General features: G+C 66.6%; 47 protein-coding genes and 1 pseudogene (2 of these 48 only partly in view). 19 read left to right on the top strand and 29 right to left on the bottom strand.

Annotation, left to right across the window (positions count from 1 at the left end):
* Positions 1–145: the final stretch of an NADH-quinone oxidoreductase subunit NuoN gene (nuoN, locus tag NA11_RS08140; RefSeq protein WP_069161146.1), read on the top strand. 1,475 nt of this gene lie to the left of the window's left edge; only the last 145 of its 1,620 coding nucleotides appear in the window; the start codon falls outside the window, past its left edge; its stop codon occupies positions 143–145.
* 168 nt (positions 146–313) lie between these two features.
* Here the strand turns inward: nuoN and NA11_RS08145 are convergent, their stop codons facing one another.
* Positions 314–748 carry a hypothetical protein gene (locus tag NA11_RS08145; RefSeq protein ID WP_141717472.1) on the bottom strand — a complete coding sequence of 145 codons (435 nt, stop codon included), beginning with the start codon at positions 746–748 and terminating at the stop codon, positions 314–316.
* Between the two features lie 211 nt (positions 749–959).
* On the opposite strand from NA11_RS08145, the gene aat reads away from it, so the two are divergent.
* Positions 960–1,697 (top strand): leucyl/phenylalanyl-tRNA--protein transferase, encoded by a 738-nt coding sequence (gene aat, locus NA11_RS08150; protein WP_069161224.1) that lies wholly within the window; start codon positions 960–962, stop codon positions 1,695–1,697.
* 323 nt (positions 1,698–2,020) lie between these two features.
* Complete coding sequence (locus NA11_RS08155) at positions 2,021–2,470, top strand: hypothetical protein (RefSeq protein ID WP_069161148.1); 450 nt, start codon at positions 2,021–2,023, stop codon at positions 2,468–2,470.
* A gap of 97 nt (positions 2,471–2,567) precedes the next feature.
* On the opposite strand, the gene NA11_RS08160 is transcribed toward NA11_RS08155, so the two are convergent.
* The 3 genes from NA11_RS08160 to NA11_RS08170 all read right to left on the bottom strand — a co-directional run bounded on the left by NA11_RS08160 (position 2,568) and on the right by NA11_RS08170 (position 5,444).
* The gene (locus tag NA11_RS08160) at positions 2,568–3,335 is read right to left on the bottom strand and encodes an SDR family NAD(P)-dependent oxidoreductase (protein WP_069161149.1); all 768 of its coding nucleotides are present in this window, start codon (positions 3,333–3,335) and stop codon (positions 2,568–2,570) included.
* Between the two features lie 382 nt (positions 3,336–3,717).
* Positions 3,718–4,455, bottom strand: a complete 738-nt coding sequence (locus tag NA11_RS08165) for an SDR family NAD(P)-dependent oxidoreductase (protein WP_069161150.1) — start codon at positions 4,453–4,455, stop codon at positions 3,718–3,720.
* An 83-nt stretch (positions 4,456–4,538) separates the two neighbouring features.
* Positions 4,539–5,444 (bottom strand): alpha/beta fold hydrolase, encoded by a 906-nt coding sequence (locus tag NA11_RS08170; RefSeq protein ID WP_218023260.1) that lies wholly within the window; start codon positions 5,442–5,444, stop codon positions 4,539–4,541.
* Between the two features lie 806 nt (positions 5,445–6,250).
* On the opposite strand from NA11_RS08170, the gene NA11_RS08175 reads away from it, so the two are divergent.
* Positions 6,251–7,975, top strand: coding sequence for a hypothetical protein (locus NA11_RS08175; RefSeq protein ID WP_069161151.1), 1,725 nt, complete (start codon positions 6,251–6,253; stop codon positions 7,973–7,975).
* Between the two features lie 42 nt (positions 7,976–8,017).
* Here NA11_RS08175 and NA11_RS08180 read toward each other — a convergent pair whose 3' ends face one another.
* Positions 8,018–8,839: an alpha/beta fold hydrolase gene (locus NA11_RS08180; protein ID WP_069161152.1), complete on the bottom strand. Its 822-nt coding sequence runs from the start codon at positions 8,837–8,839 to the stop codon at positions 8,018–8,020.
* 142 nt (positions 8,840–8,981) lie between these two features.
* Between NA11_RS08180 and NA11_RS08185 the strand changes: the two genes are divergently transcribed.
* Together NA11_RS08185 and NA11_RS08190 are read left to right on the top strand one after the other, a co-directional pair.
* Positions 8,982–9,572 (top strand): TetR/AcrR family transcriptional regulator, encoded by a 591-nt coding sequence (locus tag NA11_RS08185; protein WP_369691118.1) that lies wholly within the window; start codon positions 8,982–8,984, stop codon positions 9,570–9,572.
* Complete coding sequence (locus tag NA11_RS08190; protein WP_069161154.1) at positions 9,569–10,408, top strand: alpha/beta fold hydrolase; 840 nt, start codon at positions 9,569–9,571, stop codon at positions 10,406–10,408. The genes NA11_RS08185 and NA11_RS08190 overlap by 4 nt, the downstream gene beginning before the upstream one ends.
* Positions 10,409–10,509: 101 nt before the next feature.
* On the opposite strand, the gene NA11_RS08195 is transcribed toward NA11_RS08190, so the two are convergent.
* The 13 genes from NA11_RS08195 to NA11_RS08260 form a co-directional block, all read right to left on the bottom strand.
* The gene (locus NA11_RS08195; RefSeq protein ID WP_069161155.1) at positions 10,510–11,721 is read right to left on the bottom strand and encodes a DUF418 domain-containing protein; all 1,212 of its coding nucleotides are present in this window, start codon (positions 11,719–11,721) and stop codon (positions 10,510–10,512) included.
* A 119-nt stretch (positions 11,722–11,840) separates the two neighbouring features.
* Positions 11,841–12,596 (bottom strand): hypothetical protein, encoded by a 756-nt coding sequence (locus NA11_RS08200; RefSeq protein WP_141717473.1) that lies wholly within the window; start codon positions 12,594–12,596, stop codon positions 11,841–11,843.
* Between the two features lie 1,318 nt (positions 12,597–13,914).
* Positions 13,915–14,136 (bottom strand): hypothetical protein, encoded by a 222-nt coding sequence (locus NA11_RS08210; protein WP_069161158.1) that lies wholly within the window; start codon positions 14,134–14,136, stop codon positions 13,915–13,917.
* Positions 14,133–22,328 (bottom strand): putative T7SS-secreted protein, encoded by an 8,196-nt coding sequence (locus NA11_RS08215; RefSeq protein WP_069161159.1) that lies wholly within the window; start codon positions 22,326–22,328, stop codon positions 14,133–14,135. Before NA11_RS08215 ends, NA11_RS08210 begins: the two co-directional genes overlap by 4 nt.
* Positions 22,329–22,333: 5 nt before the next feature.
* Entirely contained in the window at positions 22,334–23,005 is a 672-nt protein-coding gene (locus NA11_RS08220) for a hypothetical protein (protein ID WP_069161160.1), read from the bottom strand.
* A gap of 2 nt (positions 23,006–23,007) precedes the next feature.
* Positions 23,008–23,424 (bottom strand): hypothetical protein, encoded by a 417-nt coding sequence (locus NA11_RS08225; RefSeq protein ID WP_245745773.1) that lies wholly within the window; start codon positions 23,422–23,424, stop codon positions 23,008–23,010.
* Positions 23,425–23,784: 360 nt separating this feature from the next.
* Entirely contained in the window at positions 23,785–25,284 is a 1,500-nt protein-coding gene (locus tag NA11_RS08230) for a S8 family peptidase (protein ID WP_084654341.1), read from the bottom strand.
* A 183-nt stretch (positions 25,285–25,467) separates the two neighbouring features.
* On the bottom strand, positions 25,468–26,073 hold the full coding sequence (locus tag NA11_RS08235) for a DUF308 domain-containing protein (protein ID WP_069161162.1): 606 nt from the start codon (positions 26,071–26,073) through the stop codon (positions 25,468–25,470).
* Between the two features lie 225 nt (positions 26,074–26,298).
* Positions 26,299–26,937 carry a DUF4232 domain-containing protein gene (locus tag NA11_RS08240; protein ID WP_245745780.1) on the bottom strand — a complete coding sequence of 213 codons (639 nt, stop codon included), beginning with the start codon at positions 26,935–26,937 and terminating at the stop codon, positions 26,299–26,301.
* 118 nt (positions 26,938–27,055) lie between these two features.
* Entirely contained in the window at positions 27,056–27,694 is a 639-nt protein-coding gene (locus tag NA11_RS08245) for a maltokinase N-terminal cap-like domain-containing protein (protein WP_069161163.1), read from the bottom strand.
* A gap of 101 nt (positions 27,695–27,795) precedes the next feature.
* Positions 27,796–28,779: a substrate-binding domain-containing protein gene (locus NA11_RS08250; RefSeq protein ID WP_069161164.1), complete on the bottom strand. Its 984-nt coding sequence runs from the start codon at positions 28,777–28,779 to the stop codon at positions 27,796–27,798.
* A 66-nt stretch (positions 28,780–28,845) separates the two neighbouring features.
* Positions 28,846–29,997 (bottom strand): ABC transporter permease, encoded by a 1,152-nt coding sequence (locus NA11_RS08255; RefSeq protein WP_069161165.1) that lies wholly within the window; start codon positions 29,995–29,997, stop codon positions 28,846–28,848.
* Between the two features lie 44 nt (positions 29,998–30,041).
* Positions 30,042–31,613: a sugar ABC transporter ATP-binding protein gene (locus tag NA11_RS08260; protein WP_069161166.1), complete on the bottom strand. Its 1,572-nt coding sequence runs from the start codon at positions 31,611–31,613 to the stop codon at positions 30,042–30,044.
* Positions 31,614–31,876: 263 nt separating this feature from the next.
* On the opposite strand from NA11_RS08260, the gene NA11_RS08265 reads away from it, so the two are divergent.
* Together NA11_RS08265 and NA11_RS08270 are read left to right on the top strand one after the other, a co-directional pair.
* Entirely contained in the window at positions 31,877–32,878 is a 1,002-nt protein-coding gene (locus NA11_RS08265; RefSeq protein ID WP_218023261.1) for a LacI family DNA-binding transcriptional regulator, read from the top strand.
* A gap of 152 nt (positions 32,879–33,030) precedes the next feature.
* Positions 33,031–34,713 (top strand): SMI1/KNR4 family protein, encoded by a 1,683-nt coding sequence (locus NA11_RS08270; protein WP_069161168.1) that lies wholly within the window; start codon positions 33,031–33,033, stop codon positions 34,711–34,713.
* A 39-nt stretch (positions 34,714–34,752) separates the two neighbouring features.
* Here NA11_RS08270 and NA11_RS08275 read toward each other — a convergent pair whose 3' ends face one another.
* Both NA11_RS08275 and NA11_RS08280 read right to left on the bottom strand, forming a co-directional pair.
* Positions 34,753–35,178 (bottom strand): PPOX class F420-dependent oxidoreductase, encoded by a 426-nt coding sequence (locus NA11_RS08275; RefSeq protein ID WP_069161228.1) that lies wholly within the window; start codon positions 35,176–35,178, stop codon positions 34,753–34,755.
* A gap of 40 nt (positions 35,179–35,218) precedes the next feature.
* Complete coding sequence (locus tag NA11_RS08280) at positions 35,219–36,088, bottom strand: alpha/beta fold hydrolase (protein WP_069161169.1); 870 nt, start codon at positions 36,086–36,088, stop codon at positions 35,219–35,221.
* 83 nt (positions 36,089–36,171) lie between these two features.
* Here NA11_RS08280 and NA11_RS08285 point away from each other — a divergent pair, with 83 nt between their 5' ends.
* On the top strand, positions 36,172–37,065 hold the full coding sequence (locus NA11_RS08285) for a LysR family transcriptional regulator (RefSeq protein ID WP_069161170.1): 894 nt from the start codon (positions 36,172–36,174) through the stop codon (positions 37,063–37,065).
* A 131-nt stretch (positions 37,066–37,196) separates the two neighbouring features.
* On the opposite strand, the gene NA11_RS08290 is transcribed toward NA11_RS08285, so the two are convergent.
* Complete coding sequence (locus NA11_RS08290; protein WP_069161171.1) at positions 37,197–38,147, bottom strand: coiled-coil domain-containing protein; 951 nt, start codon at positions 38,145–38,147, stop codon at positions 37,197–37,199.
* A 558-nt stretch (positions 38,148–38,705) separates the two neighbouring features.
* Between NA11_RS08290 and NA11_RS08295 the strand changes: the two genes are divergently transcribed.
* Entirely contained in the window at positions 38,706–39,557 is an 852-nt protein-coding gene (locus NA11_RS08295; protein ID WP_141717474.1) for a DUF11 domain-containing protein, read from the top strand.
* 129 nt (positions 39,558–39,686) lie between these two features.
* On the opposite strand, the gene NA11_RS08300 is transcribed toward NA11_RS08295, so the two are convergent.
* Positions 39,687–40,607, bottom strand: coding sequence for an alpha/beta hydrolase family protein (locus NA11_RS08300; protein ID WP_069161173.1), 921 nt, complete (start codon positions 40,605–40,607; stop codon positions 39,687–39,689).
* A 94-nt stretch (positions 40,608–40,701) separates the two neighbouring features.
* On the opposite strand from NA11_RS08300, the gene NA11_RS08305 reads away from it, so the two are divergent.
* Positions 40,702–41,286, top strand: coding sequence for a TetR/AcrR family transcriptional regulator (locus NA11_RS08305; RefSeq protein ID WP_069161174.1), 585 nt, complete (start codon positions 40,702–40,704; stop codon positions 41,284–41,286).
* A 143-nt stretch (positions 41,287–41,429) separates the two neighbouring features.
* On the opposite strand, the gene NA11_RS08310 is transcribed toward NA11_RS08305, so the two are convergent.
* The gene (locus tag NA11_RS08310; protein ID WP_069161175.1) at positions 41,430–42,311 is read right to left on the bottom strand and encodes an NAD(P)H-binding protein; all 882 of its coding nucleotides are present in this window, start codon (positions 42,309–42,311) and stop codon (positions 41,430–41,432) included.
* 134 nt (positions 42,312–42,445) lie between these two features.
* Between NA11_RS08310 and NA11_RS08315 the strand changes: the two genes are divergently transcribed.
* Complete coding sequence (locus NA11_RS08315) at positions 42,446–43,444, top strand: Lrp/AsnC family transcriptional regulator (RefSeq protein WP_069161176.1); 999 nt, start codon at positions 42,446–42,448, stop codon at positions 43,442–43,444.
* Between the two features lie 203 nt (positions 43,445–43,647).
* Here NA11_RS08315 and NA11_RS08320 read toward each other — a convergent pair whose 3' ends face one another.
* Both NA11_RS08320 and NA11_RS08325 read right to left on the bottom strand, forming a co-directional pair.
* Positions 43,648–44,520: a hypothetical protein gene (locus tag NA11_RS08320; RefSeq protein ID WP_069161177.1), complete on the bottom strand. Its 873-nt coding sequence runs from the start codon at positions 44,518–44,520 to the stop codon at positions 43,648–43,650.
* A 150-nt stretch (positions 44,521–44,670) separates the two neighbouring features.
* The gene (locus NA11_RS08325; protein ID WP_069161178.1) at positions 44,671–45,453 is read right to left on the bottom strand and encodes a VOC family protein; all 783 of its coding nucleotides are present in this window, start codon (positions 45,451–45,453) and stop codon (positions 44,671–44,673) included.
* 299 nt (positions 45,454–45,752) lie between these two features.
* Here NA11_RS08325 and NA11_RS08330 point away from each other — a divergent pair.
* Positions 45,753–47,219, top strand: a pseudogene (locus tag NA11_RS08330) (carboxylesterase/lipase family protein).
* 20 nt (positions 47,220–47,239) lie between these two features.
* On the opposite strand, the gene NA11_RS08335 reads toward NA11_RS08330, so the two are convergent.
* Positions 47,240–47,722, bottom strand: a complete 483-nt coding sequence (locus NA11_RS08335; protein WP_141717475.1) for a DUF6463 family protein — start codon at positions 47,720–47,722, stop codon at positions 47,240–47,242.
* Between the two features lie 86 nt (positions 47,723–47,808).
* Here NA11_RS08335 and NA11_RS08340 point away from each other — a divergent pair, with 86 nt between their 5' ends.
* Together NA11_RS08340 and NA11_RS08345 are read left to right on the top strand one after the other, a co-directional pair.
* A complete protein-coding gene (locus tag NA11_RS08340) occupies positions 47,809–48,366 on the top strand; it encodes a TetR/AcrR family transcriptional regulator (RefSeq protein WP_069161180.1) in 558 nt (185 codons plus the stop codon).
* A gap of 265 nt (positions 48,367–48,631) precedes the next feature.
* Positions 48,632–49,075 carry a carboxymuconolactone decarboxylase family protein gene (locus NA11_RS08345; protein WP_167837596.1) on the top strand — a complete coding sequence of 148 codons (444 nt, stop codon included), beginning with the start codon at positions 48,632–48,634 and terminating at the stop codon, positions 49,073–49,075.
* Positions 49,076–49,082: 7 nt separating this feature from the next.
* Here the strand turns inward: NA11_RS08345 and NA11_RS08350 are convergent, their stop codons facing one another.
* Positions 49,083–50,525: an amidase gene (locus NA11_RS08350; RefSeq protein ID WP_069161181.1), complete on the bottom strand. Its 1,443-nt coding sequence runs from the start codon at positions 50,523–50,525 to the stop codon at positions 49,083–49,085.
* A gap of 250 nt (positions 50,526–50,775) precedes the next feature.
* Between NA11_RS08350 and NA11_RS08355 the strand changes: the two genes are divergently transcribed.
* Complete coding sequence (locus tag NA11_RS08355; RefSeq protein WP_069161230.1) at positions 50,776–51,984, top strand: site-specific integrase; 1,209 nt, start codon at positions 50,776–50,778, stop codon at positions 51,982–51,984.
* 261 nt (positions 51,985–52,245) lie between these two features.
* On the opposite strand, the gene helR is transcribed toward NA11_RS08355, so the two are convergent.
* Positions 52,246–54,462, bottom strand: a complete 2,217-nt coding sequence (gene helR, locus NA11_RS08360) for an RNA polymerase recycling motor ATPase HelR (protein WP_281196837.1) — start codon at positions 54,460–54,462, stop codon at positions 52,246–52,248.
* Between the two features lie 304 nt (positions 54,463–54,766).
* On the opposite strand from helR, the gene NA11_RS08365 reads away from it, so the two are divergent.
* Complete coding sequence (locus NA11_RS08365) at positions 54,767–56,026, top strand: MFS transporter (RefSeq protein ID WP_218023263.1); 1,260 nt, start codon at positions 54,767–54,769, stop codon at positions 56,024–56,026.
* A gap of 20 nt (positions 56,027–56,046) precedes the next feature.
* Entirely contained in the window at positions 56,047–56,484 is a 438-nt protein-coding gene (locus NA11_RS08370) for a GNAT family N-acetyltransferase (RefSeq protein WP_069161182.1), read from the top strand.
* A 56-nt stretch (positions 56,485–56,540) separates the two neighbouring features.
* Here the strand turns inward: NA11_RS08370 and NA11_RS08375 are convergent, their stop codons facing one another.
* Positions 56,541–57,434: an ADP-ribosylglycohydrolase family protein gene (locus NA11_RS08375; RefSeq protein WP_069161183.1), complete on the bottom strand. Its 894-nt coding sequence runs from the start codon at positions 57,432–57,434 to the stop codon at positions 56,541–56,543.
* 90 nt (positions 57,435–57,524) lie between these two features.
* On the opposite strand from NA11_RS08375, the gene NA11_RS08380 reads away from it, so the two are divergent.
* Positions 57,525–57,671: the start of a nucleotidyltransferase domain-containing protein gene (locus NA11_RS08380; protein WP_069161184.1), read on the top strand. Its footprint extends 612 nt past the window's final position; 147 of the gene's 759 nt are visible here — the first part of the coding sequence; it begins with the start codon at positions 57,525–57,527; its stop codon lies beyond the right edge, outside the window.

The following is a 57,671-nucleotide window of genomic DNA, read 5'->3' on the forward strand; positions in this document are numbered from 1 at the left end:
TCCGCCGACCGACGCACCAGTGGTGGTCAACCCGTTCCTCACCACGACAGTCGTCGCCTTCGGTGCCGGCGTGACAATCGTGCTCGGTGTGTTCCCGCAGATGCTGCTCGACCTGGCGGACCGGGCGTCCACCCTCGTCCGCTGAGTTCCTCCACTCGATGCCCGTCGCGCTCCTCCCGGAGCACGGCGGGCATCGGTCGTTCAGCGCCTTGGCCAACCGACCACGCGTATCGGTTTCCGATTTCCGGAGCGATCATGGTTGCTCCTTCGGCTGGCGTGGTATCGCTGAGTTCTTGGGCAGTCGGTGAAAGGCCTACAGTCGTTCTCGCGATGGCTTATCCGTAATGAAGATCAGCATGATGCCGATCATTGCGGTTTGTGCGATCCACTGTCCCAGTGGGTCACCGAAAACCGTGCCCGTGCGGATCATCGACGTGATGAAGCCAACCGGGACCACGGCGGCCACCAACAGCGCGACCACCTTTCTCCGCGTTGTCCGTCGGTTCCGCGGACCAGTTGCCACGCCCATTTCTTGCCCGATTGAAATCAACCAAAGCAGACTGGCGGCGCAAAGTGTCAGGGCGAACAGACGAGACGCCGTCGAGTCACCCCAGTCTTCGCTGACGGCCAACCTGATCAGGGTGGCAATGTACAGGCCGCCGACGATAAGCACGGCGGCCCTTCTGAACCACGACCATCGCTTCTTCCAGCTATCTGCGGCAACTAATCCCGCCCCCTGTGCGCTCACAGTCGGAGAGCGTACAAGTCCGATGGTTACGTCGCACGATCAGCAGCGCTCACCCCGCCGCGGGCCTATCCGGTCGTATGCCGTGCTCGCGTTGCCGATTCGGGTGGAGCGCTTCAGCGAGCTGCATCGCCGCGGCCGTGCCGAGCAGTCTGACGGTTCGTCCCGTCGTCACAGCCTGAGGCGGTTCGCTCACGTCGGTAGTGTCTGTCCGGTGACCGACGCTAGCGACCTGATGCGGATGTTTCTGGTCTATCCAGACCAGCCTTTCCCGCCTGTCGAGCTCGCGGATCCGTCCGGACTGGTCGCGCTCGGCGGGGATCTGTCGCCGGAGCGACTGTTGGCTGCCTATTCCGCGGGCATCTTTCCCTGGTACAACCCCGACGAAATGATCCACTGGTACTGCCCGGACCCGCGGAGCATTCTGGTGCCGACCGACCTTCGGGTGAGCAAGTCCTATCGCCGATCTGTCACCAATGCCGACTACGGGGTGACCATGGATCGCGCCTTCGCCGAGGTGATGTCGAATTGCGCTGAACCGCGCGACAAGGAGACCGGAACCTGGATCGGCGCCGACATGCAGGAGGCCTACCTGCGGCTGCACCAGCTCGGTCATGCGCACTCGGTCGAGGTATGGCGCGACGGCGACCTGGTCGGCGGCCTCTACGGCGTCGCACGCGGCCGCTCCTTCGCCGGCGAGTCCATGTTCTCCCGCGCCCGTGACACCTCCAAGATCGCGCTGTACTGGCTCTGCGCCCAACTGGCCGCCTGGGATTTCGCCCTCATCGACTGCCAGATCACCACCCGCCACCTCTCCTCCCTCGGCGCCATCGACCTCCCCCGCGCGACCTACCTGCGCCTACACACCCAGGCCGCCGCCCGCCCCGCCCTCCCCGGCCCCTGGCACATCGAAATCCCAGTCCCCAACTCCCCCAACCACTTACCGGCATGAACGATCGCCCGAAGCGATAGGTCAGAAACGTCGGTCACCCGAGAATTGGGCGACATCGTTTTCGAACGGGCTCATGCTGGTGCGCTGATGCGGCTTGCCCGAGCAGTCAGGCCCCTCGCTCGACTCGCTCGCTCAGTCGTCCGATATGGCGGCGGCGATCGGCTCGAGCCCCCGCGACCAGCTCGTCGAGCTCGCCTCGACCATGTCGAATATCAACGGGCCGAAGGTGATCCGACGTCGACCGGACGCGCAATCGTGCCGATTCCAGTGTTCGGCCATGTGACGGTGATGACGCGGAGCTGGTCCGTGGGTATCGTCCGGTTATGTTCGACGATCCAGAAGGTCTGACCGTTACGTATCAGCCCGAAGGGTTGTTCGGGATCGGCGAGGTGCTCGTGTCAGCGGTTGTATCGCCGTTCGCTGGGGCCGCTGTGGGTTACTTCAACGACACCGATCTTCGTGAGTGGGCTCACGCGCTGCAGGTTTATCCATGGAAAAGTGATGCACGACTTCGGATTTCCGCATCGTCGGGTGGGCAAGAGACCGTCGACCTGGTTGCCTATGTGGTGACGCGCCGCGGTCAGCTCGCGGTCGCGACACATCTTGCGACGGTCGACATCGATGACCACTCCCCGACCGCCGGCACCGTGACCGAAGCTCGCATCCTGGTCCCGACGAGCTATCAAGCCATCGGCACCTTCGGGCATGAGTTGGCCTCCGCGATCGCCGACGGAGGCGGCAAAGCTCGACTGAACGTGGACAGGCTCGAATAGCGGATGCTTGGATCTGCGGAAGCACTGAAATGGCGCTGCGAGGGCATTGCGAAGGTTGCTCTGGACTACTTGTGGCGACCGGTCCTGGTCGGCGGGTTCAGACGTAAAGGGTGCGGCCGCCGTCGATTTGGAGGCGTTGGCCGGTGATGAAGCCGGACTGGTCGGCGGCGAAGAAGCTGACGGCGTTGGCGACGTCGTCGGGGGTGCCCATTCGGCCGACCGGGACTGTTGCGATGTAGGCGTCTTTCACCGCTGCGGGGACGGTGTAGTGGCGTTCCACCGCAATGAAGCCGGGGGCTACGGCGTTCACCGTGATGCCGTGCGGGGCGAGTTCGTGTGCCCAGCTGCGGGCCAGGCCGATCTGGGCGTTCTTGGCGGTGGCGTAGGCGGAACGCTCCACCGGCGGGCGGTCGGCGACCTCGGAGTCGATGTGCACGATCCGGCCGTAGCCGCGTTCCTGCATGCCGGGAATTATCGCGCGACCGAGCAGGACCGGGCTTTTCACGAAGAAGTCCAGTTGGCTCAGATGGTCCGACCACGCCGTGTCGGCCAGCGCGGCCTCGGGTTGCGGCCCGGTCGCGTTGAGCACGAGCACGTCGATCGGACCAAGCTTCTCGGTCACCGCGGCGACAATCTCCCCCACCGCCTGCTCGTCGGTGATGTCACCGGAAATCATTTCGGCGACACCGCCGTCCGTGCGGATGGACTCTACGACACCCGCCGCCTGCTCCCCATCTCGCAGGCCATTGACCGCAACCGCCATGCCGTCGGCGGCGAGCCGCCGCGCGATCGCACTCCCGAGACCACGGGAACTCCCTGTTACCAACGCAACCCTGCGCCGTGACTCCACCATGCGCAAGATCATCCCACGTATCGTTCGGTTCGTCGGAGCCACCGGATGGGGAACAGAAGACTCCGACCACCTCCAACTGCCCGTACCGCGCATCCGCACCGTTGCTCGAGTTGGTCGACTGATCACGAGGCACTGTTGCAGGCATCGCCCGAGAAGCCACCTACACCAGTACCCCTTCGGCGCGAAACCGCCCGGACTGGGTGCGACTTTCAGTCGGCGGTGCACGTGGAATCGGTGGCGGGCAGGACGCCGTCGCGGAGATGGGTTAGGAAACAGCATCCGGATGCCCATCAGGAAATCCCTGGACTCACCTCCAGGAAACCCGGGACGAGTGGCACACCACGGAGAGCGCTACTCGCGTTTCGCCGCAGCCATGTGCCACTCGTGGGGTTAGTCAGTGGAGATATGACGCTCCGTTGACGTTCAGGACGGAGCCGGAGGTCCAGGTTGCTTCGGGTGAGGCGAGATAGCGGACGGCTGAGGCGATTTCGGCGGGGTCGGCGACGCGGCCGAATGGGCTTTGGGCGCGGACGTCGTCGGTGACGCGGTGGGCTACGCGTTCGGTCGCGACGAAACCGGGTGCTACCGAGGCCACTGCGATGCCGTGGGGTGCCAGCTCGACGGCTAGGGACTGGCCCAGTGCGTGCACTGCCGCCTTGCTTGCGCCGTAGCCTGCGTATTCGGGTTCGCCGCGGAAGGCGCCGCGCGAGCCGATGTTCACGATGCGGCCCGCGATGCCCTTGTTGATCATGTGCTGGGCAACGCAGTAGGACATGTTGGCGGTACCGAAGACGTTGACGTCCATGGTTTCTCGCCAGGCCTGCTGCCATTCCGCGTAATCGCTGTCCAGCACTGGATGGGCGATGTTGACCGCCGCGTTGTTCACCAGCACATCGATGGTTCCGAGTCCTTCGATCGACTCCTCGACGATCCGCGCAACGTCCTCCGGATCCCGGATATCGCCGCCGACGAGCACATGCCCGTCTCCGGCCAACCCGCGCACCGTCTCCGCACCGTCCTCGCGCGCCGACGAATAATGCACCGCCACTCGATCACCGATCTCGGCGAATGCCACCGCGATTGCTCGCCCGATCCCCCGCGACGCGCCCGTCACCAACACGCCCCTGCTCATCCGTTCACCACCATGCTCCCCAGCCTGCCATGGGCCGGAGAAAGCCTTGGCCGGGCGGTCTGATTCGAGCCTCGAGACCAGCGCTACTTCGGTGCGGTCTCGGCGGCGAAGGACAGGATCAGGTCGGTGGTGCGTTGCGGGTCTTCGAGCATGGGGGTGTGGCCGACGCCGGGGAGCATCTCGATGCGGACGCCGGGGATGATCCGGTAGTCCTCGGCGCTCGCGGAGCGGACGCGGCCGTCCTCGCTGCCGAAGATCACGAGGACAGGGCGGCCGATGCTCGCCAGCCGGTCCGGGAGCGATCTTTCGCCGGTGTAGCGGCGAGATTCCTTGGGAGACTCGGTGAATGAGCGGTAGGTCATGCCGCGCACGCCGGCCACGATGGCGTCGGGGACGGCGATGTCGCGGGTGAACGCGGTGGACAGGCCCGCGCGGATGCGGCTGTCGGTGCGGAACTGCCAGAGCAGTTCGCCGAGGACGGGCACCGCAACCAAGCGGGTGATCAGGCTCTGTTGGATCGCGGAGGCTGGGTTCGGCGGGGAGTCGATGAGGGTCAGCGCGGTGACCAGGTCGGGGCGTTGTTCGGCGAGGGAGGTGGCGACGAGCCCGCCCATCGAGTGGCCGATGACGGCCGCTTTCGTGACGCCGAGTTTGTCGAGCACTGCCGCCGCGCGACGTGCCTGGGACGGCATGTCGTAGCCCGCAGTGGGTTTCGCGGAGGAGCCGTGGCCGAGCAGGTCCAGGCGGATCACGCGGTAGTGCTCGGCTAGGGCGGGCACGATCGAATCCCACCAGTCGACCGAACTGGCGTAGCCGTGAATCAGGAGCAGTGCGGGGGCACCGGCGGGACCGTCTTCGACGACGTGCACGTCACCATCAGGGAGTTGCACGATGCGCTCCCCTGCTGCGGCCGCCGTCTGCTGGGACACCACCACCGTGTGCACCGCGAGCGCCGCGGCGACGGCCACGACCACACCGAGCCCGATCACCCACAGTTTCCTCCGTCTCGAGACCCCCACCTGGTCAGTTCCGCCGGTCGACATCGCGCCCCCTCGTTCGGTCTATGCCGCACAGTAGTTGGCGCAGCAGGCCACAGGCAGGACATCATCACGGGTCTGCCGCCAAATCGACCACCACGTCCGCTCGCCAACGGGACATCAGCGAGCCGTCACCCGCGTGTCGCCACCGCTATGTCCCGTTCGGCGACTGGTGCATTCGGGACTGGGACATGGCTGAGCGGTCGGACGGGTGCCGTCTCAGCCATGTCCCGGTCGCGGGGTCTGTATCTACTGGGCCGAGTCGGTGGCGGCGGCGACCGCGGCGACCAGGCCGAGGGCGACCGCACCGAGGAGTACGACGGCCGAGATGATCTTGAGAACCTTCATCACAACGCTCCAATCAGTCCGTATCGAATGAGGAACTGCGCCGCGACGTTGCGGCACCGGTACTTCAGCGATCCTGGCGAAGCAGGCATGCCGTGGTCGAGGCGCATGCGCGAGAGCATTCGGGCCGCGGGGCCGGTGAATGTCCGGACGTGACACTACAACGTCGACACCGAAAACCTTGGGACCCAGTCCGTCTCAGCCGGTGCTCGGCGACCTGTCCACTGACTGAGACGACCTTGGGCAGATGCATGAACTCGAGGCCGATCTCCTGAGAGATCGCCCAGTGACGCGGATCGTTTCAGGTGGCAACGTCACAGAGCGTGACTAATGCGGCACGGCGTCCCGGACGGTCGGATAAACAGCGTAAACGGGAACGAAATCACCGACGAAATGGTTGGGCGGCAACGGTTGTGCTGACAGTCGCAGCCGCCGGTCTGGTGCCGCCCGGAGTGGCAACGGCGGACGTGCCGCCGACCTCGGTAGCGACCGATCGGCAGGAGGAGCAGCTCGCGACTCGTGACGGAATCGCGGTGTCCTACGTGAGTTTCCGGCTGCCACTGCCCGCGAACGCGGCACCGCATCCGGAATCCTGTGATCGCGCAGGCTTCCTGCGGTATCGGCCGGTCGGCGGGCCGGAGAACTCCAGCGACGCGGACGCGGTGGTCGTGCAGCAGCAGGGATTGGGCGGCGGCGCCGTCAATTCCGAAGGCGTCGCGGGCAATACCGTGCGCTCGGCGAAATCACTCGGCCGCAACATCGAATTCTGGTCGCTGGCCCGGCGTGGCGCGTGCTTGGATGAGACAGTCGGGTTCGACTACGCGCTGCGCACCGGCAACTACTTGGACGCCGTCGACTACTACTTCAACGGCATGCCCATCGACGGCCGCACCTTCCCCGGGATCAAGGCCTCGCAGGACCTGCCGCTGCTCGACTCGTTCGGCGTCGAGCGGGTGATCCGCGACCAGTACGAGATCATGCTGCACGAAATGCCGGATCAGGCGCTGCGGCAACGCAAATACATCTGCACCGGGATCTCGATGGGCGGGATGGTCACCGGGTTCTTCTCCGACTGGGACTTCGACGGCAACCCGGCCACGCAGGCCGACGCGGGATTCAACCAGTGCGCCGCCTACGCCGCCCAGGATTCGATGGTGTCCTCGGACCCGGCCGCAATCCAGAACACGCCGTTCTTCCGCGATGTCACCGAGGCCCTGACCGGGCCGACCAACCACGTGCTCAAGGCCGGCTTCGACAGCGGGGTGCTGCCGATGCGCACCTTCGGCCCGATCCCGGTGATCGGCACCAAGGCGTTCCTGCTCTACCGATTGGCCGGTCTCGCTGCGCATCTCGCACCCGACGAGGAAAGCCAGCTGCTGGCGCACATTCACGATCCGGAGGTCGAGTCGACGCTGACCACCATGTTCGGTCAGAGCTGGGCGGCGGTGGCCAGTGGTGGGGCGAACGGTGAGGGCACGATCCGGGATTACCGGTTCACCAATGCCGCGCTGCTCGGCACGTTCATCGACAACAATTCCGGTAACTTCGCGCTGCTCCAGCAGGGTGTCGGCGCGCTGTCGGGCGGTCCGGTGGCGGAGAAGACCTTCCCGAATCATGGTGGTCTGACGCAGGTTCCGGTGCTCGGCAACTACCTGCGGATGAGCGCGGGCCCGCAGACGCGGGTCGCGCCGACCGATCGCACCGCGCTCTACACCTGGCGCAACTACAACGACGTGGTCGGTGTGCCGTGGACCGCGCCGAGCCGCGAGGTGGCCGACATCCACGAGGTGGCACGGCAACTCGGCACCGGCGCGCCGACGGCGTACTGGGAGACCTACTTTCCGCTGCGGATGGTCATCGACCTCGGTGCCGGCATGGGCGGTGCACGCAGCGGTGACATGGTGAATCTGCGCTACCACAACATGAGTCGGACCAAGCCGAACTTCGTCGCCTACGCGGGCGACAGCGTCGTCCAATACGGTGTCGGCACATGGATTCCGACGCCGCCCACTGCGCAGATCGAGCAGCTGCCCGGCTACACCCACGTCGACACGATCGGCGCTGCGGCCGTGCAGAACAACGGAAAGCCTGATTACAGTGGTCAATACCTGGCCGAGTTCATTCGCAGCCTGACCTGACCGGCCTGGGCGGCGGTGGGCAGGCCGCCGCCCAGGTTTCGGTTATCCGAGTACTTCGCGCAGCCGCACGGCGAAAGCCGCCGGGTCGTCCACGAATCCGACGTGCCCGCCGGGGAACATCGTGGGATAGCCGTCGAGCTGAGCGGTCAGCGCACGCACACTGCGATCGCAGAACTGGTCGGCGGAGTCGTCGCCGAGGCCGATCAGCAGGCGCGCGGGCGTTGCGCGCAGTACCGCGAGATCCGGTGCGAACGTGTTGGTTCCGCGGATCTCGTGCGCGAACCAGAAGGCGTCACTGGCGAGGTCCGCCGGATCGCGGTCGCCGCCGAACATCTGCTCGAGCACCGGCTCCGGCAGCGGGATATTGGCGATGGCGAAGAACTTCCGCCAGGTGCCGAGCACATCCCCGGATGCGTAGGTGGCGACGAGATCGGCTGTGCCCGCGTTCAATTCGTCGATGTTGTCGAACACCGTGTGCAGCGGGGGTTCGTGCGCGATCGCGGTGGTGACGAGGTCGGGCCTGGCCTGCACCAGGGCGAGTGTGGTCACCGCGCCGCCGCTGGAGCCGAAGACCGCCGCGGGTCCGGCATCGAGGTGGGTGATGAGCCGCGCCAGGTCGTCGGCGCGCAGCTGCGGCGTGGAGTCCTGGCCGGGGTCGTCGAGCACGCTGCCGTGGTGGCCGCGCGGGTCCGTGGTGAGCACGGTGTAGTCGGTCGCGAGCAACTCGGCCAGCGGCGCGAAGGCCGCGGCGGCCATCGGCGCGCCGACCAGTACGACCAGCGGTCCGCTGCCGCGCACTTCGTAGTACAGCCGGGCGCCGGGTACGTCGAGCGTGTGTGCCGCGACGGACGAGATCTGAGTCATGGTTCTCCTCGGAGTAAAGCGTGTCCGCACTGTCGACGGCGGCTGCGCTCGGAACTCATCGCTACCTGGCGGATTCGTGCGCGACTTGCCAAAGCTAATATCTCTAGTTTATAAACTAGTAGTCCTAGTTTTGGAGGGAACCATGATGGCACGGGCTGGACTCACCGTCGAGCGCATCACGCGCACCGCGGCCGATCTCGCGGACGAGATCGGCTTCGACAACGTCACCATGTCCGGACTGGCGAAGACCTTCGGCGTCAAGGACGCCAGTCTCTACTCGCACGTCAAGAACCTCCAGGAGCTGCGCGCTCGGGTCGCGATGCTGGCCGCGGTCGAGAAGACCGACCTGATCGCCGACGCCGTCGCGGGCCGGGCCGGGCGCGACGCCTTGGCCGCGTTCGCGCACGCGTGGCGGGACTACGCGCTGAAATATCCGGGCCGATATGCCGCGACCCAGTCGCCCATGCCACCCGGACTGGCCGACGCCAACCCCGGCGCGCTGCGCGCCATCGAACTCACCTACGCCATGCTGCGCGCCTACGGCCTGACCGAACCGGACCTCACCGACGCGGTTCGCTTGCTGCGCAGCACCTTTCACGGCTACACCGCGCTCGAGGCGAGCGGCGGCTTCGGCGACTCCCGCGACACAGCGGTCTCCTGGGAAAGCGTCATCGACGCCCTGCACGTCGCACTCGAGCGGTGGCCGTCTCGCGAGCACAAGGAAACGACATGAGATCCGACTATCTGAAGGTGCCCGGCGCGACCCTCTACTACGAGGTCCGCGGCAGCGGGCCGGTCTTACTGCTCCTGCCCGGCAGCGGCGGCGATGCGGGCGTCTTCGATCCACTCGCCGCGATTCTCGCCGAGCATTTCACGGTCGTCACGGCAGATCCGCGCGGCTACTCCCGCAGTGCGCTCGACGGCGATCCGGTCGATCAGCAAGTCGAGGTGCTGCGTGACGATGCTTATCGACTGCTCGAAACACTCACGCCCGCAGGGGAAGACGCCTACGTCTTCGGCGGAAGCGGTGGCGCGGTGGTTGCCCTCGACCTGCTTGCCAGGCACCCCGAACGACTGCGGCTGGTCGTCGCCCACGAACCGCCGAGCTTCGCGGTGCTCCCGGATGCCGCCGCGCACAAGGCATTCGTCGACGAGGTGTATGCGCTGTTCCGCACCGAAGGCGTCGCTGCGGCGGGCGCCCGGTTCGTCGACGGTATCGGCGGCACCATGCGGCCCATGCCCGACCCGGCCGAATTGCCGCCGCGCGCAGCCGAGATGGTGCGTCGCCTGTTCGCCAACGCGGCGCCGATGATGGCGCACGAACTGCGCCCGATCACCTCGTATGTCCCCGACCTGACTGCACTGGCCCGCGTCGCCGACCGCCTGGTGCTCGGTGCCGGGCGGGAAAGTCGCGGTCACCTCCCCTACCGGCCCGCGGCCGCAATGGCCGAACAGCTCGGCATTGCCCTCACCGAATTCCCCGGCGGGCACAGCGGATTCACCGACCAGCCCGCCGAATGCGCAGCGCTGCTGCTCGACCTGTTGGCTGCCGCGCGAACGCTTACTTGACCAGTGTCGTAACCGGTTCCATCTCCAACCGCCGCAACAACTCCAGCCCGGACCCGCGTACGCACCGGGCCGATCGCGTACGGCACCAGTGATCGCGCCTCCTACTTCACCTGCGCCGCAGCCGGTTCCGTGCGCCGCCACTGCGGGATCGACAAGTAGGTCGCCGCACGCAGCACCCATTCGACCGGGCCGTACTTGTGGGTGCGCAACCACCAGCTACTCAGCGCGAGTTGCGCGGCGTAGGTGAGCAGCGCGATGCCGATGACACCTGCGGGCGGGACCTTGTCGACCAGAGCGAAGCCGTAGCCGGTGTAGACCACCATGAGCACGATCGACTGGCCGATATAGTTCGTGGCCGCCATTCGGCCTGCCGGAGCGAGTTTTTCGACGAACCGTGCGGTGCGTGGCGATCGGGTCAGGCAGATGATGCCCGCGATGTAAGCGGCGGTCATCAACGGGTTGACCAGTTCTTGCACGCCGGCCCAGAAGACCGGGCGGTCGAGCCAGTTCATCGAGTGCGCGAAGGTGACCGCAGAAACCGGAAGGCCGATCACCAGACCACCGGTCAGGACGCGAGGCGCCCAGCGCCCCAGCGTGTCTCGGTCGGTGAACAGTTCACGCTTGCCTGCCGCCATGCCGATCAGGAACATGCCCAGGCTGGTCACGCCCTGGGTGAACCAGATCAACGCCATGAACCCTGGCGCCAACGCCAGCTGATTGGCGAACGTATCGCCGAAACCGCCGGTGTATCCGCTGTGCATGTCGTTGAAGTCGAAGAACTTGCCGAATGCCGCGAGGTCGTTGCCGTCGCCGGGAATGAAGAGCCAAACGGACCACACCGCGTACAGCACAATGCCGGTGATCACCGCGGTCCGCGGCCGCAGCTTCTTCAGCGTGATCAGGATCAGGCAGAGGAACGCGTACAGCGTGAGGATGTCGCCGACCCACAGCAGGAACACGTGCGCGAGCCCGATCGCCAGCAGCGCGGCGCAGCGGCGCAGCAGCCTCGCGTTCGCCGAGGCGCCTGCTCGCTGCGCCGCCGCGATCTGCAAGGTGAACGAGTATCCGAACAGGAACGCGAACAGCAGATAGAACCGGCCGGCGAACAGGGCGTCGACGATTCCTTGCACCGCGTTGTCGACCGGGCCGTCGAACCGCAGCTGCGGATCGTCGTTCGCGCCGGTGAACGACCACAGCGTGGTCGCGACGATGACATTGGTGATGAGGATGCCGAACAGCGCGAACCCGCGCAGGGTGTCGACCTCCGCGATCCGTCGGCCCGATGCGAGGGTGGGGGCTGCGGCTCCGGTCATATCGCTGACCGTAATGTCCGCATAGTGAGCACCGCGTCCCTCGACGGAACGATGACCGGGGTGATCCGGCGAACTCGCGACAGCGACCTGCGGCGTATTGACAATCGACCCGAGGTCGATCAGGTCAGGTCGGCGACCTCCAGATAGATCTGCCGCTCGATGCCGATGTCGGCGAGGAAGCCGGCGGCGGCCGGGGTCGACGGGAACGCCGCGACCGCGAGTTCCCCTGCGCGCAAACGTATCCCGGTGAACTCGCGCGGGCCGAGGATGATCGGCTGTGCGTGCTGGAATTCGGTGGGCGCTGCGCCGTCAGGCAGCGGCTCGCCGAGCATGTCGGTCACCGTGCCCGGGATGAGGCGGGCCGCGACGATCTGCTCGAAACTGGGTTTGCTGCTGATGTGGTGCGCGAGGTACATCCGGTCGGACCGTCCGAAACACAGGTGGGTCAGCATCGCGTTGCGGTGGTCACGGTCGGCGGCGAGCTCGGCGAAGTAGACGACCCGGCGCACCGTGGCGACCACATCGTTGGCGACCGGGATGCCGCCGCGTTCCCGCCTGCCACGGATCAACGTGCCACGGAAGGACGTGCGCGGATGCGCGCCTGCCGGGTCCAGCTCCGCGATCGGGAATTCCTCGGGCTCGAAGGTGTGCACCTCGGTAAAACCGACCCGTCGGTCCGCTCCGAGCGCCCTGCCGCCACGCTCGTCGAAGTCGACGGCGAGCAGCACCTGAAAGTTGTGTGGGGCGTCGAACGACGGCCGATACGACAGATAGCAGTCGAGACCGGTACCGAAAACGACCATGCCGCGCGTACCTGCACTCGCTGCCATCGCAGACCGATGGTGCCCAGGCGCACGAATATGTATTGCGCTCATGAAAGCTCCTTTCACGCCACCCTCAGGCTGGCAAGAAATTCCGCAACTGCCATGAGTGCCCCACTACTCGAATCCCGTGCCACCCCTACTCGCGTGCGCCGGGCGAAACGTTGACCGCCCCGTACCCACCTGCGTTCGATGCTCGTGGCCGGATCAGGCCACCCATCAGGATGGCCGGATCAAGGGAGGTGCGGCGCCATCGGTTCGTAGAACAGTGGCTGTGGCGGCAAGTACGCGGTGAAGTCACCCCGAGAAGGAACCCACGATGTACGACCAAACCACCTATCCCCGACCACCTTCCGGGCATGGACCGCGAAGCTCCCGCTGGGCCGTGGCGCTACTGACGCTGCTGACCTGCCTCAGCTTCGGAGCCATCGCGTACGCCACCACACCGGCTCCCACCGTGCTCGGCCTCGGCTTTGCCGCCGAACAGTCGTCAACGGCAGGGCCGGCGGATGGGCCGAACTGCCTCGGCCCCGACGTAGGCCCACCGCCGGCCCGCCCCCAAACGGATCCGCCGCCCACCGTTTCCAAGAGCGACCCACCGCCATGCAATCTCCACGCCGGGCCCGTTTGCCGCGACGACAGCAGAGAAGGATCCATCGAACCTCGCCGCTTGATGAGCGTGACTTGCCTCGACCCGACCACCTGCCCGCCACCCCAGGTCACAGTTCACCGGCCCACGCATTGCACCGATCCGACTAGTTGCCCACCACCGCCCCGCGCCGCGACTCACCGGCCCAGCGCGCACTGCACCGATCCGACCACTTGCCCGCCACCACCCGTGGTCGCCCAGTTCACCAGGGGTGATGAACCGAAGTGCGTGCTCGGCGCGCCGAATGGGGGTATCTGCCCGCCGCCGCCCGGGAAATTCGAGGTGTCGGTATAGGCCAGTCCGTCCTGCGTGGACCGCGCGACGGGCATCGACGCGGAGGCAAGGACGGCTCGGATCCGGACTCGTTCCGTTGGTCCGCACTGGTTCTGGGCGTCCAGAAGGGGTGCGGAATTCGGAGCTGAGGCGGGGCAGGCCTCGTTTGCCCGCCTCAGGGATAGCAGCGATCCCGAAACGTGGGATCGAAGGGATGGTTGCGCGCCGAGTGGGAACTGGTGGCGGGGGCTTCTCGGGCGATGCCGCCACCAGTTCCCAGTGATCAACCGACCAACTCCAGAACGGGCGCGGCATCCTCCGGCTGGTCGGCGACGGCCCGGAGGTGCGCGCACCTCGGAAGTTCGTGCGCGGCAGCGTCGTCCCGTCGACGTGATCCGCTGCTGCAGCTATGTAATCAGTTGTGCGGGCACCAGATGCGGCCCCGGCACGCTATCCCTGCTCCTCCGCCGCGAGCAGTTCATCCTTTCTGCGGGCCCATTCGGCAAGCAGGACATCGGTTTCCGCATCGAAATCGGCCCTGTCCTGTTCCGGCCAGAACTCGTCGTCGATGTCCAGATCTCGTGACTTGATGAACTCGTCGAAGTGCGTCCCGAACGCGATGCTGCGTTGCTTGACGAACTCCTGATATGCCTCGCTGCCAGCGATCCTCACTGCAACCACCGCACCCCGTGCCAGCGGGCGCCACGCAGTATCCGTTCGCCGATGCCGACCTCCACCGGAGCGTCGGTGACGAGCCTTGTCAGTTCCAACGGCGACGGCCAGCCGATCGATGGGCCGTTGAAGCGGTCGATCAGATTGGTGAGCTGTTCCCGATCGGCGGGAGCGAGATCCGGGTCATGGCTGACCTCGCGAATTCGGTCGACCATATTCTGGCGATTTTCGAGCAACCAGTCAGGGCGGGTGTTGTCCCAGTCGAAACCGGCTTTCGCCCAAGCCCATCCGCCGTCCTGCAAGCCCGCCTCCAACGTGATGGCCGATACGCCAGAGCGCCGGTAATAGTTCAGCATCTCCTCGAACAATTCCGTCGAGAAACCTCGCCCGCGCACGTCTTCGATCAATTCCTGCCAATCATGTCGCGCGATCAGGTCCCCGTCGGGATCGATAATGAAGGTGCGTTCCACGTGGCCGGCATGGTTGCCATGGCCATCCTCGACCGAACCGTAGATGTTGATGAATCGCTCGCCGTCATAGGGATTGACAGAACTATCCGCAAGGTTGACCCGCAGTTGTAACCGTTGACCATGCTCATCCGGTCGGCCGTACTCGCCGTCGAGCCAGCGCTGCAGATGCTCCAGGATCACGTGATTATCCTCGTCGAACAGCTCGCGCATCGGCGGCATCGTAGCGACATCATCTGGTGCACGGACCGGCTCGGCGGTGTCGTCGGCATCGATGTCGTTGTCCCCGTTGGGATTGCCGTTGTTGCTGTCCGGTTCGTCCGGTGGGCTCGGCGGTTTCGCCGGTGGCTCGTCCGGTGGGTTGGGCGGGGCGTCGGGAGTCGGATCAGCGTCAGGGTCTGGCTCGTCTGGTGGGTTCGGCGGTTTTGCTGGTGGTTCGTCGGGTGGGTTCGGCGGTCCGGCGGGAGTGGGGTCGGCGTCGGGGGGCGGCTCCTCCGGGGTGGTCTTGGCGCCGCCGCCGTCTGAGGCGTCTGGGCCCGGGTCGTTGTCGGGGCCGCCGTTGTCGTTGGTGCTGCCACCATTGTCGTCGTCGTTGCCGCTGTCGTCGCGGTCGCCTCGTTTGTCGGTGCCCTTGCCCTGGTCGGGCTCGGCATCGATGTCGGTGCCTTCGGTCTCTTTCGGGCCGCTGGGCTCATGCGGATTCACCGACGGATCGTCGAGCGGTTTGATGAGCAGCAGGCCTTGGTCGATGGCCTCTTCCTCCGTGAACAGCCCCATCGCCGGATGCTTCACGCCAGGAACCGCATTGGGGTCGTCGGGCTCTCCGTCGGGAAGGCGGAAGATGTCTTCGTCCCTCGTCGCCGCGAGGTCGAGGTCGGTGTCCTCGGGATAGTCGTCGAAGGAGTCGTAGGTGCGCCCGGTGTGGTGCGACATTCCGGTCTGCCTGCTGCCCCACACGACGACGGGCGTATCTTCGTCCGCCACAAACTTTTTCAGTGCGTCGAGCATCTCCGGCGAGATGCCGGGGCCTGGGGTGCCGACGACCTCGACACCCATGTCCTCGTCGATGGTGCGCGGCACCTCCGGCTGGTCGGAATCGGCGGAATCGTCGTCGTCGTGGTTGTCGCCGCGGTCTTCCGGATCTTCGGACGGATCGCGGGGAGGTTTGTTCGGGGGTTCGTCCGGTGGGTTCGGCGGGCCGCCTGCCTCCGGCGTCGCGTCCGGCGCTGGCTCGTCCACTTTCGCCTTTGCCGATGGTGAAATATCCGAGCTGCCAGGTGTTTTGGGGCCGTTGTGGGTGGCGAGGGTTTCGGGTGTCGGGAACTTGGGGTCGACGAGGATGGTGGGTTCCTCGACTCGGGGTGGTTTGCCGAGCAGGTCGGAGTCACCGAGACGAGGTGGGCCTTCGGGGCGGGTCCGGGCGGTCGGCGGGGACTCCGGTGTGTGTTCGGGGGTCGGCGATGTCGGGGTCGACGTGTCGTCGGTGGGGCGTTGCGTCGTACATTCCCTGGGGATAAGGCCGAGGGGGTCCGCCCAGGTGATCGGGTTGTGTGGGTAGGTGCGTGGGTTGGGAGAAGCGTTGAGGCCCAGTGGGTCTGGGGTGAGATAGTGGCCGGTCGTCGGGTCGTAGGTGCGGTGAAGGTTGTAGTGCAGACCGGTTTCGGGGTCGTGGAGCTGGCCCGGGTATCGCAGGGGGCTGGTGGTGTGGCCGGTCCAGGTGGTGGTGCCCCACAGGGTGGTCGATGCGGTGGCGACGGTAGCGGTGGTGATCGGGTCGACGAGTTCGGTGGGGGTGCCGACCAGGTCGGTGACGATGGCGTAGGTGGTGTGGTCACCGTTGCCGGTGGCGCTGGACTGGATGAGCGGGATGGGCGAATTAGGTTGGTATTGCCAGCGGGTAGTGGTTTCGGCCGTGGTTTGTTCGATGACGTGGGTGCCGTCCCAGGTGTAGTCGGTGCGTGCGAGTACGGTTTCGTCGGTGGCCAGGAGCTGTTTGGTGGTGCGGCGGCCGAGCGCGTCGTAGGTGTAGTGCCACCATTCGCGGGTGGGGGTCCAGACATCGATGAGTTGGTCGAAACCGTTGTAGCGGTAGTACCAGGCGGCGGGTGTGCCGGAGTCGTCGATGGTGGTCTTGCGGATCAGCCGGGCGGCTTCGTCGTAGCTGTAGTGGGTATTGCCGTCGCGGATGAGCAAGTTGGCGCGGTATTCGCGATGCTGCGGGGCGCGACGTACCGGTGTCTCGAACGTTGTTGCGCTGGAAGGTCGTAGAGCGGCGGACTTCGCGTCCTTGGGCGGTAGTGCGGTGTGTTCGGCGACCGCGCTGGTGACGTTGCCGATCGCGTCATAGGTGAACGTCTCGGCAAGTGTCCCGTTCTCGGTGATTCCCTCGGCGCGGCCGAGTGGATCGAGGGTAAATGCGCGGTAGGTGGTATCGCCGCCGGGTCGGACGATGTGCTGACCTGTGGGGTATCCGTCTGGGCGCCAGGAGTATTCGTCGTGCCGGACCGGCCGGGGTGCGGGACGGCGTGCGGGCCCATCGAGGGCGAGTAGCTCGGCGGGGAAGGCGGTGACTTCCTGACGGGCGAGATAGCCGCCCGCGGTGCGCGTGTGGGTGATGGCGAGCTCACCGATTCGCCAGGCGGTCAGTTGCCCGGCAAGATCGCGCTGGAAGGCGATGTCGTGTCCATCGGCGGACAGCCCTGCGGCGCGGCCGAAAATATCCCAGCGCCACGTGGTTTCGGCGCCGGTCGGGGTGCGCCGGTGCGTGCGGTTGCCGTTGGCGTCGTAGTCGCAGAACAGCGGCGGCTGATCATCGAGTTGCTGAGAAATCAGCCGTCCGGCGACGTCGTAGCCGAATTCGAGAGTATGCGTGGGCCTTTCCTGATGACCGGAGATCGCGGTGGTGATTCGACCCGCCACGTCGTAGGTGTAGCGCAGCCAGTCTCCGGTGTCGGCGGCCACCTCGATGAGCCGCCCGAGGTCGTCATAACTGTGCCGTCGCTTGCTGCCCGCTGCTGTGGTAACCGTGCGCAGCAAGCCCGCCGCATCGTGCACGTACCGGGTAGTGGTGCCCGAGTAGTCGGTTTCGGCGATGAGCCTGCCCGCCAGATCGTAGCGATAGGACCAGGTTTGGCCGAGGGGGTTGGCCACCGCGATCAACCGACGCAGGGTGTCCCACTCGAAAAGGGTGACCGCGCCGGTCGGGTCGGTGCGGGAGATCGGGAGGTCGAAGGCGCCGTAGTCGAAAGTGGTTGTGCCACCGGCACGATCACGGTGCGTGCGCAGGTTGCCTTCGCCGTCGTAGGACCAGGATTCGGCGTGGCCGTGCGGGTCGATCCGCTCGAGCAGCTGCCCCTCCGGCGACCATCGGTAGCGGGTGACCGCACCGGTCGGGTCGGTCACCTGGACCGGCCTGCCGAAACCGTCCCGCTCGATTCGGGTGACCGCATCGGCCTCAGTCATGGTCAGCGGCAAGCCAGCCGCGTCCACGGTCGTCCGCCGGTGGGCACCGTTCGCCGACACCACCGCGGCAACGGCGCCGCCAGGATGATAGGTGTACTCGGTGCGGGCGCCGCTGGGATCGACAGCGGCCGAGAGGTTTCCGTCGCTGTCCCATTCGCGCCGCCACACCGCGCCATCGGCGTCGGTGATCCGGTCCGGGCGGTGGCGCCAGTGATAGGTCAGTTCGACCGAGCGGCCGTCGGGGCGGGTCACTGTCGTGACGTCGCCGTCCGGCGAGTAGACGTACTGCGTGGTCCGGTCGTCCGGGCCGGTGACCGCCAGCGGCTTGCGGTCGTTGTTGTAGTCGATGCTGGTATGCCCGTCCAGGTCGCGTAGCCGCAGGTCGCGGTCGAAACCGTAACTGGTCACCGCACCGTCCGCATCGGTCACCCGAGTGAAATGCCCACTGCCGTCCTCGAATTCGAGATACTCGAAATCGGTGTCGAGGACTCCCCCTGTCCCGCGCTGGGCGATGACGCGACCCGCGTCGTCGTAGACGTTGAGCATCTGGTTGGCGTTGGAATCGGTCCACGTCACCAGGCGATGCGCCGTGTCGTAGGTGTATCGGGTCGTCGCGCCGACCCCGTTGGTGACCGAAACCAGCGCGCCGTCGCGATACCCAAATATCCGCAGCGGCGTGACGGTTTCGGCGCCGTCCTGCTCGACGCTCGCCAGGTGCAATCCGACGACCCGGCCCGCCGCTGACTCGACCAGCACCCGATAACCGCCCGAATGCGATACCTCGACCGGCACCCCGTCGGCGTTGTAGTGGAACCGGATGCGGTTGTGATGCATGTCGGTGATCGCCGAGATCGCGTAGTTGCCGAGTGCCTCGTCGAGGCCGGCCATTTCGGGCTCGGCAGCGAAGTGCCAGAACAACTCTCGCTCGGTGTCCGCGACCCGGTAGCCGCCGGTCTCGGTTCTGGTCAGCCACCAGCGGCGGATGCTGCTGATCGGCGCCACGGCCGACCCGATGTCCGGGTGCGGGTAGGCGATCATGATGCCGCCCTCGCCGATGAACGTGACACCGGCCTCCTCGACCACCAAGCGCAGGTCGAGCGTTGTCGACCACGACGGACCGAACCAGCGCCCGTATCGGTAGTCGGAACGATGTGTTCGATGCAGCGCCAACTCGAGGATGCCGGGCAGCGCGACATCGGTCTCCGGCAGCAGAAACGCACCGGTCGCGATGTCGACCGGATCGTCCGACTTGCAGATCTCGGACGGCTGGCGATCGGCTTTCGGCCCTGCGTCTTTCGCGTCGGCGTGCGCGCCGTGATCCTGGGGTGCGTGCTCCCGCGGCCCTGGATGGTGGTCGGAACTCGGATCATGTTGCGGGTGTGCGGGTTCCGTGTTGGGCCGCTCATCGATCCGGCCTGGCTGGGCTGCCGGGTCACCGCGATGGGCGGGAGGGGTTGACGGGTCACCGCGATGGGTGGGAGCGGTCGACGGGTCACCGCGATGGGTGAGAGCGGTCGACGGATCTCCGCGATGGGTGAGAGCGGTCGACGGATCTCCGTGCCGCCCTGGGGTGTGCGGCGCGTCCTGGCGGCTGGCGAGGTCGAGATCGGTGCGCACTGGACCTGGTGTCCCCGCACGTCCTGGCACCTCCCCTGGGCCGCCGCGCACGGGAGGTGGTGTGGCATCGCCGCGCGGCTTCGGGACCGACAGGTCGGGCGCGGGACGGACCGGTGCGGTGGGATGGCCCGGCGCGGGATCCGGATTGGTTCGCGGGATGGAAGTGGGTGATTCGGGGCGGTGCGGGATCGCGTCCGGGCGGGACTGTGGTGCGCCGAGGTCGCCGCGCGGACTCGGCGCCGAGTGGGCAGCCGCGGTGTTGGGCGGCAACGCGGTGGGTGACGGTGTGCCCCCGTCGGGGCGCGTTGCCGGAGCCTCCGGACGCGACTCCACATCTGACGAGGAGGATCGAGGACTCGGACTTTCTGGATCTGGTTGCAGGTCCGGCGAATCGGGCCGCGTCGCCGGAGTCTCCGGAGATTTCGGCGGTTGTGGTGCATTCGCTCCGTCTCGTGGCGTGGTCGGTGAATCCGGCCGCGTCTCCGGGGATTTCGGTGCGTCCGCTCCGTCGCGTGGCGTGGTCGTCGGCGAATCCGGCCGCGTCTCCGGGGATTTCGGTGCGTCCGCTCCGTCGCGTGGCGTGGTCGTCGGCGAATCCGGCCGCGTCTCCGGGGACTTCGGTGATTCCGGTGCGTTCGCCCCATCCCGCGGCGCGGTCGTCGGTGAATCCTCCCGGGGCGCACGAGGGGCCGACTCGTCGGGCCGGGCCGGTGGGGCATCGCCATCGGGCCGTAGCGTGGTTGTCGGCGAATCCTCCCCTGGCGCACGGGTGGTCGGCTCGTCACTTCTGGCAGGTGGGGCATCGCCATCGGGCCGAGCAGCGGGCGACTCGGGCTGCGGATGCGTGCGAGGTGTCGGTTCATCTCGCGGCGCGGAGGCCGGTGACTCACTTCGCGTCGTCGGCGCATCTGGTTCCGCAGCAGGTGATGGGCTCGGGTCCTGCCGTGTCGGCGGTGGATCCGGTTCCGTAGTGCGCGACGGGGTCGGGTCCTGCCGAGTCGGCGGAGGGTCCGGTTCCGCGAGACGTGGCGGTGGATTCGGGTCGGTGCGGGTCGGCGGCGGGTCCGGTTCGACGGCGCGCGCAGGTGGTGGCGGATCGTGGCGAGGTGGTGGTCCCGAATTGTCCGGCGGGTGACCACCGGGGCCTGCGGGACCCGTCTCAGGGGTGTGGCGTGGTTGCGGTTCGGGAGACGCGTGCGGTCCTGCGCCGTCGTCGGTCGGGTTGGTGCGTTCCGGATGATGTTGTGGCGGTTCGCTCTGCGGCCCTGCGTGCGGCGCCTGCGGCTGCTCTCGCGTCGGGGACGGCCCGGCTCCCTGCTCCGGACGCGGTCCACTCTCCGGACGCGGCCCGCTGTGCGGATCCCCGGCCCGGTGTGGGGCGCCGGAATCGGTGCGCGCGGGCGGCTGGTCACCGCCGGGGCTCGGCGTGTGGCGGGCGGGCGGCGCCGATTCATTCGGCGGGCGCCAGGGTTCCGGGTGACCCACCGGCTGCGGACGTGGCGGTTCGAGGCGCGGCGGCTCGGGCAGGTGCCCGCCTGGCAGATGCGGACGCCGCAGCGCCAGTTTGCTGAGCAACTTCGGCGCCAAACTGCCACCGCCAGTGGGGACGGAGGTGACCAGATCCGCGCCGAGCGAGCCGATGAACTCGAAGGGGTTCTTGCGTGCGTCGGACAGCAGCGCCTTTACCGTCGCGCCGGGATCGGCGACGGCAACCACCGCTCCGGTCCCGAGATTGGCCAGGTTCTCCATGTACTTGGCGGGATGGGTCAGGTTGTAGGGATCGGTCGGGTTGAGCTGCCTGGCGAGCCCGACCATCCCGGACAAGCCGTTCAAGAACCCGCCCCACATCTCCAGCTGACCCATCTGATACGCATTGAAGCCGTCGCCGATGTTGTCGATCCACCGCGCGGTGAACGGCGGCGTCTTCGGCGCCTGTGCCGCAGCGGCTTTCACCGCACCGGCGGCCTCGCTCGCCGCGTTGTCTCTGGCAACCCTGGCGGACCGCAGGATCTCGCGCGCTTCCTTGCGGATCGATGTCCAGGTGTCGGTGAGTGGTGTCGCGGCCTGCTGCTCGCCGGTCAGCCCGTTCCACCAGTTCTTGCGCGCTCGCTCCTCTCGGTCGGCCTGTTCCCATTTCGCAATGGCCTCACGGGCTTTGGCCTGTGCGGTGGTGACGGCACGGGACCAGGCGTCCATGGCGTCGGCGGCCTTACGCATCGCGTCGGCGCCGTCCCACCACAGTTTGGGTTGCTTGTCGTACACCTCATCGAAGGCCCGGGCACCGTCGCCGGTCCAGCCCGAGGTGTCGATGGTGCGCAGCGCGTCACCGGTCGAGCCGATCCCGGTTCCCATGGTGCGCAACGTCCGGGCCGCGCTGGTGATCTTCGGCGGTTCGCCGCGAACCAGTTCCTTCGGATCCGTCGTCTCACCGAGTTCACGCTCGTCGACGGATCCGCCGGTCGCCGAGGCGATATCATCGCCGAGGTCGTCGAGAGTCTCGGCGGCACTGTCCATTCCGAGGAATCGAGCACCGTCGGCCGCGGTGTCGAGTACGTCGTCCGCACGCTGCCCGGTCCACTCGGCGCCGCGCTCGAATGCCCTTTCGAAGACACCGCCGAACCGATCGAAGGTGTCCCGCCACCCCACCGCCGCTACTCTCCGCCCGCAGGCTGCTGCACCGGCTGCTGAGTGTTGGCGTCCTGCATGATCTTCGCCGCTCGCTGCGCCTCGCCGGTGTTCCATCCGGGGGTCGGCCCGCCCGCGAGCGCGGCGGGGCCGACGAACTGGGGCAGGCCGACCACACCGATGTTCGCCAGGGCTTTCGGCCCGACCGCCTGGATCACCTTCAGGTTCGTGCGTCCGCTGTTCTGCATCTGTTCGAACGACTTTCGGCTGTAGTCCGGGTGCATCACGTGATTGGCCCAGTTGTCACTGAAGGTGGCCGACCACGAGCGCTTGCCCGCATCTTCTTTGGACAGTTGCGGATTGCCGATGATGTCGGTCCACATCTTCTTGAAGGTGTTCGAGGCGATCTGCTCCATCTGGTGGTACCGGCCAGCGGACAGATCGAGCGTTGCCGCGATCCCGTTGGCCGCCTGCACCAATGACCGCACGCCCCACGACCACCGTTCGCAGAAATCCTCGAAAGACGTCTGCACCGTTTGTTTTCCGGCTTCCATCGACGAGAGGGTCAGCAACGCGAACCCGCGACCGACTGAGGCGGTAGCGCCGATCCCGAGCTTGCCCAGTTCGCCGGTGATCGAATTGATGCCGTCCGCAGCTTGTTTCAGGACCTTCGGATCCACCTGCAGTTTGTCGCCCACCGCTACTCCTCCTCGAGCTCCGGCGGGAACGCCATCGGCGCGGCACCCGCGATGTCGACGAGCACGCCGGTCGGCTCGGCCTGCCGGTGGACGAACTTGTCGAGCAGCCGACGGCCGAAGATGCTGTGGTACCGGTACTCTCGGCCCGCCTGTACGCCTGCGGCCCGGACGAACGCCGCGTATTCCTCGGGGGTGGTGAACACGTAGAGCCAGTCGATGCCGCCGAGCCGATGCGTCGACACCCGGTCGTCCTCGGTCAGCGGGACCAGCACCGCGGACCGGCGGAATGCGGAGAGCAGGGCGCCGGGCTGTCCGAAGCCTTGGTAGAACGCGGCGATCTCCGCTCGGAGTTCCGCGCTGTCCCCGTCGCCGACCGGCACCGCAAATCTCCTGTCCGCCAACTGGTTTGGAATGTTCACACAGTTCGATGGTATGGAGAACATGCCTGTTCTCAACCCCCTCGTTCACGGGGCTTTCGGTGTCGCGGCAGGCGACAGAGCATCGACTCCGCCGATAATCGGCCCACGACGTGCGCACAGCAGCGCAAATTGCTAACTCAAACGCGGTGACTGCGAGCGAAATTGAGCACTTTGCTCTGCACGCGAGGGGCACAGTATGACGGCGCGGAGCCATCGCGCATATGGCAAACCAATGCCACGAAAACGGCCGCTGCCAGTACCGATCAGCGGCGCGATCGGCCGCGCAGACCTCCGCAACGGTCGCGCTGACCAGAACCCGAGTACGCCTCGCAGGAGTAGTCGCGCACGCCCCAGAGACCCCTACTGTTGGCCGATCATGGCGCGAAGGTCGGGGAGGTTGCCGATGCGTTGGGAGGTAGGGCGGCTCGGCGCGGCAGTTTGAGGCGAGCCGGTGGCTCGCAGGCGGGCGCGGATCTCGGCAGGAGTCTTACGCGCGCCCGCGGCGACGCTCATACCCTGATAGCTGGCGACCGCGCCGGTGACAATCGGGGATGCGCTCGAGGTGCCACTGAAGGTGTCGGTGTACCAGAGGTCTTCGTCGGCGCCGCCCTGCAGGTCGCCGTAGCCGGTGGTGGTCACCTCGCGGCCCCACCCCTGAGCGTCGACGCGGGAACCGAAGTTGGAGAAGGACAGTCGGGAGCGACCAGGCCCGTGGTCGTGGCCGTGCACGCCTTGCGGCGGGGCGCCTGCGCCGACGATGATCGCGCCGGAGTCGGCGGGGCCACCGCGGAAGGGGTTGCGCCACGAGGACGGGAAGTCGGCGGGGCGGGTGTTGTAGAGGGCAGCGTCGAGGTCTTCGGCGCCGTTGCCCGCCGCTTCGACCACGACGACACCGCGGCCGATCGCGTAGCGGATGGCCGCCAGATCGTCGGGCCACCATTCGATCGCGATGAAGCCGAGCTGGTCCGGGCGGCTCGCGTAGTCGAATCGCGGTCCGGGACGGTGCAGTTCGAGCAAGATGACATCGCCTGCACTGAGCACGTCGGCCGCGCTGCGGATGGCGGCGGAGGTGCCGGAACCGAAGATCGATATCGCCCTGATGACGGCGTCGGGTGCGATGCCGGTGATGCCGAACGCGTTGCTGTCGCCACTGATCTCGCCTGCGACGGCGGTGCCGTGGTTGCGCCAGCCCAGGTCCGGTGACGGCGAACCACCGATGACACCGCCTTGGTTGGCCTGCAGGTCTTCGTGGGTGAAGCGCCACGCCCCCTCGATGTCGATCACGCGAACTCCGGTGCCGAGCCCGCCCGCGACGGTCCATGCCCAGCGCGCGTCGATGCCCTGCGGCGCCGGATCCAGGTAGACCTGGCGCGCTTCGAAATTCGGGGTGACCGGCGGGGCGTCGACACTGGACGCGTACGTGACGCTGTCGGGCGCGATCGGCCGCGCGACGTCCGGAGTCACGCGATCGGCATATGTGATGTCCGATGAGATCGGCGCCGCGGCGTCAGGCGCGATCGGCGGTTCGGCGGGCGGCTTGACGTACGCGGCATCGACCGCATCGTCCGCGCGCAGCCGGGCAGCGAGCGCCGCGAGGTCCCCGGTGACACCGCGGACGGCGAAATACTTCAAATACTCCGCGCCGCTGGACTCGTCCGGCGTACCGGCGAGCCGGCGCGGCAGCCGATTGGCGGGACCGAAGATGCGGACGAGGGCACCACCAGGTGGGAGCAGCGCGGTCAAGCGCGACTCGATGCCGCGACTCTCGTCCATGGCGGTCGGGGTGAGCGCCGCAGCCGCGCCGTCGGCGACCACGATGAGCTCGGCAGGCGATCGGAGCGCAGCGTACGGAGATGCCATGGGTTCCAGTGAACCCGGTGTGCAGGCTGGTCGCGGGCGTTATGCGCCACGAGATTTCCGCGGCTGCACACCGGCATCGACTGCACCGAACGCATCGCCCCTACCCGAGGCGCGGCAAAGCCCGCGTGCGGCACAACCGAGCCGAGACGCTGTCACGCTGTCCACCGCCGGGGTGGACAGCGATCAGTGCAACCGAGCCGGACGCATCCGCAGTCGAGCAGCGCCGGGCAGATCCACGACACCGGGCCGCACACCCGCGACGCTGAGCACCTCCATCGCTCCGATGAGGATCAGGAACAGTCCGACCACCAGGCCGAGCGCGTCGATCGAATCGAACGGCAGCACGCCGACCACGATGCCGAGCCCCAAGGTCGCCAAGCCGAACACTTCTTGCCGCCCGCTGCCTGCCAGACCGTCCGCCCACGCCGCGACCGTCGCATGACAGATCCCGCGAATCGACCAGGCCAATCCGATCCAGAACGACAGCAGCAAAGCCGAATTGCCGCCGCTGAAACACAGCACGGACAGCAACACCGACAGCAGACCGCTCACGAACACCAGGAGCCGCAACGCCGGGGCGAATCGCGCGGCCAGGGCAACAGCTATCTGCAATCCGCCGGCAAGCAGCAGGTAGATACCGAACAACAGCTCCGCGGTCGGTATCGACTTGTGTGGCCATATCGCTATGACCACACCCAAAATCATCGAGCAGGCACCGGCCACCACTATTGCTTGCCGGGCACTGCCCGCCAGTGGTTCCGTACGCCCTTCGAGCTCGTCTTCGGGCATAGCAACATGATATGGCCGAGCCATCCGGTTAACCGCGTGTTTGCTTTCACACGGTGTGGCGACGAGGCACATGTCGAATGCAATTCGGCGATATCCGGGCACCCGGCCGAGCCGACCGCGTGTCCACGCAACATCGGCAAACTCGAATTCGGATTGCCCACCTGTTGCCGGTATATTCGTCGCGGCCTTTGTATTTCCGGAACCGGATTATTCGCCTGCGGTGACCTATCCGTGCATTTCGGTGCCGAGGAAGGGGTGGACTTCCACCTTGCACGCGGTGATGGTGGCCGCGACAGGTTGCGGCGCCGAGGCGTTCGGCAGGGTGACGCGAAGCCCGGTATAGGTCGGGCATGGGTTGCCTTCTTGATCGACGGCGATGCCTTCGACTGTCGCCCACGCCGCTTCCGGCACGCCGCCGTTGAGTACGACCGCTGGTGGAGTGTCGCGGTCGGCGGGCAATCCACCGAGGTAGCCGCGCGGAGTGTGCTCGGCGCGAAGGGTTGGCCCGCCGTCGACCACCTCGACCTCCGGGTAACCCCACACCGCGCACGCCGCGGCGCCTGGGGCGAGCCCGAGATTCACCTGCACACCTCGATGCGTCGCGCCGGGCGATACCTCGGTCGTGCTGAGCACGACTTGTCCTGGCGCGCACAGCGGTATCGGGTCGTTGGCCGTCGGCGGTGCCGGGTTGGCCGTCGATGATGCGGGCCCGGTGGTCGGCGATGCCGGGTTGGCCGTCGGTGATGCGGGGTTGGCCTTCGGCGATGCTGGGACGGTGGTCGGTGGACTGCTCGTGCAGCCGACTACGCCGAGAAGCGTGGCGCACACCAGGATTCGCGCGGACCGTGCGAGCCGCTCGGTCATGGCGTTCACGTCCTTCCTTGCCGGAGTAGGCCATCCCCACCGCACCGTTCGTGCGCCGTTCCCTCCGACCAGACCATGGTGGCAGACCGAGCGCCTCGTGGTCAGCGCCTGCGCGGAACTACCCCGCCGAGATCTCGCCGATGGTCAGGAACACGCCGCGGGCCGTGCCACCGTCGGGCAACCGCCACGGGGCCGTCACGTGACCGGTCCGCGCCGGAGCCGAGCCTGCGCGCAGGATCCGCTCGACCCGAACGAGCCGGTCACCGACCGTGATGTCGGTGCTGGTCGGCCCGTCCGTCGCCGACGCCGATTCGGCTGCGCCGCCCACGATCTCGTCGGCGGCGACCGCCACCGACTGGTCCACCGCGCCGCTGTCGTGCTGTGCCTGCGGCTGTACCTTTCCGGCGAGCAGCGCAAGAATCTGCGCCACCACCACCGGATCACGAGTGCCGTCATAGAACCAGCGCTTCCCGAGCACACCGTGCATCGCGGTGCCGACCAACGCCTCCTCGGCCCCCGCCAGTGCCGCCCCGCGATAGGCGAACGGGACCTGATAGGTCACCGGCTGCTCCCCCGAAGTGTCCTGCACGACAATGAATTCGATGCCGACCTCGCCTTCCGGATCATCGAGACGAAACCCGCCGACCCGCCGCACCACCGGCTGCCCGGCACCCTGGTACCACGCCCGCGTCGGCAACCAGGCCGTCAGCAGCTCGTCCTTGCTGGGAACAATGGTGGTCTGGTGAATCACTGCCATCGGTGCCTCCTCGCCCGTACCCGACCCGCCCGAGCCGGTGCCGCCGGACGCCGCCCGTCGGCATCCAGCCCGAGCCTAGTTGGCGAGCTGAGCCCGCAGATTCAGCCGCCCACCTTGCCGGACATGTCGTACTGCTGGTAGATCTGCGCGGCGTTCTCCGGCGTGACCCGGGTGGTCGACAGCACCTGCTTCTTGTCCACCGGTTGCTTGCGCAGCAGCTTCACCAGCGTGTCCACCGCCTGCTCGGCACCGGTCGGGTACACGAACGTCGTCAGCAGCTGGCCGTTCTGCACGGCACGGATACCACCGGACGGAATCGCGAGCCCGTCGACGCCGATGATCTGAATCGCCCCGGCCTTGCCTGCACCCTGAATGGCGAGCTGAGCGCCGAGCGCCATGTCGTCGTTGTGCGCGTAGACCAGGTCGATCTTGTCGCCCTTGGACAGCCACTGCTGCATCACCGTGGTGGCATTGGCCTTGAGCCACTTGGCTTCCTGGTCCTCGATGATGGTGATGTTCTTGCCTGCGATCGCGTCCCGGAAGCCTTTGTCGCGGTCGATCTGCGGCTGCGAGGACAGAATGCCGCGCAGTTCGACGACGTTGCCGCCGTTGGGCAGCGCCTGAACCGCCGCTTCCCCGGCGAGCTTGCCGATGACGTAGTTGTCGCCGCCGATGAACGAGTCGTAGCACTCGGTGTTGACGCTGCGGTCGAGGATGATGACCGGGATCTTCGCGTCACACGCCTGCTGCACCGCTGCGGTGAGCGGCGCCGGTTCGTTGGGGGAAACGATGAGCGCGTTCACCTTCTGCTGAATGAACGCCTGCACCTGGCTGACCTGCGTCGCGCTGTCCTGGTGCGCGTCGGTGATGGGCAGCAGTTTGACATCGGAGTGCTGCTTCATGAAGTACTGCAGCTGCAGATTGAGCTGGGCCCGGTAGGGCTCGGCATTGTTGGATTGCGAATAGCCGATGACGAACTGCCCGCCATCGGAGGGACTCGGCGCGTCGGACGCGCAGCCCGCGGCGGCCACTGCCGTCGTGCACAGCGCTGCGGCCGTGAGAGCAAAGCGACGAAGGGACGGCATGTTTCACTCCTGGAACAACATGGTGGGTTCGAGCACGGCCCGGCGGTCGCGCTCGGGCGCGGCACCTCAGGTGCCGCTTTCTTGCGGGCGACCTCCCTTCCGCTTGGCCAACCATCGGGTCGCCGGCGCGCTGAGACTGCGGAAGAAACCCGGCCGCTGCAACACCACCGCGACCACCACGATCAGGCCTTTGATGACCAGCTGAGCGTTGTCGCTGACGGCGTTCAAGCCGAGCACGTTGTCGAGCAGGGTCAGGATGAGCGCGCCGACGAAAGTGCCGGTGATGGTGCCCTTTCCGCCGGCCAGGCTGGCGCCGCCGATCACCGCGGCGGCGATGGCGTCCAGCTCGTAGCCCGCGCCTGCCAGCGGATCACCGGATGCGCGGTAGGCGGCGTCGATCGGCCCGGCGAATCCGGCGAGCAGCCCGGACAGGGTGAACACCGCGACCACGACCAGCGTCACGTTGACGCCGGAAAGCCGTGCGGCGGTGGGGTTTCCGCCGACCGCGTAGATGTGGCGGCCGAACGTGGTCTTGGAAAGGACGAGCTGAGCAATGATGCAGACGGCAACGAGGGCGAGCACCGGGTACGGAATACCGGCTCTGCCGAACAGCGGCAGCCAGGTCCCCTCGAATAGGTTGTGGCCCGGCGTGCCCAACAGCGCGAACTCCGCGGAAGTCGGTGTCAGCTTCCCATTTTCGTCATAGACGGCCGTGCCGACGGACACGTTGTCGGAGATCTGTCTATCGATGCCGCGGACTATCGACAACATCGCCAACGTCATGACGAACGACTGGATCCGCAACACGGTGGTGCCGAGACCGTTGCACAGGCCGAAGAACGCGCCGATCAACGCACAGAGCGGGACGATCATCCACGGGCTGAGGCTGTGATCGACCAGCAGCATGGCGGCGGCCATCGAACCGATGCCCATGATCGAACCCACCGACAGGTCGATGCCCGCAGTGATGATCACCAGGGTGATGCCGACCGCGAGAATGCCGCGCGAGGAGAACGCGGTGATCGCGTTGGTGATGTTGGTCTGATTCCAGAAGTACTGCCCCTTGGTGCTGACGCCGATGAGAATGACCAGCAGCAGACCGATATATCCTTGGGTCGCACCGAGATACGGCGTCAGCCTGGTGAGCCGTGACCACAGCCAGGATACGAAGGAACGCTTGTCGTCGTGCGGGGCTCCGTTGGGGAGTTGGTCCGTCATTCCTGGTCCTGGTGGTCGTCGGCGGGACGGTCTGCTCGGTGCGATCAGCTCGGGGTGCGCACGGCGGGCGCCCTGGCCATGGCGGCGGCCAGGATCGCTTCTTGGTCGAATGGTGCTGCTGGCGGCGGATTTCGGCGGAACTCCCCGGTGAGACGGCCCTCGCAGAGCACAAGAATGCGATCACACATCCCGATCAACTCCAGCAGTTCGGAGGACACCGCGAGGATGGCCGCGCCGTCGCCGGCGAGTTCGTTCATCAGTGCATGCACTTCGGCCTTCGCACCGACATCGATGCCGCGGGTCGGCTCGTCCATGAGCAGCACCGACGGTTGGGTGAGCAGGCATTTCGCCAGCACCACCTTCTGCTGGTTGCCACCGGACAGCGTGCCGACCACGGTCGCCAGCGACGACGCCTTGACCTTCAGTTCGGTGACCTTCGCCGCGACCGCAGCCCGCTCGCGCTTCGCATCCACCGTTCGCCACGGACGCAGGTACCGGTGCAACGCCGCCAGCGACGCGTTGAAGCGCACGCTGTTGGCCAGGATCAGGCTCTGCGCCTTGCGATCTTCGGCGACGAACGCGAGACCACGCGCGATGGCGCGACGCGGCGTGTGCGGCCGATACCGGCGGCCCGCGAGCGTGATCGTCCCGCTGACACCGGTGGCCGCGCCGTAGATGGCCTCGAGCACCTCGCTGCGGCCCGCGCCCATCAACCCGGCCAGGCCGACGATCTCCCCCGCCGCCACCTCGAACGAAAGGTCGTGCAGCGGTACGGCATCGCTGCCCGCCGCGGGCACGGTGGTCAAGTGCCGCACGGTCAACCGCGCCGATCCGCCCCGATGCAGTTCGGCGCTGCGCGGGAACAGCTCGCCGAGCGGACGACCGACCATCAGCTGAATGAGCTCGGCCCGGTGCGTCCCCCGCATCGGCCGCTCTCCGACATAGACGCCGTCGCGCAGCACCGTGACCGTGTCGGCGATCTCCGCCAGCTCCTCCAGCCGGTGCGAAATATAGACAACGCCAACATCATGCGCGGTCAGGTTGCGGATGACGGTGAACAGCCGCTCCACTTCCGCCTCGGCGAGCGCGGAGGTCGGCTCGTCCATCACGAGGATCCGCAGGTCGTGATTGAGTGCCTTGGCGACCTCGATCAGCTGCTGCTCGGCCAGCTTGCACTGCCGGACCAGCCTGCGCGGCGTCAACTCCAGACCGACCCTGGCCAGCAACTCCGCGGTGCGCGCGTCCATGGCCTTGCGGTCGAGCGTGCCTCGGATCGTGCGCCGTTCCTGGCCGAGGAAGATGTTGTCGGCGATCGACAGCTCCGGCACCAGGTTCAGCTCCTGGTGGATCATCGCGATGCCGTGCCGGGTCGCGTCCTTCGGCGAGCGCAAATGCACAGGGCTGCCGTCGATTTCGATGCTGCCCGCGTCCGGGGCGAAGACGCCGGCGAGGATGTTCATCAAGGTCGATTTGCCCGCGCCGTTCTCGCCGAGCAGCGCAACCACTTCGCCGCCGTACAAGGTGAGTTGCACACCCCGCAGCGCCTTCACGCCGGGGAATTCCTTCACGATGCCGCTCATCGCGAGCAGCGGCGCGCGAGCGTCGGTGCCGGTCATGGGATTCCGCGTAGCCCGATGCGTGCCATCTGACTCCTCCCCCTCGTCTACCGGTGGGCGTCGCCGCGAACGGTGACTGCATCCAGTGTGACATCGGTCTCAGAAATCGATTTCTGATACCGTAGAATTCGATGGATCGAGCCGTCAAGGCCCTTGCGCGCCAGGGTTTGTCGGCTGCCGTAAGCGCGCGATTCGCACCGGGAATCTGGCGAACGGCACCTCCGGCGCGGCAGCGAAGGGCGGTTACGCCGCAGATGGCGACGGTGACGATTCGCGACGTCGCGGCACTGGCCGAGGTCTCACCGGCCACGGTTTCGCGGGTGCTCAACGCCGACCCGCGCGTCGCCCACGCACTGCGCGAACGAGTGCAGAGTGCCGTCGACAAACTGGGCTATCGGCCGAACAGCCAGGCCAGATCCCTGCGCACCCGGGCGACCAGGGTCATCGGGCTGATCATCGCCGACATCCAGAACCCGTTCTTCACCGCGCTCGCCCGCGGCGTCGAAGATGCTGCGAGCGAACGCGATTACTCCGTGGTGCTGGCCAACTCAGACGAGAACCTCGACAAGGAACAGCGCTACCTGGAGGTCGCCGCGGGCGAGCGGATGGCCGGTGTCATCCTGGCTCCTTCCTCCACCGCGCACAGCCGGATCGGCACGCTCACCGACCGTGGTATTCCGGTGGTCGTCATCGACCGGCGGCTACGGTCCGCCCAGGTCGATTCCGTGCTGGTGAACAATCGGCAGGCGGCCAAGGCCGCGGTCGACCATCTCATCGCCGCAGGCTGCCGACGTATCGCGATGATCACCGGACCGACCGACGCCTCGACGGCGACCGGCAGGCTCAGCGGCTATCGCGCCGCGCTCCGCGGGGCCGGTATCGAACCCGAACCGGCACTGGAGATCTGCGGCGACTACCGAGTCGAAGGCGGGCGGGCAGCCGTGCGGTCGGTCCTGGCGTTGCCCGACCGCCCCGACGGCCTGTTCGTCGGCAACAACCTGATGATGGTCGGCGCACTGCACGCCCTCGCCGATGCCGGTATCGCCTTCCCCGCCGACATCCTGCTTGCCGGATTCGACGAAATGAGCTGGGCGGGATTCGCGCCACCGATCACCCTGGTGGAACAGCCCAGTTATGAGATCGGCCGCCGCGCTACGGAACTCGTCCTCCGCCGGGTCGCCGGTGACGTGTTCCCCGCCCAATCCGTCGTCCTACCCGCCCAGCTGCGCATCCGGGAAAGCACCCAGCGCATCGTCGTCGCTTGAGCCGACTTCAGTGCGGCGGGTAGTGACAAAGGTCCGCGGGTCACGCCGGCGGCCACAACCGCAGCGCCGCAACCCTTTAGAGTGCGCCTGAGCCCCGCGTCTCGCTTCCCAACGTCGGGAATTCGGTTTGCGCGTCAAATAGGGTCGCGGACATGACGGGATTGGCGGAACAGGTCGAACACTTCGCGCGAGAGTTCGCGGAGACCGGAGCGACCGGCGGGACATTGCGCATGAAACACAGCCGGTGGGGCAATGGGTGTGCTCCGTTCTATGTGGTCGGCGCGGACCAAGCCCACGTGACAGGCAGACGCGAACTGGCTCATGCGGTGCGCTCCGAACTCGGCGTCGGGATGGATGGACTAGTAGAGATGCAGCTTCGGCTGGCCGGAGACAGCTACGAGTTCCAGTACCGGTGCATCCACGGCTCCAGCGAGCCGTTTTGGGACGCAGCGCGAAAGCTGGTCCTCGACACCGACTATCGCTATCCGGGTCGTCAGCAGCCGACCGCGACGACTGACACGGTGCCCGACGACCGGCCCACCGACCCTGCGGTCCTTGCTACGGTGCGCCAGCTCGTCCGCGAGTACGTCGATGCGTACACCGCGGCCCGATCACGGGCACCCGAGCTGGCCGCAGGCATGACCGAGGCCGATATCGCCGCAGCAGAGGCGCGGATCGGCCAGCGACTGCCGGAAGACCTGCGGGCACTGTACCGCCTGGTCGGCTACGATCTCTCCGACCGTGGGGTGCTCGGCATCACCCGCCTGTCGCCGCTCAGCGACGTCGCCGCGAGCCATCTGTCCGACAATCCGACGATGATGGGGATGGTGGCGGACAGCCGATCCGTGGGAGACGACTCGCTGTTCGCTCTCGATCGGGTGGTGCTGGAAGGCTGGCCGCACGGCACGATCCGACGCGTCTCGGGCAACGCACAGTGGGTCTTCATCGGCACCAGCGACCGCAACGCAGACGCGGTCGACCTGGATCCAGGACCGGACGGTCGCCGTGGGCAGCTGATTCGGACCGACCTCGAGATGCATACGGTCACCCGCTGGGCCGATTCCGTGACTGATGTACTCCGGATGTCGATCGAAGCGCAGCGGGCGGAGGAGAACCTCGACAGTCTGTACAACGCAGCACAACCCATAGGCACTAGTCGGCTGCAGAACCCGGCCGAGCTGATCGAAGATCTGTCCGACAAGTTCACCGTGCAGGATCTCCGCCTCCGCCACCGTGACTCGTTCGACGCCGCCGAGATCGCGGTGCTGCCTGCACTGCGCACGCTGCGGCTCGACGGCATTCGATCATTGAATCTCGCAGTGCCGCACGATATCCCTCTCGAAGCACTATGGGTGACCGCCCCGCACATCGACCTGGAGCCGCTGTCGGGTCACCCCGTGCTGTGGGATGTGTACCTGGCCGGAGCAGAGCATCCGGTGCGTATCGCGCCGTTGGCTTCGCTGAAAAACCTGCAGCGACTGGACATCTCCGACATCGATGTCACCGATCCGGAGATCGTCGGCGAGCTGGCGGATCTCCGCGTCCTGGTGGCGAACCTTCAGCAGTGGCGTCGGCTGCGCGAACTCGACGCCGTACCACCGAATCTGGCCGCGGCGGAGTTGGCAGGGGACGCCTCATTCGCTGACGAAGCGGCTTGGGCCGACACCTTCGGCCGTGGCGCCGAGCTGCCTGTTATCCGCGGCAAGCTCGCCGAGATTCGAGTCCGGGTGCAGCCCGAGCCCCACTCCATGGAAACGCAGATATCCGACCTCATGGCGGATGCTCCCTGGGACTTGCTGCTCGAAATGCACCGCAAGCAGGAGTCCGGCGAATAGCAGCCCAGTTACTCACCGGAACCCCGACGCGGGGCGGTGTCAGCCGAGGCCGGATCGGGCGATGACCTTCGTGATGCTGATCCGAACAGCGGTGAAACCTTCCTGCACAAACGATTCAGCGATCGCCTGTCGAGGCTGAGCGGGGTAATAGCGGTCGGCGATGCCCATGGCGATGTGTCTGAGCTCGTCGGGTTCGGCAGAGAGTTGGGCCTCCCCTTCGATGGTGACGAAGCCGTATGGTTGCCGTTCGTCGCTGACGCAGAGTGCGATGCGCTGATCGCGAGCCAGACTCTGGCCCTTGACGCTCCCCGGCGAGAGGGCGAAGGCGAGTTCGTCACCGTCGAGGATGAAGCAGATCGGGGTGACGTGCGGTCGTCCGTCGGGGCGAGTGAGGCCTACGTGGGCGAGTTTTGTTCCCGCGCCGACGAAGGTTCGCCATTCGGTGTCGGTCATTGTTGTTGCCATGAGCATGTTTCCGTTCGTTTCGATTCGTGCTGTGTTCCGGTCAGGAATGCAAGAGGTGCCTGTGCAGCTCCGGGATGACGACGTCCCATACGGCCGGCGGTGGGATCTCGTGTCCCATTCCTTGCACACGTACAAGCCGAGCCCCCGGGATCATTCGGGCGAGCGCCTCCCCGTGTGGGAAGGGAAACATCGGGTCGTCGACGCTGTGCAGGACCAGCGTCGGCACCCGAATCTCGGCCGGGTCCACCGAGCTACTCGGCCGGGCGACAAAGTGATTCGTTATCGACGACGCCATGTTGCGAGTGCGACGCACTTCGAGCGTTGCCAGCGCCCTGACCCGTACCTCGTCGAACTGGTGCGGGGCGGCGTAGGGCCGTTCGAGGTCGACCCGATAGTCGATGACCGCGTTCTCGTCAGACCAGTCGGGTTCGGGTTCGGGCTCCATAAAGCTTTTGGCGACTTCGGGACTCGGCCCCGGCAGCGCGCCATGATCGCCGCCGGACGGGCTGGTCTCCACCAGGGTCAGCGTGCGCACGCGCTCGGGGGCGCGCACCGCGAGTGTTTGCGCGATACCGCCGCCCATCGACATCCCGATCAGGTGTGCCTTCTCGATACCCAAGGCGTCGAGAATGCGCAGTGGATCGGTCACCAGGTCATCGCCGGTGTAGTTGGGCTGTCCGGTCGGTGAGGTGCTCGAACGACCGGTATCGCGGTGGTCGTACCGAATCACCTGGAGCTCACCGGCGCCGAGGAGGTCGGCGAACTCGGGTGTCCACCAGTCCATCGACTGGCCGCCGCCGGCGATGAGCAGTGCCACCGGTGCACCTTCGGGGCCGCGTCGCTCGATGGCGAGCTCGACGCCGTCGAGGTGCAGGATTTCGGTGTCTCGTTGTGTGCCGTTGATCGTCATGTCGATGAGCCTAGAAGCGACTACCGATCAAGAAAAGCGATCATTAGCGATGAAGTCAATCGCTATCGCTTATGTTTGTTCTTATGGTCGACATCGAACTGCGCCACCTCAGGACCATGACCGCCATCGCCGAGGAAGGAACGTTCGGACGGGCGGCACTTCGGCTCGGCTACACGCAATCGTCGGTGAGCCAGCAGATCGCCGCCCTCGAGAAAGCCGTCGGTGGCGCCGTTTTCGACCGGCCCGGAGGTCCGAAACCTGTTCGGATCACCCACCTCGGCGAGGTGGTCCTGGCACACGGCCGCGAGCTGCTGACAAAGGCGAAGGCCATGACCGACGCCGTCGACCGCTTCAATGCGGGTAACGGCCGGATCGACATCGGCACGTTCCAAGGCGTGACCAACTTGATCCTGCCGGGAGTCCTGCGCCGATTGATGGACGAGCACCCCGGCTGCGACATCCGACTCTCCGAGGTGGCCTCGGGCGACCCCCAGATCGGGGGTCTCGACCTGTTGTTCTACGACGGCCGGATCGATGGCGACGTCGAGCACGTCAAGTTGCTCGACGAGCACTACCTGTTGGTCGCCGGTGTCGGCGCCTTTCCCGATGGTCCGGTACCGGTGCCGCTCCTCGACGGTGCCCCGATGGTCGCCTGGCCGCCCACCTATCACCAAAGATGGTTGGAGCGAACGCTTGCCAGCGACGGCGCACGTCCTCAGATCGTGTTCCGAACCACCGGCCACGAGACCATCCTCTCGATGGTGCGGGCGGGCATCGGCTCGGCGGTGCTGCCGTGGCTCGCCCTCCACGGCGCCGACGCTTGGTCCGATGACCGGCTCAGCATCCACCCCCTGCGACCTTCCCCTACCCGCGAGATCTACCTGCACTGGCCAGCCGACAGCACCCGATCACTCCTCGTAACCCAAGCCATCGACATCGCTACCGAATCCGCAGCAGAACTCGCCAGCCAGATGTGACATCCGCGCGCTTCCGGCTTCACCCTTCCGGAGTTGGTCGATTGATTACTGGGAACTGGTGGCGGCATCGCCCGAGAAGCCTCCGCCACCAGTTCCCACTCGATGCGAATGTCGACGAAAGGCGCCAATTATCACGTCCCCGCGCGGGTTCCGAGTTTTGCGGTGGGTTGGCGGCGGGTTTCGGCGAGGAGTTCGTCGAGTTGGGCTTCGGCTCGTTCTGCGCGGGTGCGGGTTTGGGTGCGGGCTTCGTCGAGCGCTTCGATGCGGTGGGCTGCTTCGGTGCGGGCCTTGTCGATGGTTGCGGCTGCTTCGGCGCGGACGGCGGCAATGTCGGCGGCGGCGGTGCGGCGGATTTCGGCGAGTTCGGTGCGGGCGGTATCGAGTTCGACGCGGACCCTGCGCCATTCTTCGCGCGCCTCGTTGGCCGCTTCGATGCGTTCCATCGCCGCTTGCTCGGCGCGTTCGGTCGCGCGGTCGGCGTCGGCGGCCCGCTGGACGGCGAGGTCGCGTTCGGCGTTGGCGGCGGCCACCTGAGCCGATGATTCGCGGTGGGCGTTGGCGATATCCGTTGCGGCGCGGCGTTCGGCGCGCTCGATCTGTTCGGCGGCGTCCTGCCGGATGCGCTCGATCTCATCGGCGCATTCGCGACGGACGGTGCGGACCTCGGCCTCGGCCTCACTGCGTGCGGCGAACACATCGTCGGCGGCTTGCCGGGTGGCGCGTTCGACTTCGCGGAGCGCGTCCTCGCGGGTGCTGTTCGCGTCGGCGACCGATGCTTCCGCCCGTTCGGCGGCACCGGCCGCGTCGTCGGCGGCGGCCTCGGCCAGCGCCCGGGCGTCTTCGGCTTCACGCCGCGCCTGTTCCGCGGCGACGGTGGCCATTTCGGCTTCCGCGATCCGCCGGGCGGCATCGGCTTGGACCGCCTGGACCTGCGCCTCGGCGACAGACGGGTCGCCGAGTGTGGACAGTTCCGCGACCGCGGCGTTGAGGGTGTTGCCCAGTTGGTCGGCGAGTCCACGGAATTGGGTGAGCAGCTCGTCGGCACGCAGCCTGGCTGCGGTGACCGGGCCTTGCTGCGTCACAGTGACGACAGCGGAGGGTACCTCCGACTCCTGTTGTTGCCGTTGACGTTCCCGCCAGGCGCGCCATCGCGTGTGATCGGGGTGGTCACAGTATTCGGACGGGCGGCCGGGGCCTCCTGCGCGGGTGATGGGGCGGGCGCAGCCGGGGTAGTTGCAAACGGTGGACACCGGAGAATCGTAGCGTTGGTTTCGTCACTATTGACGTATTCATACGAAACGAAATGCCGCGTGTCGCAGGACAACCCGTTGACCTGACCGCAGGTTCTGACCCCCGATAAGTGAACATTATCGGTGGTCAGGCTCCCCCGCTCTCGCGAAATCCGTCGCCGTTATTTCGTTTACGTTTGGTCACGACCAACGCAACGAAACATCAACGAAAGTCGTTGAAAACTAGGGACGCTGGTACGCGCGTACCATTCCGCAGCTCGGCGGCCGTTAGTGGTTCGTTGGTGGATGCCCAGTCACACCGCCGACCATCGGTGCCGAGACAAAAACATGGGTGGATCCGAATCGCAGTCAGCGCGCACCGATCGACCCCACCAGGAAGGTGAGACGACCATGACCACTGCCCCCAAGCCCACACTGAAACGTGCCGTGATGTTCGCTTCGGCGTGTGCGCTCGCCGTCGGCGCACTGCAGATCGGCGCGGCTCCGGCCTACGCCGTGCCAGGCCCGACATCGAAGTACGAGTGCCGCGACGTGCAGACTCCCGGCAGCCTCTTCCCCGGCGACGAAGTCGCGTGCACGCTCACGATCAGCACCAGCGGCAACGACTCGTTCACCGATGTCGTTGCCGAAATGACCATTCCGAGTAGCACCGTCTACCAGTCCGGCGGAACACGACAGGGCACCCAGAAGGTCGTCTTCAACCTCGGCGAGATCACCAAGGCCAAGAGCGGATCCGCCACCCTCACCGTCATGGTCGACGGCCAGACACCCGCGAACACCGCCATTTCCAGTGCGGCAGTGGTCAAGGGCTTCGCACCGAACGGGGCGTTCGACACGACCGCGGCATCCAATACGCTCTCCACCACGACAACCGGTGCAGGGCAGGGCGGCGCCAAGCTCACCGCCAAGGAGGACCGGGCCTCGGTGAACACCTTCGGACGGGCCGAGACCCCCATCTCCGATCTGGTCGACGCCCCCGCCGGCGTCACCCCCAAGATCGTGCAGGTGACCAGCGCGGAGCCCAAGAAGGGCTACGTCGGGTTCTCGATCATCGACAACGGCCAGAAGATCGCCTGGACCGCGCTGTGCACCGCGACCGCGCAGGAAAAGACCGAATCCTTCACGGTCAAGATCACGGCTCCCGGTCAGGCGGCCGTCGACGCGAAGGTGACCGTCCTGCTCGGAAACAACGTGGCCAACCAGGGATTCGTGCCGCCGGCCAATTGCGCGCCGAAGCCGTGATGCTCGACTGACACCTACCTCGGATGACGCGGTCGGTGCGGCTCTTCAGCCGCACCGGCCGCGCATTTGTGTGCAGCGGCATGGGTGCCGCAGCACAGCGGAGCGATCCGGTCGACGTCGTCGCTGGGACTACTTGTGCTGCACGGAACCCAGCGGGTCGGGGTCGTTCTCCAGTGCGTGAGTGGCTGTCTTCCAACTGGTCTCGTCGATGGCGAGAGCGGTACGGAGGAACGCCGTGGAGAGCTGCTGGATCAGCGCGACGCGGGCGGGACTTTCGTCGGTCGTCTCGGTGACCTGGTAGCCGGGGATGCCGCCGAGGGAGTGCTCGGCACCGAAGAGGGTGAGCAGGCTTTTGTCGGCCGGGCTGTAGGTATAGGGGTCGGTGAACCAGTCCGGTCCACGGGTCGACAGGTGAGACTGATCGTTGTCGCCGGCGACGATGAGGGCCGGGGTGGTCATGGTGTCGAAGGACGGACGCAGGAAGGGGAAGTGTTCGGCGGCGAACGGTGTGAGCTCATCGCCGAGGCCGGTAAGGGCAAGCAGCACACCCGCTTTGACGCGGGGGTCGGACATGTCCGCGCCGGGTACGCCGTCGGCGTCGAGGACACGTGCGCCGAGCAGGGTGCTTGCCGTCTGCGCTCCCCACGAGTGGCCTGCTACGGCGATGCGGTCGTGGTCGACGCGTCCGCTGAGACCGGGCACGGCGGCTTCGAGCAGGTCGAGTTCGTCCAGCACGCGGGTGAGGTCCTCGATGCGGAAGCGCCAGATGCGCGGTGTCCGAGGGTCTTCGGCCGGAATCGCGAGTGTCCTGGAGTCGAGATGGGTGGGTTGCATGACCACGAATCCGTGCGCGGCCCAGAAGTCCGCCAGTGGTGCGTAGCCCTTCATGGACTCGCCGTAGCCGTGGGAGAAAACGATGACGGGCAGGTCGCTGCCGGTCACCGGGGCGGATACGCGAACCTGCAGATCCGTGCCGCGGCCCGGGGCCGACAGGACGACGGGCTGCACGGATATTACTGATGCCTGCTGCGTGGTGTTCGACTCGGACATGGAACTCTCCTGGCATGATTGAGCAAAGCGGAACGTTGCTCCACAAACGATACGGAGCACTGTTCCGTTTTGCAACCACGAAAGGAGCGACGCGTTGAACGACAGCAGCGAACAGCCGGCCGAGGCCGGACCCAAACGCAAAGACGCCCGCCGCAACCAGCAGACCCTGTTGGATGCGGCCGCAGCCGTCTTCGTCACCTCGGGCGTGGAGGCACCGGTCCGCGATATCGCCGCCAAAGCAGGCGTCGGCATGGGCACGATCTACCGCCACTTCCCCACCCGCGCCGACCTCGTCATCGCTGTCTACCGCCACCAGGTCGACGCCTGCGCCGAAGCAGGTCCGGCCCTGCTCGCGACCGGCCCGACCCCGCATGCCGCCCTCGAACAATGGGTCGACCTCTTCGTGGACTTCCTGGTCACCAAGCACGGCCTACCCTCCGCAATGCACGCGGACAAAGCAGGTTTCGAAACCCTGCACACCTACTTCCTCGATCGCCTGGTTCCCGTCTGCACCCAACTCCTCGACGCCGCAGTCGCTTCCGGCGAAATCCGCGCCGACATCGACGCCTACCAGCTCATGCGCGGCATCGGAAACCTGTGCATCGGCGCAGAATCCGATCGCCGCTACGACGCCCGCCGACTCGTCGCCCTACTCGTCGCAGGACTACGCGCACAGTGAACTGCAGCGACCGTCACGTGACGTGAGGGGAATGGGTCTCGGCCGAGCACAACGGCCGAGCCCTCCTCCATTGCGTAGATCCCCGAGTCGGGTTGCGGCCGAATGATTTCGGCATCATCGCCACCTGGATCGAAGTGTGAACGCTAGTTGGTGGGGAGGTGTTGCCCCTGCACGCGCGCATCCTCGAAGTCGACTCTGTGCCGGATGGCCCACTCGCGGAACGAGTTCGGTCGAGTGCCGGTGATGTTCTGGACGGTCGGATACACGGTGGAGGTGAACGACTCCAGTGCGGTGGCGCGCAACGCCATGATGGCGTCGGCCATGACTTCGGACTGGCCGTGCTGCAGGATCGTCTGGCGCGCGACGTCCGGCTCTACTTCGACGAACCGCAGTGGCCTGCCTAGGACTTCGGCGAGAGTGGCGGTCATCTCGCCGGGGGTCAACGCCTCCGGGCCGCTGAGCCGGTAGGTCTGACCGTCGTGACCGTCGCCGGTGAGCACGGCCGCCGCGACCGCGGCGATGTCGTGTTCGTCGATCACCGCGATGCGGCCGTGGCCGTAGGTGGCAAACACGGTGTCCTGGTGGCGGATCGACGCGGCCCAGTGCAGCGTGTTGGCCATGAACCCGAGTGGACCGAGGATGGTCCATCCGATCCCGCTGTCGCGCAGTGCTTGTTCGCCGAGTCGGTGCCAGCTGGGGATCGGATCGGTGGCGGTGTCGTCGCCGGTGCGGCCGGAGGACAGTTTGACCACGTGCGCGACTGCGGCGCGCGCGGCCTCGTGCAGCACGTTGACATCGTGGACGGGGATGTCCGGGCCAGTCGACAGCAAGAAGACGCGATCGACCCCGCGCATCGCGCCGGCGATGTCGGTCGGATTACCCAAGTCGCCCACCACCACCTCGACGGCGTCGGGAAGTCCGCAGTCGGAGTTGCGCGTCAGCGCGCGCACAGGCACGTTCGCGGCGACGAGTCGGTCGACCAGTGCGCGGCCGACGGTGCCGGTGGCGCCGGTAACGAGAATCATGAGAGTCCTTCGAAGCTGTTCACGTCGGGGCCTGTCCCGCGACTGCGATCAGCGTCGATCAGTGACGACCGATAACTCCACGTGCCCGCCTGAACTTGTCGAAATTTTCCATCAAAGCCGCGATAGTGAGAGGAATGACTACCATCGACGAGCTGGATCGCGGCATCGTGCACGCCTTGCACGTCGACGGGCGGGCGCCGTTCAGCCGCATCGCGAAGGTTCTCGGCGTGTCCAATCAGACGGTGGCCCGGCGCTACCGGCGGCTACGCACCGACGCGGGCCTGCGCGTCGTGGGATCGAGTCACCTCGAGCACGACAACCACACCCGCTGGCTGGTGCGCTTGGGCGCGACCACCGCGGCGGCCCGCACGGTGGCGCAGTCGCTCGCCCGCCGATCGGACACGTCGTGGATCAAACTGCTGTCCGGCGGCACCGAGATTCTGCTCATCGTGCGCACGGCCCGCCCGACCGATGAAGCGCAATCACTACTGCTGCAACAGATTCCACGTGCCGCCGGAGTGACCACCGTGTCAGCCCACTACGTGCTGCACACCTACCTCGGTGGCCCGACACCGTGGCGCGGACAGGCCGCGACGCTCACCGACCATCAGCAACGACAACTCGAGCCCGCTCATGCGGGTCCAGTGTCCGGCCACGCAGTATCGGCTGCCGACGATGCTTTGCTGGCGGCGCTGCAAGCCGACGGGCGCGCGGGTTTGCCCCAGCTCGCCGCAGCCACCGGTTGGTCTGCGGCGACAGTGGGACGCAGGCTGGCCGAGTTGCGCGCACGCGAGGAAGTGTTCTTCGACGTCAAGATCGACGAGGCGCTGTTCGGCGTCACCGTGCAGGCGCTGCTGTGGATGTCGGTGCCACCGGGGCTGCTCGATCGAGTCGGCGCAGAATTGGCGCGGCATCCGGAACTGGCCTTCGTCTTGGCCACCACCGGTCCGAGCAATCTCGTCGCCCAGGCGATGTGTCCGGACCCGGACGCCTTGCACCGCTATCTGACCACCCGCCTCGGCGGTATCGACGGCATCACGGCACTCGAAGTCACACCAGTGTTGGTCACGGTCAAAGCCGCGGGCCACATCTCGATCGAACTCCCCCGCGGCCCGCGACCCAAAGCCGAGTGAACTTCAGTCGACCCTGGAACCGAGCAACCTGGGCAACCGGCGAAATCAGTTGGTGGCCAGTCGGTCCCACTCCACGCGCGGATCAGTTTTGGGGAAGTCGTCGCGGATGGTGACGAAGGACGTGGACCGCACCACAGAACTGCCTGAACCCCGTAAACGTTCGGCATCCGGTCGTCATGCTCGCGCACAAGATGTGGCCGGGGCTATCCGCCGGCGGCGGTGCCTGGCACGCTTCCGCTCCGGAAGCCTGCCACGGTGTGCAGCTGGGCGTAATCGGCGGGAGTCCACAGGTCCCCCGCCTTCTGCCTGTTGAATTCGACCACTTTTCGATAGTTTTCCTGTTCGGCCTGAACACTGTCGAATTCCGGATCCGGAAACCGTATCCCTTCGACCCAGTAGCGCTGGTCCCCGTCGGTGAGTGTGCGCTGCATACTGTCGTCCAAGTCGGTGTCGAACACGTGGTAGAAGTTGGCCAGGCCGGGTATCTCGGTGTCGTAGATCGTGTCTCCGGGTGCTTCGATCGGCAGACCGGCGACGTCACCATTCCTCAGTTTCTCCAGCCAGTACTTGTTGTCTTCGACCAGGTCGCCGGTGGACGACACCGATATGACCATTTCTCCACGGGGATGAGTGAGAGAACCAAGGGTCTCGAAGAGGTGCGCTCGCGCCTGGACTCCGGGAGTGTGGCTCACGGAGCCATACCAGGAGGAGGTGACGGTGACCTTGTTCCCTTCGTTGGCGTCGATTATCAGACGTTCGACCGTCTCGAGTGGATCGTTTTCGTGCCCGTGAACGAAACGAAATCTGGTGTGCACACCGTTGATTGATCGACTCAGGTCTCCCATGATGTAGCCGGAGGTCGCCGCATCTCGCACCGAGAACGATCCTCGGAATCCGTACTGCTCCCGCAATGTGGCGGCGGACTTGGCCAGTTTGGGAAAACTCCTGGTGCTGGAAGCGATTCGACGACATCGACCTTCCGGAGTGTTCATCGAGGTCTTCTTTTCGCCGAGTTCCCTTGCCGGTTTTTGCACCCAGGTCACGGACGGGAAGGGCAAGCCCTTGAGCCATGTCATGGATCTTCGCGGTCAGCGCCCGGGCGAACCGGCGCCATGGGCTACTTGCTCCGTCCGTCATACCGCGTCACAACCCATACAGCGTCGCCTTCGACACGTCCGGTGTCGTCCACATTCACGGACCACCGCAGCCGTAGATAGTTCGTTGCCTCAACTCCTGCCGAGTACGCAGAATTCGTTGCCTTCCGGGTCGGCCATCACCGACCATGCCACCTCGGTGTCGCCGAGGTCGATGTCGGTGGCGCCGAGGGTTCGCAATCGGTCCATTCCTGGTGCGCGATCATTGCCGCGGAACGGGGCGACGTCGAGGTGGACGCGGTTCCACACCACTTTGGGTTCGAGTGTGCGGACGAACCTCAGATACGGCCCAACGTCCTTGGCGGAACGCAGCAGCGCGTGATCGTCGGTCGCTTCGTGCACGGTCCAGTCCACTGCCGCGCTCCAGAATCGCGCCATCGTTTGCGGGTCGGCGCAGTCGACCACCACTGCACCGATCGGGCCGATGTCTCGGTAGATCTCCAGCGGCTGCTGCACGGAGAACTCGTTGCCCTCGGGGTCGGCCAGCATTCGCGACGGCACGTCGCGCGCGCCGTTCCCGGGTTGCTCGGCTTCACCGTCGCGATCGGCAGTTTGGCCGATATCGACGGGCGTCGCACCGAGACCTTCCAGGCGTGCCACCAACTCCGCGTGATGCGCCACGGATGTGGTGGACAGCTCCAGGCGCACTCGGTTCCGCGCAGTCTTGGGCTCCGGGGAGACGACGATGTCGACGCAGACGGCCGCGGGGTCGGGCCAGGTGAAGCCCTCGGGTTCGAGGTTGATCACGCCCGGTCCCTCGCTGGAGGAACGCCAGCCGAGCGCCGCCGCCCAGAACCGACCGAGCGCGACTTCATCCAGCGCCTTCATGTTGACCTGAACAAGCTGCATCGCCATCCGCAGATCCTATTGTTCGACTGGGATCTCCGCGATGAGCGGTCTGATTTGGGCTGCGTCGTCGAGGGGCGGGGTTCCCGGGAGAGGTTCGCACCCGCACCCGGTTCACTCCGGGCGTCCTCGACAACCGAGGAGCAGTTGTGTTGTACGGCAACCAACGTCGATATGTCGTGCTGTTCATCGACTAGCGTTGGCGCACGTAGTGCTGCGTGAATTGCTCTGTGCACAGGAGGGTGCCGCAGTCGGCTCGGTCCGGATGCGCGTGGAGTTGCTGATCTGCAGAAAGTGAGTACTGCCCAGTGCCTGTCGAACCTGAAATCCGCACTGCCGCCGGTGTTGTACGCGGCAGGTGGGAGAACGGCGTCGCGATCTTCCGCGGTGTTCCGTACGCCCAGCCGCCGTTCGGTGAGCGGCGGTTCGCGGCGCCTGTCACGGTGCGGCCGTGGGACGGGGTCCGTGCGGCGCTGGAATTCGGTCCGGCCGTTCCTCAATCAGGCACCATGCCGGTGGGCGATGACTGCTTGACGCTCAACGTCTGGTCACCTGACCTCGGGTCCGCGGGGTTGCCTGTGCTGGTGTAGATTCACGGGGGCGCGTATCTCAGGGGCAGCACCCGGAATCCGCACTATGACGGTGCGATCCTCGCCGGGTCGGGTGTCGTGCTGGTCAGCGTGAACTATCGCACCGGATTCGAAGGGTGGGCCCATATTGCCGGCGCCCCTGCCAATCGCGGTCTTCTCGACCAGTCCGCCGCGTTGCGGTGGGTGCAGGACAACATTGCCGTATTCGGTGGCGACCCGAGCAATGTCACCGTGTGTGGTCAGTCCGCGGGCGCGGGTTCCGTTGCGGCGCTTCTCAGTATGCCGACGTCTGCCGGATTGTTTCGTCGTGCGATAGCGCAGAGCGTTCCCAGCACGTTCTTCTCCACCGGGCTCGCCGAGGCAGTCTCGACAACGATCGCCGCGGAACTCGGTGTGCGCGCTAATGCAGCCGAGTTGGCGGGATTCTCGCCGCACGCACTGGTGAAGGCGACGGGCTCGATCATCCAGCAGATGCCGGAGTTCGTCGAATCATGGGGACCGATGGCGTTGACGCCGACCCCGTTTTCGCCCGTCGTCGACGGTGACGTGCTCCCGCAAGCCCCGTGGCGCGCACTGGCCGACGGCGCCGCGCGGGGAATCGACCTGCTCGTCGGACACACTCGCGACGAATACCGCCTGATGAATACCCGGCGCAACGACGAGATCACCGATCAGGATGTGGACGCGACGCTCGAACGTCTTGCGCCCGCTTCGAATTACCGCGTCGCCTACCCCGAATACACATCCGCGCAGCTGTACGAACTCGTCAACGCCGACTGGTTGTTTCGTATGCCGAGCCTGCATCTCGCGGACGCCGAACACGCAGGGGGCGGGCGGGTCTGGAACTACGAACTCTGCTGGAGTTTCAACCGGGACGAGGGCGCCTCGCACTGCCTCGACTTCCTGCTCGTGTTCGGCACCCTCAGCCTCGACGACATACGCAACCATCCGTCCAGGCACCCCGACGCCACCGACGAATACCTCGGCCTCTCGCGCCAAATGCGCACTGAGTGGGTCGATTTCGCGACGACCGGCGACCCCGGCTGGACGCCCTATGACCTAGACACCCGACCCACCCGCGTCTACGCCGCCGACCCGATCACCCAGCCCTACCCCGAGGAACGCTCGCGTGGCCTGTGGCATCAGCACCAGTTCGACACCATGGACCTGCGGCGAACCACCTGACGAAACGGCGTGCCCCGCAGTCAGACTGCGTTCGCTGCTGGTCTCACTCCATGCCGAATACGCTTGTCGCCGAACACGATCAGCGCACCGATGAGAAGAATCGCCCAACCGGGTGCGCCGGGCATTGCGGTCACGAGGATCGCGGCCCATGTGAGGAGGAGCCAGCCGAGCCAGCCGGGTACCCGCTGATCGTGTCGTGTCGCCCACACGAGGTAACTGCCGAGCGCCACCATCGGCACGCCGAAGCTGCCGAGGCTTACCCAGAAGGCGTGTGCCTGTTCGGCTTCGGGGAAGGTGGTCGCCTTGTCCAGTGTGAAGGTGTTCCACCATCCGTCGGCGAACGCCCGGGACCACACCTCGCGAGTTTCGAGCGGAGCGACCACTATGTGCACCGCACCGAACGCCAGGGTGATCCAGCCGGCCGCCTGAGTCAGGTACGCCCGTTTGCCGTTCTCGCGGGCTCCGCCTGCACGGGAAATGCGTGTCCTGCTTGATAGTGTCATCGGGTCCTCCATCTATACGGCATCGTATAGATGGAGGTTATCGGCCGGTATACGGTCCCGTATAGATGATGTGACGGAGGTCAAGGATGGCAACGGCGCGCACACCTCGCCAGGCGTGGATCGACGCGGGCCTGCGCGTGCTGGCCGAGAGCGGGCCGGACGCGGTGCGGATCGAGTCACTGGCGCGCGACCTTCGGGTGAGCAAGGGCGGGTTCTACGGTTACTTCGCCGATCGCAACGCCTTGCTCACCGAGATGCTGAACGCTTGGGAGAAGCGCAGTGTCGACGATGTCCTCGACCAAGTCGCACGTGAAGGCGGCGACACCCTCACCAAGGCAACGCTGGCGGCGAACCTCACCTTCGCCGCCGACCTCCTCCCGATAGACCTGGCCATCCGAAGCTGGGCACGCCGAGACCGCGAGGTCGCCGAACGACTCCGACACGTCGACAACCAGCGAATGGACTTGCTCCGCACCAGCTTCGGGTCGCGCTACGCGAACAAGGCCGACCTCGAGGCCCGCTGCCTGCTCGCGTTCGCCGCCGCCATCGCCGGTGACCTGATCGCGGTAGATCATCCCGGGCAAACCCGCACAGAAGTGCTCGACTGTGCTGCGCGACTGCTGTTCTCGGCACCGGAAACCTAGCCGACTACTGTTTGGCCCTCACGAAGTCATCGGAGCGGACGGGCGGCGGGCTCGCCGACCCCGATCCGCACGAAACCGCATCCCAGAAATCTCTTCCGCGGTAATCCCGGAACCCGCCGCCGACCGCACAAGTTCGGACGGCTACGAGCGCATCGGCGCCTTCCGCGACCGCGGACAGCCAGGTTGTTACCTTTGCGCGGCCTACGTCGTCGTTGTGGTGAACCCCGACAGGTTCACGGACGAGAGGGCAGCGATGCAATCACGAATGACGAACCCCTTCTACCTGCTGGCCGAGGCTACGGAGATACCTGCAGTCCTGCAGCGGGTTGTGTACGACGCGGGCATTGCCAAGACAACCCTTGCCCTCGCCGCGATGCGGGCAAGTCAGATCAACGGCGGCGCCGCGTGTTTGTACGCCGAGGTCGCGATGGCGCGCACCGCAGGGGCAAGCGAGGATCAGATCGCCACGGTCGCCACCTGGCGGCATTCGCCGTTCTTCGATGACGCCGAACGTGCGGCCCTGGCCCTCGCCGACGCCGCCACCCGCCCGGCAACCGACGGCGGACTGTCGGACGAACAGTGGGAGGACCTGGCCCGACACTTCAACGAGAAGCAGTGTGCCGCACTAGTTCTCTGGCTCGGCGGCAGCGCCATGTTCAATGTCGTCAACCGGGTGATCGAGGAGCCCGCGGGCACAACATGGGACTGAGCGCACTTTATCCAGGACCGTCATCAGGCGGGCACCAGCCGCCGAACGCGCGCTCGAGCGCATGCGCGACCGCGATGGTGACATGGTCGCGATTCGGTCCCGCCGCGACCTGAACACCGAGCGGGAGCCCGAACCTGTTGCGGCCGAGCGGAACTTGCGTAACCGGTAGACCCAGCACGTTGAAAACCGATGCCGCGGTTTGCAGCCACGGACGAGCGATGGTCCGGTAATGGCGCGGTGCCGCCCGCGCGAACGGCGGATGCAGCAGCACACCCGCACCGAGGGTCGACTCGACTTCCTCGGACAACGCGCGGGCAGCGGCCAGCGTGCGGCGAGACTGGTTTGCCGAGCGAGGTAGACGTTCGGCAACCAGCGTCAGCGCGGTCATCAGATTGTGTCCGCCCTTGCGGCGCACCAGGTTCCATGGCGTGACCGGCGGTGCCCCCGCGGCGAGGACGATGTGGTCGAGTCTGCCGCCGTATTCGGCCGCGGCGATCAAGAACAGTTCGGTTGCCCGCCGCATCGACCGCAACGGCACGCGATGGATCGCCGCGCCCTGCTCGGCGAGTGCGTCGGCGGCACGCTCGCGTGCCTCCCGGATCTCGCGTCTGACCGGGACAAAGGAAGTGTCCGTACCGAGCACGACGGGCAGACCTGCCAGGCCGACGGCTGCCGGATCACCGAACGTCACCCGTCGGACGAACGGATCGTGCCCGTCAGGACCGGCCACGGTGCGTAGCACCGGCATCAAGTCTTCCGCATGCCGAGTCAGTGGACCGATGCTCAAGAGTCGGCCGATGTCTCCGACCGTGTCGGGGAACATCCCGGAGTTCGGCACCAGCCCTGCCGTTGGTTTGTGCCCGAAGACACCGTTGAAGAACGCCGGGATACGGATGGAACCGCCCATGTCCGAACCCAATCCGAGCGGGGACCCGCCCACCGCGACAGCCACCGCCGCACCGCCGGAAGAACCACCCGCGGTGCGGTGCGGGTCGTGGGCGTTGCGGGTGAGCCCATAGACGCGGTTGTTGGTTTCGATCCAGATGCCGACCTCGGACATGTTGGTGAGGCCGAGCACGATCGCCCCGGCATCGATGAGACGTTGCGCGGCCGGGGCGGTTCCGGTGGCTCGACGATCCAGCCGGGCGACCAGGCCTGCCGTGTGCGGCATGCCCTCGATGCCGATCATCTCCTTCACCGTGCACGGGACGCCGAGCAGGAGTGGCAGCTGCTCGTCCGGAGCAGCGTGTGCGATCCGAACATCCGCGATATCGGCTTCGGCGCGTGCGGCCTCGAAACGGGGCACCGCAGGGGCATTCGTGCGCGGCTGCGTGCGTTCGAGTACTTCGATATGTGCTTCGACCACCTCGCGCGCACTGACTCGCCGCCCTCGAATCGCTTTCGCCAGCACCGTCGCCGATGCCTGCGTCGGCACGACCCCCTCAGACATGGTCACAGTCTGCCGCAAACCGGGTCTGCCTCGTGCCGAGTGGGAACTGGTGGCGGCATTTCGCGAGTAGCCTCCGCCACCAGTTCCCACTGATCATGGGTCCAGGTGGTTCCGGCGGCGTGTCGTGATCGGCGGGCGTGCTGTGATGGCGGCTGCGTGTCGTTCGACGCGCGCGGGACGGTCCGGTCCCGCGAAATTGCCTGCTGCGACAGCAGAATGGGGAGGTCGGGCTAGGGCAGGGAGCGCAGTGGTGGAGGAGTTGAACGCGGTCGTCGCGGTGCCGGAGTCGGTGCGGACCGAACTGCGCAGGGGTGTGCGCAGCGTGCTGGTGGATGCGGCGGCGCTGCGTCTGGTCCGTGAGCGGTTCGACGACAATCAGGCCGGGTCGCTGCGCCGCTATCTCGAGGCCTCGCAGTCGGCGAATACGCTGCGCGCGTACCGCACCGACTGGATCGCCTGGTCGGCCTGGTGTCTTGCCGAGAGCAGGCAGGCGATGCCCGCCGACCCGCTCGACGTCGCCGTATACCTGGCCGCCGCGGCCGATGCCCGTCGCGACTCCGGCGAATGGGCGTTCAGCGCAGCAACATTGGAACGCAAATCCGCCGCCATCGCCGCAGTGCACGCCGCCAACGGACTGCCCTCCCCCACCCGCTCCGACGTCGTCCGCCTGACCCTGCGCGGCATTCGCCGCACTCGGCGCAGCCAACCGAAACGCAAACGCCCCGTGCTGCTGCACACCCTCGACCAACTCCTTGCCGGCCTCCCCGAACCCGGCTGGCCCACCGAACCCGCCCGTCGCCGCGACCGGCTCGTACTGCTGATCGGGTTCGCCGGGGCGCTGCGCCGCAGCGAACTCGCCGGGCTTCGCATCGCCGATGTGGAGGTTCAGCTCGACCATGCCACCGGCGAACCCGTGCTGCTGGTGCGGTTGCCGTCGACGAAGACCGACCCCACCGGTGTCGCCGAACAACGCGTCGCACTGCCTCGCGGCCAGCGGCCACGGACGTGCCCCGTCTGCGCGTTCGCCGACTGGGTTCGCCTCCTCGAAATACACACCGCCGACGGCACATCGGGTCTGCGCGCCCATCTGGCTGAATTGCCGACCGGGGACCCCGACATTCACCGATGCCACGGCTTCACCGGGACCACGCTGTCGGCGCAACCCGATCTGCCTCTGTGCCCCACCATCAATCGTCACGGCACGGTCGCCGCCACCCCGATGTCCGGCCGCGCCGTCGCCGAACTCGTCAAACGCTACGCCGCCCGCGCAGGCCTCGACCCAGATCTCTTCTCCGGCCACTCCTTACGTGCAGGCTTCGCCACCCAAGCCGCGTTGGGTGGCGCCAGCGACCGCGAAATCATGCGTCAGGGACGCTGGTCCAACCCGCGCACCGTGCACGGCTACATCCGCACCGCAAACCCACTGGAAGACAACGCCGTAACCAAACTCGGCCTCTGACTGTCGCAGGCGCCAGCGGCACCGACCCGTCGCTGGTGGCTGTGCGTCACCACGCTGCTCTCCAAGGCACGCCCGAATGGTGTGGCGTCCCACACGCCACCGTCGACCTGGCGGCTGGCGACCTTCCGTGACGCCTGCGAGCACGGCTGGCCTCCGTCAGGAAGCCGACCAGCGCGATGCCGTCGATCTGATGGTCGACGGCCTTTCCGTCCCACCTGTAGGGCCAGCGAGCATGTCGGGCGTGCGCCGAATTCTGCACGCCTACTGCGGGTTACCCACGTGGGCGGGCGCCCCGATTTCCACGAGTCCGGTCAAGGCCTGCGGTAGCGGACCCTGGTGCAGGACGCCGAGGCGCTGCGTGGCGCGGGTGAGCGCAACGTAGAGTTCGGCGGCGCCGCGCGGACCTTCGGCGAGGATCCGCTCCGGATCCACCACCAGTACGGCGTCGAACTCCAGTCCTTTCGTCTCCGAGGCTGCCACCGCGCCTGGCACGTCCGGTGGTCCGATCACGATGCTCGTGCCTTCGCGCTCGGCTTCGTCGCGGACGAATTCCTCGATGGCGGTGGATAATTCGCCCGCGTCGACCTTCCTCGACCACGGTTGGACACCGCACGCGCGGACCGACTCCGGCGCTTGCACCTCGGGTGCGAACTCGGCGAGCACCGCGGCGGCGACGGCCATGATCTCGGCGGGGGTGCGGTAGTTCACCGTCAGCGATCGGTAGACCCACCGGCCGGGCACGTACGGCTCGAACATCGTGTCCCACGAGGTCGCACCCGCCGCCGAACGGCGTTGCGCGAGATCGCCTACCACCGTGAACGATCGGCTCGGGCAGCGTCGCATCAACACCCGCCAGTCCATTTCGGACAGCTCCTGCGCCTCGTCGACCACGACGTGCCGGTAAGTCCAATCCCGGTCCGCGGCAGCGCGTTCGGCGACTTCCCTGGTGTCGCGCTCGACGAAACGGTCGGCGAGGTCCTCGGCGTAGAGCATGTCCTGGGCGAACAGGTGGTCTTCGTCGTCCATCATGTCCGCACGGTCGACGAGGAGGTCCATCACGCCCGCGGCGTACTCGGCTTCCTCCTTCCGTTCCCGCTCGGCGGCTTGTTCGGCGGCGCGGTCGGCGGCCTTGTCCCGACCGAGCAGGTCGACGAGCTCATCGAGCAGCGGGACATCCGACACCGTCCATGCGTCGCCCTCGGCGCGCAACAGCGCCGGGTCGGCACCGGCCGCACGCAACCTCTCCGGTGACGTATACAGCTCTGCCAGTAAGGTTTCCGGTGTCAGGATCGGCCACAACGCGTCGAGCGCGGCGGTGAACTCGTCGTTGCCTGCGAGCTCCTCGAGCAGGTCCGCGCGCAGCTGCTCCCATGCTTCCTTGTCCGCGCGGGTCAGCCAGCCGTCGCCGATCCTGGCGATCGCGCGTTCGGTGAGCACGTAAGTGATGATCTCGGTGAACACCGTGCGGGCCGCGTTGTGCGACTGCCCGCTCGCCCGCGCCTCCTCCCTCGCCCATTCGGCGGTCGCGGCGTCGATGCGGACTGTCACGTCGGTCAACTTGATCGACAGTGGTTCCTCCGGCAAGCGCTGCCGATCAGCTATCGCGCCTGCGAGCACGTCCAGGATCTTCAGCGAACCCTTGAGCCGCGCCGCTTCGGGGGTGTCCTCGGCCGTGGTCCGCAGACCGGGCACGAGGTCCCCAGTGGTCACGAAGACCACGTTGGACTCGCCCAGCGACGGCAGCACGTGGCTGATGTGGTTCAAGAACGCCGGGTTGGGGCCGACCACGAGCACGCCGTGCCGTTCCATCCGCTCCCGCTGGGTGTAGAGCAGGTAGGCGACGCGATGCAGCGCCACCACGGTCTTCCCGGTGCCGGGACCGCCCTCGATCACCAGCACACCGGAGTGCTCGAGTCGGATGATCTCGTCCTGTTCGGCCTGAATCGTCGCCACGATGTCGCGCATGCCCTCGCCGCGCGGCGCATTGACCGCCGCGAGCAGAGCCGCATCGCCCCGCTCGGCGTCGCCGGGACGGCCGAGTACCTCGTCGGTGAAGTCGACCACGCGACGCCCACGGGTGTGGAACTGGCGGCGCCTGCGCATGTTCTCCGGGTTCGCCGCGGTCGCGACGTAGAACGCGCGCGAGGCGGGCGCGCGCCAGTCGAGCAGCAACGGTTCGAACTCGTTCGCCTCGTCGAACAGGCCGATCCGGCCGATGTAAGAATGCTCACCCGAGAGGCTGTCCAACCGGCCGAAACACAGGCCTTCGTCGGCGACGTCCAGCCGCTTCACCTCCTTGGCCAGCGCACGCACCTCGAAATCGCGCTCCATGGCCGATCCGCCCTTGTCGCGCAGCGCCGCGCTGTACTTGCCCTTCATCCGCGTGCGCTCGGCATCGAGCCGGGCATAGAGCCCCGCGACGTAGTCGCGCTCGGACTCCAATTCCGCTTCGTACCCTTGCACCGTCACCTCGGTCATAGCCACACTCCTTCACATCCCTCCGCCGCCGCTCGTCGCGACTCCCATTTCCGCAGCTTCTGGCCTCGGCCAGCGATTGTGCGCTATCACCCCGGCCTTGCCGCAAGCCCCCCTGTGCGATATACAGTGAATATGGAAGGGAGTGAGTTCTCCTCCCACCTCCGGATTCCGGCGAAATCTGACGCCGACCGCCCCTAGTCTCGTGACCGGCTATCTGCCGTCGTCAGGACGTCCGGTCCGCCTTTCGAGTGACGCTGTGCGGCAGCAAAGCTGGATACGCTGAAGCTCCAGCGGAGGGGGCGGGGTGTCGATCAAGGACAGTGCGGATCGCTATCCCTTGCTGCGGTCGCGCGCCTTCGTCGGATTCTGGGCGGCGGACAGCGTGTCCATGTTCGGCACCTACATCACCGCGCAAGCGCTGCAGTTGCTCGCGGTCGAGACCCTCGATGCCGCGCCGCTCGAACTCGGGATCCTGCGTGCGGCACAGTGGTTGCCGTACCTGCTGCTCGGCTTGCTCGCCGGCGTGCTCATCGATCGACAACGGCGCAAGCCGATCCTGGTGGGGGCCGACCTCATTCGCGCCGCAGTACTCGCGCTGATCCCGTTGGCCGCACTCCTGCACGCGTTGACCATGCCGCTGCTCATCGGGCTGGTGCTGGTATTCGGCGCGGTATCCCTGCTCTACGACGCTGCCCACCAATCGTTTCTCCCGAGCCTGGTGCCTGCCCGGCTCCTCACCCAGGCCAATATTCGGCTCGAACAGTCCTCGGCGGTAGCGCAAGTCGCGGGTCAAGGCATCGCGGGCTGGTTGATCAAGTTTGTCGGCCCGCCGACGGCGATCCTTGTCGACGCGGTGTCGTACCTCATCTCGGGCGTAGTCCTCGCGAACCTTCGTGTGGTGGAACACAAACCGACCCGCGAGGTGCGCAATGTGCGTGCCGAGATCGGCGAGGGCCTGCGCTGGGTGTACGGACACAGCGCGCTCGGCCCGCTCGCCCCCTCGAGTCACGCATGGTTCTTCTTCACCTCGATGGTGTCGGCCCTCTACGCCTACTACGTCGTGAAAGACCTCGGCTTCGATGCCGCGGCACACGGCATGACGCTCACCATCGGTGGTCTCGGCGCGGTCATCGGTTCCGCGCTCGCCACGAAAATCGGTACTCGATTCGAGGTCGGTCCAGCCGTCATTGCCACCCACTGGTTGTCGCCCGCCGGATACGCGCTGATCCCGTTGGCGCACAACGGCGCCTCCGCGTTCGTCATCCTCTGTGCCGGGCAGTTCCTGTTCTGGTTGTCCGTCGGCAGCACCAGTCCCCTCGAAATGGGGTACTGCCAGTCCGTTACCCCCGATCACCTGCTCGGCAGGAGAAGCGCCATCACGCGCTCGCTCAATCGCGGCGCCATCGTCCTCGGCGCGCCACTCGGTGGCCTGCTCGCCACGACTTTCAGTGTCCAGACCGCGATGTGGATAGCCGTCGCAGGCCTCACACTGTCCGTGGCCGCGTTGACCGCGTCCCCATTTCGCCACGCCCGCTTGCCTATTGCCCACGCTGATGGGGTTTAGGTGGGCGGTAGAGTGCCTGCGTGGCTGTCACCGTGGAAGTGCTGAGCGTCGTCGACGACGAGACCGTTGAAGCTTTCGAGCGGCTGCTGCCGCAGTTGTCGCAGTCGGCGAAACGGCTCGACCGTGCGGCGTTGGCGCAGTTGGTAGCTGCGGAATCGACGACGGTGCTCGTCGCCCACAGTGCCGGAAAGCTGGTCGGCACACTGAGCTTGGTGATGTTCCCGATTCCCTCGGGACTTCGCGCCCGCGTGGAAGACGTCGTCGTCGACGACAGCGCTCGCGGTCAAGGCATCGGTGCAGCGCTCATCGAAGAGGCGAAGTCCCGCGCAACCGCCGCGGGCGCACGGACTCTCGATCTGACTTCGCGCGCCTCGCGGACCGCCGCCAATCGACTCTACGAGCGGCTCGAGTTCCAGCCACGGGACTCGCAGGTCTACCGGTTCTCACCGACGAGCTGATCCGCAGACTGCACACAAGAGGGCCGTTCGGACCACGAGGTAGTCCGTATTGACCGTCACCCGGTCGCCCAGACTGGTAGTGGCTCCCGGGCCTGCAACCACGCCTCCGGTACGCCGCGACCTCCGATTCCCGTGTGCGCGGCCACAATTCCGCCGACGATAGCGGCTGTTGTGTCCGCATCCCCGCCCGCTTCGACGCAGGCGGTGACGGCGGCAGGATAGTCGTCGAGAAAGGTGGCGGCCGCCCACAGGGTGAACGGGACCGTGTCCTGCGCGCTGACTTCCGCACCGTTGCCGAGTTCGTAGGCGGCTTCGACTACCGAGCGGCCCAGCAGGTTCCTGGCGCGGCGAACACCTGCCGCGGTCCGGCCATCGATCAGATATGGCTCGACCGCGTCCAGTAATTCTGTTGGTGTGCACCCGTTTTCGCGGGTCGATGCGGCATGACTTGCTGCGACGGCCACGACCATGGCACCGACTATCGCTTCCGGATGCCGGTGGGTGACCTCCGCCGACAGCGCTGCCTGTGCGGCAGCACGATCGGGGTCGCCAGCGAAGTACGCCCCGAGCGGGGCCACGCGCATCGCGCCCCCGTTCCCCCACGACCCGCGACCGTCGAACGCGTCGCCCGCCGCTTCGGCCCAGTGCCGACCATCTCGAATCTCGTGCAGCACAACAACTGTGCCGCCACCGTATCCGCGATAGGGCTCACAACGCTCGGCGAATGCGGCCGCGAGCGCGTCGCGATCGACACAGCCGCGATGGCAGATCTCCGAGTAGACCGAACAGGCCATCTCGGTATCGTCGGTCCACTCCCAAGGGGCGGCCGGCGTTCGGCCCGCCAGAAGATCAGCCACGGAGCGGCCGGGCACGAAGAATTGCGCGCCGAGCGCATCACCAACAGACAAACCCGCGAGGCTGTCGCGGGCAAAATCAGAAACTAGAGACATACGGGGCGCAATAGTGCCACAACCGCAACCTGCCCCCGCAAGGCCCCAAGCGCGCGGCACTAATACCTCGGTCCGTGATGTGATGGCGGGATGGATGTGCCGCCCGAGGTTGCTGAGGTTCTTGCCGCGTTCGGGTCGGCGGTCCGGCCGATCGCTGGTGTGGTCGCACTGTATGTCGGTGGGTCGCTGGCGACCAAGGACTATCGGGCTGGGGTCAGCGATCTCGACTTGGTGGCG

Origin of the sequence: Nocardia altamirensis NBRC 108246 (assembly GCF_001612685.1) — a bacterium.
In the GTDB taxonomy this organism is placed as follows: Bacteria; Actinomycetota; Actinomycetes; order Mycobacteriales; family Mycobacteriaceae; genus Nocardia; species Nocardia altamirensis.

What these genes read in the sequence shown, in the direction of transcription:
- NA11_RS08155 (WP_069161148.1), top strand. Translation starts at nt 2,021, where the DNA reads ATGTTCGACGATCCAGAAGGTCTGACCGTTACGTATCAGCCCGAAGGG.
- NA11_RS08160 (WP_069161149.1), bottom strand. Translation starts at nt 3,335, where the DNA reads ATGATCTTGCGCATGGTGGAGTCACGGCGCAGGGTTGCGTTGGTAACA.
- NA11_RS08165 (WP_069161150.1), bottom strand. Translation starts at nt 4,455, where the DNA reads ATGAGCAGGGGCGTGTTGGTGACGGGCGCGTCGCGGGGGATCGGGCGA.
- NA11_RS08180 (WP_069161152.1), bottom strand. Translation starts at nt 8,839, where the DNA reads ATGACTCAGATCTCGTCCGTCGCGGCACACACGCTCGACGTACCCGGC.
- NA11_RS08185 (WP_369691118.1), top strand. Translation starts at nt 8,982, where the DNA reads ATGATGGCACGGGCTGGACTCACCGTCGAGCGCATCACGCGCACCGCG.
- NA11_RS08190 (WP_069161154.1), top strand. Translation starts at nt 9,569, where the DNA reads ATGAGATCCGACTATCTGAAGGTGCCCGGCGCGACCCTCTACTACGAG.
- NA11_RS08195 (WP_069161155.1), bottom strand. Translation starts at nt 11,721, where the DNA reads ATGACCGGAGCCGCAGCCCCCACCCTCGCATCGGGCCGACGGATCGCG.
- NA11_RS08200 (WP_141717473.1), bottom strand. Translation starts at nt 12,596, where the DNA reads ATGAGCGCAATACATATTCGTGCGCCTGGGCACCATCGGTCTGCGATG.
- NA11_RS08230 (WP_084654341.1), bottom strand. Translation starts at nt 25,284, where the DNA reads ATGGCATCTCCGTACGCTGCGCTCCGATCGCCTGCCGAGCTCATCGTG.
- NA11_RS08235 (WP_069161162.1), bottom strand. Translation starts at nt 26,073, where the DNA reads ATGCCCGAAGACGAGCTCGAAGGGCGTACGGAACCACTGGCGGGCAGT.
- NA11_RS08240 (WP_245745780.1), bottom strand. Translation starts at nt 26,937, where the DNA reads ATGACCGAGCGGCTCGCACGGTCCGCGCGAATCCTGGTGTGCGCCACG.
- NA11_RS08245 (WP_069161163.1), bottom strand. Translation starts at nt 27,694, where the DNA reads ATGGCAGTGATTCACCAGACCACCATTGTTCCCAGCAAGGACGAGCTG.
- NA11_RS08250 (WP_069161164.1), bottom strand. Translation starts at nt 28,779, where the DNA reads ATGCCGTCCCTTCGTCGCTTTGCTCTCACGGCCGCAGCGCTGTGCACG.
- NA11_RS08255 (WP_069161165.1), bottom strand. Translation starts at nt 29,997, where the DNA reads ATGACGGACCAACTCCCCAACGGAGCCCCGCACGACGACAAGCGTTCC.
- NA11_RS08260 (WP_069161166.1), bottom strand. Translation starts at nt 31,613, where the DNA reads ATGACCGGCACCGACGCTCGCGCGCCGCTGCTCGCGATGAGCGGCATC.
- NA11_RS08270 (WP_069161168.1), top strand. Translation starts at nt 33,031, where the DNA reads ATGACGGGATTGGCGGAACAGGTCGAACACTTCGCGCGAGAGTTCGCG.
- NA11_RS08275 (WP_069161228.1), bottom strand. Translation starts at nt 35,178, where the DNA reads ATGGCAACAACAATGACCGACACCGAATGGCGAACCTTCGTCGGCGCG.
- NA11_RS08280 (WP_069161169.1), bottom strand. Translation starts at nt 36,088, where the DNA reads ATGACGATCAACGGCACACAACGAGACACCGAAATCCTGCACCTCGAC.
- NA11_RS08285 (WP_069161170.1), top strand. Translation starts at nt 36,172, where the DNA reads ATGGTCGACATCGAACTGCGCCACCTCAGGACCATGACCGCCATCGCC.
- NA11_RS08295 (WP_141717474.1), top strand. Translation starts at nt 38,706, where the DNA reads ATGACCACTGCCCCCAAGCCCACACTGAAACGTGCCGTGATGTTCGCT.
- NA11_RS08300 (WP_069161173.1), bottom strand. Translation starts at nt 40,607, where the DNA reads ATGTCCGAGTCGAACACCACGCAGCAGGCATCAGTAATATCCGTGCAG.
- NA11_RS08310 (WP_069161175.1), bottom strand. Translation starts at nt 42,311, where the DNA reads ATGATTCTCGTTACCGGCGCCACCGGCACCGTCGGCCGCGCACTGGTC.
- NA11_RS08315 (WP_069161176.1), top strand. Translation starts at nt 42,446, where the DNA reads ATGACTACCATCGACGAGCTGGATCGCGGCATCGTGCACGCCTTGCAC.
- NA11_RS08320 (WP_069161177.1), bottom strand. Translation starts at nt 44,520, where the DNA reads ATGACATGGCTCAAGGGCTTGCCCTTCCCGTCCGTGACCTGGGTGCAA.
- NA11_RS08325 (WP_069161178.1), bottom strand. Translation starts at nt 45,453, where the DNA reads ATGGCGATGCAGCTTGTTCAGGTCAACATGAAGGCGCTGGATGAAGTC.
- NA11_RS08335 (WP_141717475.1), bottom strand. Translation starts at nt 47,722, where the DNA reads ATGACACTATCAAGCAGGACACGCATTTCCCGTGCAGGCGGAGCCCGC.
- NA11_RS08340 (WP_069161180.1), top strand. Translation starts at nt 47,809, where the DNA reads ATGGCAACGGCGCGCACACCTCGCCAGGCGTGGATCGACGCGGGCCTG.
- NA11_RS08345 (WP_167837596.1), top strand. Translation starts at nt 48,632, where the DNA reads ATGACGAACCCCTTCTACCTGCTGGCCGAGGCTACGGAGATACCTGCA.
- NA11_RS08350 (WP_069161181.1), bottom strand. Translation starts at nt 50,525, where the DNA reads ATGTCTGAGGGGGTCGTGCCGACGCAGGCATCGGCGACGGTGCTGGCG.
- helR (WP_281196837.1), bottom strand. Translation starts at nt 54,462, where the DNA reads ATGACCGAGGTGACGGTGCAAGGGTACGAAGCGGAATTGGAGTCCGAG.
- NA11_RS08375 (WP_069161183.1), bottom strand. Translation starts at nt 57,434, where the DNA reads ATGTCTCTAGTTTCTGATTTTGCCCGCGACAGCCTCGCGGGTTTGTCT.